The following is a 57185-nucleotide window of genomic DNA, read 5'->3' as shown; positions in this document are numbered from 1 at the left end:
ATCGCGACCGATCCGCGCCGTACGGCGGACGAATATGCGGTGTGGCTCAACCAGTTGCTGATGCTGGAAGGCTATAAGATCACGGACGTCCATGCCGTGATCATCGCGACGGTCGTGCCGCGTGCGCTGCATAATTTGCAGGTGCTGGCGGAAAAATATTTCAAGACGACTCCTCTGGTCGCGGGACAGCCGCCGGTTGATTGGGGCATCGAACTGGATGTGGCCGAACCGGGATCGGTGGGCGCTGACCGGGTTGTAAACGCCATCGCCGCGCACCATCTTTATGCAGGCGACCTGATCGTCATCGACTTTGGCACCGCGACGACATTCGACGTTGTCGATTATAGCGGCGCTTATAAAGGCGGGATCATTGCGCCGGGGATCAACCTGTCGCTCGATGCGTTGGTCGCAGCAGCGGCGAAGCTGCCGAAGATCGCGATCGCGCCACCGGAAAATCGATCGGTCATCGGTCGCACGACCGAAGCGCAGATGCATATTGGTGTATTTTGGGGCTATGTAGCCATGATGGAAGGGCTGGTCGCCCGGATGAGGGCCGAAATCGGCCGCCCGACCAGAGTGATTTCGACAGGGGGCCTGGCGGTCCTCTTCAATGACAATAGCGATATTTTCGATGCGATCGCGCCGGACCTGACGGTTCAGGGCCTCGCGCTGATGCACGAACGGAGTTTACAAGCGTAATGAAACCCAAAGATGAGCTGCTCTTCCTGGCCCTCGGCGGGTCGGGCGAGATTGGCATGAACGTCAATCTATATGGATGCCAGGGCAAATGGGTGATGGTCGATCTCGGCATGACCTTTGGCGATCCCAATTATCCGGGCATCGAACTGGTGCTGCCGGACCTCAGCTTTATCGAGGAACGGCGCAAGGATCTGCTCGGCATCGTGCTGACCCACGGGCATGAGGACCATATCGGCGCGATCCCCTATCTGGCGGCCGATCTGGGCGTGCCGCTCTATGCCACGCCGTTTACCGCTGGCCTTATCCGCCTGAAGCTGGAGGAAGAGGGGCTGACCAAGGAAGTCAAGCTTCACGTCATTCCCAATGAAGGCAGTTTCGAACTGGGTCCGTTCGGCTTCCGTTACATGCCGCTGGCGCATTCCATCCCGGAAGGCAATGCGCTGGTCATCGATACGCCCTATGGCCGCATATTCCATACCGGCGACTGGAAGCTGGACGATCAGCCGCTGCTCGGCGTCCCCTCGACCCCGGAGCAATTGACGGCGGTGGGCGATCAGGGGGTGCTGGCGCTGGTATGCGACAGCACCAATGTGTTCAACGACAAGGCCAGCGGTTCCGAAGGCGATGTCCGCGAAGGGCTGATGCAGGCGATAGAGGGAGCCAGGGGGCGGGTGCTCGTCACCACCTTTGCGTCCAATGCCGCGCGTGTTCAGACGCTGGGCGAAGTGGCGACGGCGATGGGACGCAAGGTGTGCGTCGCGGGCCGCTCGCTCGACAGGATCATCGGCATGGCCAAGGCCAGCGGCTATCTCAAGGATTTTCCGCCGACGGTCGATTGGGACGATGCGATGAAACTGCCGCGCGATGAGGTGATGATCATCGCCACCGGCGGTCAGGGGGAGGCGCGCGCCGCACTTGCGCGCATCGCGTTCGACAGCCATCCGATCAAGCTGACCGACGGTGACCTGGTCGTCTTTTCGTCCAAGCAGATCCCCGGCAATGAAATCGCGATCGGTCGCATCCAGAACGCGCTGGCGGCGAAAAATATCGTGATGGTCACGGACCGGCAGGCCGAAGTCCATGTGTCGGGCCATCCGGGGCGTCCTGAACTGGAAGCCATGTATCGCTGGATACGGCCCGAAATATTGCTGCCGGTCCATGGCGAACGACGGCATATGGCCGAACAGGCGCGGCTTGGCCTGGCGACGGGTATCCCCAATGCGGTGGTGCAGTCCAATGGCGATCTGCTGCGGCTGGCACCGGGCGCGCCGGCGATAATTGGGCGGGAAGAGGTTGGTCGACTGGTGCTGGATGGCGACGTAATCCTGCCGGCGGAAGGCGCGACCATGAACGAGCGGCGCAAGCTGGGTCTGCATGGCCAGATCAGTGTAGCCGTCGCGCTCGATGCCAAAGGAAGGCTGATTGGTCGACCGACGCTGCGGACGCAGGGCGTTCCGGTGGAAGAGGACAAGGCGGACTTCCTGGCCGAAGCGGCGGATGATGCCGCGGACGTGATTGCCAAGGGATCGCATGAGGAAGAGGCGGTACGTGAGCGTATCCGCCTGGCCGTACGCCGCGCGGCGACGCGCTGGACCGGCAAGAAACCGATTGTGGACGTGTTGCTCATTCGGGCCTAAATCGCCCGTATGAATCTTTACGCCATCTTCGCCATCTATGTGCTGTTCTGGGTGATCAGCGCGTTCATCATGCTGCCCTTTGGCATCCGCACGCCCGACGAGACGGGCGAGCAGTTGCTCAAGGGGCAGGCGGATAGCGCGCCCAGCAATTTCAGGCCCGGCGTGGTGGTGCTTCGCGCGACCATTCTGTCAGGACTGCTGTTCGGTCTCTATTACGCCAATTATGTGCAGGGCTGGATCACGCTGGACATGCTGCCAGGCTATACCCACCAGAATTGACTGTTTGGGGATTAAGCCCCGCTCCTGATGTCGAAGCGCGCGCCGGGATCCATCGGCGCGCGTCCGTTACTGGCGCAGCCGCTCGATCGCCTGCGCCAGCGCGACATAGAGTTTGCCCATGTCGGATGAAAGAATGGCGACGCCCAGCGCGTTGCCGTCACGCGCGGACAGGATGATCCGCAGCATGCCTTCGAAGTCATGGATGTAGCGGTTCACATGATCGCGGAATTCCGCGTCATTGTCATAATGGAGCGCAATCTCGCGCGATTCCCCGGCGTCCAGCAGCTTGACTGCGCGCCGGGTGAATACGCCGCGATCGCCCTTCAGATAGGCCGACCAGCTTGAATCGGTGACGTCGTTCGACAGGATCTTGGCGACGTCGATCGCGGTACTGTTGAGCGATTCGATCAGCAGCGCGGAGCGGCGGGCAAAATGGTCGCGGTCGCGATTTTCCGCCGCCCGTTCCGCTTCCTCGATACGCTGTTCGACATTGGCGCTGGTGTCGGCGATGGTCAGCAACTGGCGCGTCAGGCGCTCGGACGCGTGATGCGCGGCATTGACGGCTTCTTCGGCGACGCGCGCAACCTGTTCGATCTGCGCCGCGACCTTGTCTCCAATCGCGTTCTGCATCGCCTGTTCACTGGCGTCGGCCAGAGCCTGCGCGGCTTCGGGAATGGTCCGGCCCAGCGCCTGACGCGCACGCTCGGCGGCCTGATCGGCCGTATCCTTGACGCGCAGCAACGCGGTGACGAGCAAGGGGCCGGCGCCTTCGGTGATGCGGGTCGCATCCTGATGGGCGCCGTCCAGTGCGACGCGCAGCCGTTCGACCAGATTGCGATTGGCCTCCAGCCCGCCCTGCGTGCTTTCCAGCCATTCGGTCAGGCGACTGCCCTGGCCGCGCAGCATCGATTCGGCCTCTTCCGCCCGGCCAACCAATGCCTGCGATATGGCTTCCAGCCGCTCCATTTCGGGCGTCGTGTGGCCCAGCAGAGCGCGGCTCTGTTCCAAGCGGGCGTCGAACCGCTCCAGTGCCGCGGGATAAGTCTCGTCCAGTTCGCGCACGCTCGAATCGAGAGCGACGAGCAGGGTTTCGGCACAACCGATCAGCTTTTCGGCGGTCACGCCTCCGTTGGCCAATGCGCCGTCGATGCGCTGGGTTTCGGCGGTCAGGCGCGTAAGCGCTTCGGTCAGCCGCTCGCTTCGGGCAAGGGCGACTTCCTCCAGCGTCGCAAAGCGATTCTGGGTCGATGTGATCGTTTCGTCCAGCCCGGACTGGATGCCGGCCATCAGGCTATGTTGCCCGGCCATGACCTCGTTCATCTGGTGCAGGCGGTTTTCCACGTCACCGATCGTGTTGGCCAGACCCGTGACCGTCTCGCTGCCGATGGCGTCGAGGCTGTCGCGTGAGCGGGTGACCAGAGATTCCAGCGCGGCCGACTGGGTCGACAAATTGCCCTCGGTCAGCGCCAATGCTTCCTGCGCGCGGGCCAGCGCGGTGTCGAGCCGTTCGCGCAAATCCTTCTCGATCGCGTCCATGTCCCGCGTCAAGGTGGCCAGGGTCGTTTCGCTGACGTCACCGATGCCCGATTGTGCCGCCGCGACCAGCGCTTCGAGATGTTCGGCGCGGCGCGAAAGGCCTTCGTCGGTCGTTGCCATCGTCGCGCGCACGCTGCGCAAGGCAGCGTCGAGGCGTGCGGTCAGGTCGGCCTGCGCCCGGTCAAGATCCTCGATCAGGGCCGCGCGCACAGTGTCGCTGGTGCTGGCAATGCCGGTTTCGGCGGTTTCGATCAGCGTCGCGAGAGCGGCTGCCTGAATTTCCACATCCTGACGGGTCCGGTCCATCGCCTGCCGCGCGCTCTGGGCAGTCGCATCGATCCGTCCGGCGGCGATTTCCGCCATGCCCGTTACTTCTTCATTGGCGGCGCGGGTCGATTCCTGAAGCTGCGTCAGCTGGCTCGACAGGCTCTTGGTCGCGGACAGGGTGCGGGCACGGGCGTCGTCGGACAATTCGGCCAGCGCGTGAAGCCGCGCTTCCAATGTGTCGATTCGTTCTGCCAGCGCATGGCCGTTGTCCATGATCTGCGCCGCCATCCGGCCGGTGCGGTCCTCCAGTTCGGGGATCGTGGCGATCAACGAGTCCATCTTGGCGACCAGCGCAGCGCTTGCCCGCTCCGCCGATTCGGCGCGATCGACCGTTGCTTGGGACCGGCTGGCGATCAGTTCGGCGGACGCCTCCATATTGCTGCTGGCCGCAGCGCCATAGCTGTCGAGCAATTCGGCCTGTTGCTGCATCGACTGACGGGCGGTTTCCAGCTGGGTGGCGATCCGTCCCAGTCGCAGTTCCAGCAGATCGGCTTCCGTCCGCAGGGCGCGGGCAGTGTCGAGATAGCGGCGCGATTCGGCGCGGCTGTTACGCATCAACAGCAGATAGGCGAGGCCCAGCAGGATGAGCGGGACGACCAGCGTGGCGATGGCATTGGCCCAGAACAAGGGGCCGCCGGGCAGGTCGCCCGCCGCGAAAATCGCCCAGCCGGCAAAGCCGACCCAGCCGATCGCGAGCAGGCTCAAGCCCACGCGTATGCGTTTGACCCAGCCATCGCCCGCGCCATCATCCGAATCATCTTCGTCGATGTTGAGAGACGCCTGTTTCAAAAGCAAAATGTCATCCGCCTGCGACGCGTCGCTAGCTGCGCTTGATTCGTCGCGCCAGAACTCGACGATTGTGCTGCCCCCTGTCATGTCGTGCATCCTAGCAGCTTTTCCGTCCGCGCAAATGCCCTGTTACCAAAACTTAACGCAAGCCAGATAGCGTCTGTCTCTATGTCCTATGATCCCGGCGCCCTTCATGCAGCTTTATCCGCAGCCGTCGGCGATGACAGCGCCCTGATCGCAGACCTGCGCGTGGCCTTCATGGAAAGTGCCGAGCGGCAGATCGATCTGCTGGGGCGGGCGCGGTGCGACGCCAATTGGGAATTGGCGGCATGGCGGCTGAAAGGGCTGGCGGCCAGCTTCGGGCTTACAGCATTGATGGCGCTGGCTGATGAGGCAGCAGAGGCCGCGCCGGGTGATCCGCGCGTGCTGCGCCGGTTGCGCGCTGCGCTGGCGGGGCTGCAACAGACCTGAATTGAAGCATCGGTACGGCTGCGCTTGCGCGAAGCCGCGAGCCTTGCGACAAGGCCCGCTGCACAACAATCGGGTCGATACCATAACGATATGAGTTTCGCGGCTATTCTCAGCGCCAGCCGGGCTTCGGGCGATTCGTCTGGTGGCCAGACGACCGTTGGTCAGCGCGCGAGTCTGTATTTTGCCGGACAGACGCTGGTCGAATATCAGGCACGGCAAGCGGCGCAGGCCGGTGCGGATCGAATCATGATATTGGTGAGCGTGATCACCCCCGCCCTGTCGCAGGCGGTCGATCGGCTGAGCGCCGACGGGATCGCGGTCGCACTGGTGCGCGATATGGTGTCGATGGTGCGGGATGCGCCGCGCGATGCCGACGTCCTGCTCGTGGCCGACGGGGCGATCGTGTCGCAGACCCATTTCGAGGCGATGGCGAGCGCGGAGGGCAATGCTCTGCTGGTCACGGATGACAGCCGCGCCAGCACCCCGTTCGAACGGATCGACGCGGGGCAGCGCTGGGCCGGTCTGGCGCGAATCAGTCCGACCTTATTGTTCGGCACGCTCGACATGATCGGCGACTGGGATTTGTCGCTCACGCTGGTACGGGCAGCGGTGCAGAAGGGCGCGCGCCGCGTCACCGTGGCGCAGGATGATCTGCTCGAAGGGCGCGTCGCGCTGATCGAGACCCAGCAGCAGGCCGATCTGGTGGCGCAGGCGGTCACGGCGGCAGGCGCTTCGTCGGCACGGGCGCGGGGTGGCGTTGAACATTATCTGCTTTCGCCGCTGGCCCGGATGATCAGTCCGGCGCTGATGCGCATGCAGGTTCCTGCAATGCAGGTGCGGATCGCCGCCATCGCACTGGCCGCGATCGCGCTGGTGCCCGTCGAGCTGTTATGGACGCTGACCGGGTTCGCGCTGCTGCTGGGCGCGCTGTTACTGGCGGAAATTGCCGATCGTCTGGAGGAACTGGCGCTGCGACCGGCGCCGACGGGCTGGCTGGCATTTGTCACGCCATTACTGGCGCTGACCGGCATCGTGTTGGCGGGCAGCAGCACGATGGCCGCCGATCTGGCGCTGCTGCTCGCGATCATATTGGTGGCGGACCGCTGGCGGCGTACCGGCGGCGCCCGGCCATGGATGATCGTTACGCCCGGCACCGTGCTGCTCATGCTGATGCTCGCCGGATTGGTGGGCATGCTGGCGCAGGGTATCAGGGTGGCAATGCTGGCGCTGATCGCTTCGGCTGGCGCGATCATATTGCGCCCGCGCGACTGATATATTTCGATAGCAGGGTTTAGTGCATTTTAAGGACGTCGGGCTATGGTCCCGGTATGAACGCCTATTCGTCCCTTACCGGTGCGGTCATGGCGGACAGCTGGCCGATGGCGCAAGTCATGGCGGGCATGTCCGCCGTGCCGGTTGGCCATGCCATCGATCTGGCTTTCTTTTTCCCGGTCGAGGAACAGGCGCGCCACGATGCGTTGATCGCGGAAACGCGGCGGCATCTGGGCGGATGCCTGAACGCGATCGAGATGGCGCTGCGGCTCTCGCTCGACCACGCACCGGATGTCGCACACATATTATCACGCTCGTCAGAACCGATTTGCTGGCCAACCGTACGGGCGCAACCGACGCTGATCGGGCCGGCGCTGCTGGCGCATATGCAGATGCGCGCTGGCATCAGCCTGATGCTGCGGCAGTTTGGCCAGGCTGATGTTGATCGGCTGGACGATAGCGATGGGGGCGTGCTCACGCTGGGCGATGATCCGATGATCGGCGACGCCCTGTCTGCGCTGGCGCTGGCAGAGGGGCGCTGGATCGCGGCGGGCGGCGAGGATCGGCCGATGCGGCCGGACCTGCCCGCTGAATATTTTGCTGAACTGGTCTGGACGGCGGCTGCCTGTCTGGCCGCTGTGGTTCAGCGGAGCGCACCCGATCTGGGGGACGCGATACTGGTGGGATTCGAGCGGTCCGGCTGGGCCTTGCTTGCCGATCATGACGAAAGTGCTAGTCCCATTGCCGAGGCCGATCGGCTGGTGCGGCGGATCGGCGATCTTGCGGATTCGCCCGAACTGATGGGTGTCGCGCTGGGGCAGCGCCGCTTTCTGCTGTTTGCAGCGCTCGCGGCGCGGCGGCTGCGCATGACCACGGTGCAGGCGACCGAAATATTGGTGCTGGGGCCATTGGCGCAGGTAGCGATGCTGTGCCGTTCGCTCGGTGGATCGGATGCCGATTATCGCCATTTGCTGCTGGCGCTGCAGCCGGTGCGTCCTTCACTGTCCGACGCGGCTATCGTGGCGGAGGCCGAACGCTATCAGCAACTGACCGAGACGCAGGCTGATGCAGCAGTCAGCGCGTTGCGCACGCCGCCCGCTTTCCGTTCACGGCTGGACCATCTGCGCCGGGTTACAGGCGCGTGAATATGCCGTCCCATCCCGCGATCATCCGGGCATTCATCTCCGCCGACGGCCTTTTGCTCAGCGCTGACCTGCCTTTGCTGGCGCTTCAGCGCGAAGCCGGGGGCGATCTTGGCGCGCCGGTCGCGGTACCGCAACTGGCAGCGATCGCGCGGTTGTGCGTGCGATTGGGCATTACCGTCTCGCGGCCGATCATCGCGGCGACCCAGCATGGCGACATCGACATGTGGGTACGGGCACGGCCCGACAGCGATGGCGTCACTCTGTCGATCATTGACTGGCATGAGCGGCCAGTCGCTGCGTTGCCAGCGGACATAGCGCGGCGTGAAGCGGATATTGCGGCGCTGGCCGATGGCTGGAACTGGCAGATAGACGTGCAGTTGCGGTTCCAGATGGTGCTGGCCGGAAACGACGGCCATGGCGCGCTACCGCCCGATCCGCCCGTGCCCGGCAGCCGCTTTTCCAGCTATTTTCAGCTTCAGCCTGACGATGATGGCGACATGGCGATGCTGCGCGCCTTTGCCCAGCGGCGCGCCTTTCGGGACCAGACGGCAGCATTGGTCAGCGATCCGGCGCGGACGTTTCGCCTGTCGGGTTTCCCCATGTTCGATCTGGCCGGACAACTGACCGGCTATCGCGGCACGGCATTCGCTTTGGAGCAGATGGCGGCTGGTCCGATCGTGCAGGAGGCGGCAATTGCGCTGTATCCGGGCGAATTCGGCAAGCGGCTCGACCGGTCGCTGCGCCAGCCATTGGGGCGGATCATCGCCAACGCCGATACGATCAGTGCCCAGTTGGAGGGGCCGTTGCGCCCCGACTATGCCGATTATGCGACGGACATTGCAGCGGCCGGACGGCATCTGATGGCGCTGGTCGATGATCTGGCCGATTTGCAGGCAATCGACCGACCCGATTTCAGCGTGATCGCAGAAGAGATTGATCTTGCGGATCTGGGTCGCCGCGCTGCCGGGCTGCTGGCGGTCAAGGCGCTCGACCGGAATATCCGCATATCAGCGCCGGACCCGGACGCGACCATGCCCGCGATCGGGGAATTTCGCCGCGTGCTACAGATTTTGGTGAACCTTGTGGGCAATGCGGTGCGCTATTCGCCCGAAGGCAGCGAAGTGCGGATCGTCACCGAATGTGATCATGGCCAGGCGCGGATCATGGTGATCGACCAGGGGCAGGGGGTGGCCGTCGCGGATCGCGAACGGATATTCGAGAAGTTCGAGCGGCTGGGCCGCGACGATTCCGGGGGCAGCGGCCTGGGCCTCTATATCTCCCGCCGCCTTGCCCGCGCGATGGGCGGCGATATTCGCATTGGCGGCGCGCCCGGCGAAGGCGCGCGCTTCATCCTGACATTGCCAGCGGACGATTGATCCCCATGAAAAACGGCGCCCCTTTGACAGGGCGCCGTTCTGCATTTTGCATTGTGGTTGCGCAGGCTTAGCGCTTGTCGACCGGGATATAGTCGCGCTGCACCGGGCCGGTATAGAGCTGGCGCGGGCGACCGATCTTCTGCGCTGGGTCCGAAATCATTTCGTTCCACTGGGCGACCCAGCCGACGGTGCGGGCCAGGGCGAAGAGAACGGTGAACATCTCGGTCGGGAAGCCGATGGCCGACAGGATCACGCCGGAATAGAAGTCCACATTGGGGAAGAGCTTCTTTTCGATGAAATAGGGATCGCTGAGCGCAATCTTTTCCAGTTCGCGCGCGACGTCGAACACCGGGTCGGTGACGCCCATCGTGCGCAGCACGTCCTCGGCGGTCTTTTGCATGACGGTCGCGCGGGGATCGTAATTCTTATACACGCGATGGCCAAAGCCCATCAGGCGGAACGGATCATCCTTGTTCTTGGCGCGGGCGATATATTCGGGAATACGATCGACAGTGCCGATTTCGCGCAACATGTTGAGCGCGGCTTCGTTCGCGCCGCCATGCGCCGGACCCCACAGGCACGCAATGCCAGCCGCGATGCACGCGAAGGGATTGGCGCCCGACGATCCCGCCAGACGAACGGTCGATGTCGATGCATTCTGTTCGTGGTCGGCATGGAGGATGAAAATCTTGTCCATGGCGTCCACGATCACTGGATCGGGAACATATTCTTCCGCGGGCACGGAGAAGGTCATGCGCAGGAAGTTGGCCGTATAGGACAGGTCGTTGCGCGGATAGACGAAGGGCTGCCCTACCGAATATTTATACGCCATGGCCGCGATCGTGGGCATCTTGGCGATCAGGCGATGGCTGGCGATCCTTCGCTGCATCGGATCGTTGATGTCGGTCGAGTCATGATAAAAGGCCGACAGCGCGCCGACGACGCCGCACATGATCGCCATCGGATGCGCGTCACGACGGAAGCCGCGATAGAAGGTCGTGAGCTGTTCATTGACCATCGTGTGGCGCGTGATGGTACGGGTGAATTCGTCCAGTTCCTGGCTGGATGGCAGTTCGCCGTTCAGCAGCAGATAGCTGACTTCCATGAAGCTCGATGCTTCGGCCAGCTGGCCGATCGGATAGCCGCGGTGCAGCAGGACGCCTTCGTCACCGTCGATATAGGTCAGGCCGGATTCGCAGCTCGCGGTGGAGGTGAAACCGGGATCATAGGTAAACATGCCGGTGTTGGCGTAAAGCTTGCGCACATCGATGACCTGCGGACCGACCGAACCGTCCATGACGGCATAGTCCTTGGTCTCTCCTCCGACGGTCAAAGTGGCTTTGTTTTCCGACATATTGTTCTCCATTTATGCCATCAGCCAACCGATGCGTGCCCAACATCGGTCAGCCGTTCCAAGCTCCCCTCTTTCCCCAACAGGAAGAGGACATCAAAAATACCCGGCGAGACGGTGCGCCCGGTGAGTGCCGCCCGAAGCGGCTGCGCCACCTTGCCCAGCCCCAGGCCGGCATCCTCCGCCACGCGGCGAATTGCGTCCTCGATCGCTTCGACCGTCCATGTTTGAACTGGTCTCAAAGCGTCGGCTGTCTTGACCAGCAGCGCGCGCGCCGAGTCGTCTAGCAGAGCCAATGCCTTTTCGTCAAAATCCAGTGGGCAATTTTTGAACAGAAATTCGGCGCCCTCGGCAATTTCATTAAGCGTTTTGGCGCGCGGCTTGAGCGAGGGCATCGCGGCCGTCAATAGCGCCAGGCCGGTGTCCGGCAAGGCGCGATCCAGACGGGCGGCGACGCGCGGCGCGACCAGCGCGGCGAGGCGGGCGTCGTCGGCTTCGCGCAGATAATGGCCGTTCAGATTTTCCAGCTTCTTGATGTCGAAGCGCGCGGGCGATCGGCCGACGCCGCTGATGTCGAACAGCTCGATGGCGCGGTCGATCGGGATAATCTCCTCGTCGCCATGACCCCAGCCCAGCCGCAGCAGATAGTTGAGCACCGCTTCGGGGAGCATCCCCATATCGTCACGATAGGCATCCACGCCCAGCGCCCCGTGGCGCTTGGACAATTTCGCGCCGTCCGATCCGTGGATCAGCGGGATATGGGCATAGACCGGCTCGTCCCAACCCATGGCACGGATGATGCAAAGCTGGCGGAAGGCGTTGTTGAGATGATCGTCGCCGCGGATCACATGGGTGACGCCCATGTCATTATCGTCGACGACGACGGCCAGCATATAGGTGGGCGTGCCATCGGACCGTAGCAGGATCATATCGTCCAGCTCGGCATTCTGTACGACAACACGGCCCTGCACCGCGTCCTCGATCACCGTTTCGCCTTCGCGCGGGGCTTTCAGGCGGATGACGAAAGGCGCGCCTTCAGGCGCTTCTTCGGGCGAACGGTCGCGCCAGCGCCCGTCATAACGCATCGGCTGCTTGGCCGCGCGCTGCTGTTCGCGCAGTTCGGCCAGTTCTTCGGGCGTGGCATAGCATTTATAGGCATGGCCGTTCGCCAGCATCGCGTTGGCGACTTCGGCGTGGCGCGGCGTGCGGGCGAATTGAAACACGGCCGGTTCATCACCGCCCAGACCCAGCCAATCCAGCCCGTCGAAAATGGCCGCCACCGCTTCTTCGGTCGAGCGGGCGCGGTCGGTATCCTCGATCCGCAGCAGGAATTTGCCGCCATGGTGACGCGCGAACAGCCAGTTGAACAAAGCGGTGCGCGCGCCGCCAATATGCAGGAACCCGGTTGGCGATGGCGCGAAACGGGTCACTACCGGCTTGTTCATTCCCGTTGCACTTGCCGTCATATTCGCTGACATTCGTCCTGCCTGTTCCATGAATGCGTCGCCCCCTAGCATGGCTTTTGAGCCACGACAAACCTCCCTTTGGTGGGGGGCTGCGGCGTGGTTGCGCGGGGCGTTTTCGCGGGTGGAAAGCTGGCTGGAGACGGAGCGCGAGCAAATTCCCCTGTGGGTGCCAATCGCGCTGGGCGCGGGCATCGCTGCCTGGTTCCTGCTGCCCGACAGGGCCGGCTGGCTGGCCTTTTGCTGTGGTGCGCTGGCGCTCGCTTGCCTGGGGTCGCTGCTGCCCGATGGCGCGCGGCTGCGGCGCATGATCGTGGCGGGCGGGATGCTGGCCTGCATCGGATGCGCGCTGATCTGGGGGAAAGCGGTGCTGTTGGGGCAGCCGCCGTTGGCGCGGGCGGTCTTTACCGTGGTGACGGGTGAAGTGATGGCGGTTCGGGCGGTTCCCGCGCAACAGATGGTGCGCGCCATGCTGCATCCGGTCGACGCGTCAGGCCTGCCAGCCACGATCCGGGTCAACATAGCCGAGGCGGATGTTCCGGCCGGATTGGGCGAGGGGGCGGTGATCCGCTTTCGCGTCCGTTTAATGCCGCCAGCCCCGCCCAGCGTGCCGGGTGGCTATGATTTTGCCGCGCGTGCCTATTTTCAGGGGATTGGCGCTACTGACAAGGCGCTCAAACCGATTGACGTCCTACGCCCGTCAACCGCGCCGCCGCCGCTGCGGGCGCGCTTGTTCGCGCATATTCGGGAGCAGGTGGATGGGCCGGCGCAGGGCATTGCCGTGGCGCTGGCGACAGGGGACCAGGGCGCGATTGCGGAGGCCGATGCCGAAGCGATGCGCCGTAGTGGGCTTGCCCACCTGCTCTCGATCAGCGGGTTGCATGTGACGGCGCTGATCGGCGCGGTGATTTTCCTGTTGATGCGGGTGATGGCGTTGAGCCAGCGAGCAGCCCTCGACTGGCCGCTGATGCTGATCGCGGCGGCGGGCGGGGCGCTGGCGGGTATCGGTTATACGCTGCTGACCGGGGCGGAGGTGCCGACGCTGCGGTCCTGCATCGCCGCGCTGCTGGTGCTGGGCGGGCTGGCGCTGGGGCGCGACGCGATCACGTTGCGGCTGGTCGCGGTGGGCGCGCTCATCGTCCTGGCCTTCTGGCCCGAAGCGATGACGGGACCGAGTTTCCAGATGAGCTTTGCCGCCGTTACCGCGCTGGTTGCGCTGGCCGAGCATCCGCGGTTTCGCGCCTTGACCAGCGCGCGGGATGAGGGGTGGGCGCGCAGGGCGGGGCGGGTGCTGGCGGCAATGCTGATGACCGGCATTGTCGTCGAACTGGTGCTGATGCCGATCGCGCTGTTCCATTTTCACAAGGCCGGGATGCTGGGGGCGTTCGCCAATCTCGTCGCCATCCCGTTGACTACCTTTGTCGTGATGCCGCTGGAGGCGCTGGCGTTGCTGTTCGATCTTGTCGGACTGGGCGCCCCCTTTTGGTGGATGACCGCGCAGACGCTGAACCTGTTGCTGCTCATCGCCCATGGCGTCGCCGCCAGTCCAATGGCGACAATGCTGACGCCGGCGGTGCCGTCCTGGCTGTTCGCGCTGATGATCGGCGGGCTGCTCTGGTGTCTGTTGTGGCGCAGCGGGTGGCGCTGGCTGGGCCTTGGGCCCGTGGCGATCGGCGTGACCGGCGTGCTTTGGCTATCACCGCCCGATATTCTGGTGACGAGCGATGACCGCCACGTCGCGGTGCGGACATCGACGGGCGGCATGGCACTGCTGCGCGCGGGCGCAGGCGATTATGTGCGTGACACGCTGGCGGAGAGCGCAGGCTATGACGGGCCGATCGAAGCGATGGCGGACCTGCGGCAGGCGCGCTGCTCGACGGATCTGTGCGCAGTGGGGATGCAGGCGGGCGGGCGGCGCTGGCATGTGCTGGCCACCCGCAGCGACATGCTGGTCGAACGGGCCTTGTTCAGCCGGGAATGTGCCGCCGCCGACATCGTCATTGCCGATCGCGCGCTGCCACGTTGGTGCCGCCCGCGCTGGCTGAAGATCGACCGACGGATGCTGGCGCGAACCGGCGGCATTGCCATCGACCTGGACGATGCGCGGGTCAGTACGGTGAAGATGGCGGGCGACGCTCATCCCTGGATCGTCGCACCGCGCCCTCGCCGCAGCCCGTCATGGCGGCCTTAATTATAACGGCGCAGCAGTCCCGCCAGCTTGCCCTGAATTCGCACCTGTCGCGGATCATAGATTTGCGGTTCATAGGCGCTGTTGGCCGGATCGAGCCGGACGCGCTGTCCTTCGCGGCGGAAATATTTAAGCGTCGCTTCCGCATCGTCGATCAGGGCGACGACGATCTGGCCTTCGCGGGCGACATCAGTGCGCTGGATCAGTGCAAAATCGCCGTCGAGAATGCCCGCTTCCATCATCGAATCGCCCGACACTTCCAGCGCATAATGATCGCCAGCCCCCAGCAGCGCGGCGGGGACGGACAGCATATTCTGCCCCTCCATCGCCTCGATCGGGACGCCGGCGGCAATACGGCCATGCAGCGGGATTTCGATGACGTCATTGGCAGCGATCGGCAGGCTGGGCGCCAGTTGCGGCTTGGCCGGAGCAACCGGCGCAGGGACGCGGTGCATGGCGTCGGGGAGCTTCAACACCTCCAGCGCGCGGGCGCGATTGGGCAGGCGGCGGATGAAGCCGCGTTCCTCCAATGCATTGATCAGCCGGTGAATGCCGGACTTGGATCGCAGGTCGAGTGCATCCTTCATCTCCTCGAAAGAAGGGGATACGCCACCTTCCTCCAGCCGGGTCTGGATGAAACTCAGCAATTCCTGCTGCTTGAGGGTCAACATGCCTGCGGTCCTCCATGGAACGTATAAGGAACACATAGGAAACGGAAGGAGGCGAGTCAAGCGAGCAACAACGGACCGGAAGCGGCGCATCCGGCCATGGGGACCGGGTCCAATCGAACGGTCGATCAGTCCGTCAGGGGCAGGATGGTGACGATGTCGCCTGCGGCTGCGATCGATGAACCGGCAGGGCGAACAATCAGGCAGTCGGCCATAGCCATGGCGGCCGTGGCGGCGCTGTCCTGCGACGTGACGGAGACGATCCCGGCCTCCCCCCGATAGGCGCGCAGATAATCGTCGCGATCGCCGGTCGCGGGTAGCGGCGCGGCAAGGCGCGCCTCGCTCAGGCGCGGGAGCGGCGCGGTCGATCCGGCGCGATGGCGCACCAGCGGCAACAGGAACAGCGTCGCGGTGACAAAGGCCGAGACCGGATTGCCCGGCAGGCCCAAAAATACGGCATCGGCAATGGTACCGGCCATTAGCGGCTTGCCCGGCCGCATCCTGATCTTCCAGAAATCGAGCGTACCCCCCGCCTGCACAAAGGCAGGCCGGACCATGTCATGATCGCCGACGGATGCACCGCCGGTAGAGACGATGATGTCCGCCGACGCCGCGCGTTTCAGCGCAGCCGTCATGGCATCAAGATCATCGGGAACGATGCCCAGATCAACGACGTCGCACGGCAGGGTTGCCAGCATCGCCGCCAGCATGGCCGCATTGGAAGAGGGCAGACTGCCCGCCGGGGTCGGCGCGCCGGGGGGCACGAGTTCGTTGCCGGTCGAGATCAGCGCGACCGTGGGGCGGCGGCCGACGGGCAGCCTCCCATGGCCGCCCAGCACGGCGAGCGCGATGCGCGCGGGTGTAAGGGTAGTCCCGGTGGCGAGCAACAGGGCGTTCGTGGCAAAGTCCGACGCGGCCGGGCGTATGTTGCGCCCGACAGGCAGGGGATCGTCGCTGGCGGTCAGTCGGTCGCGCTCGCGGATGGCATTTTCCTGGATCAGGATCGTGTCTGCGCCAGCGGGCAGGGGCGCGCCGGTGAAGATGCGGCAGGCCTGTCCGGGCGCCAGCGGCGCAGGCACAGCGCCGCCAGCCGCGCTTTCGCCAGTGACTTGCCACGGCCCCGGCCATTCAGCGGCACGCACGGCATAGCCGTCCATCGCGGACAGATCGGCCCAGGGCTGGTCGCGAAGCGCCAGTAGGTCGCTGGCCAGCCAGCGTCCGGTGCAGGCGGCGACCGGCGCTGTTTCCGCTGGCAGCGGGCTCGCAAGGGCGAACAGGCGAACCTGCGCCTCGGCGACGGGCAGCAGGCTCATGCCGCGCGCCAGTCGCCCGACTTGCCACCGCTCTTGGCGATCAGGCGGACCTGGCCAATGACCATGCCCTTGTCGAGCGCCTTGGCCATGTCATAGATGGTGAGCAGCGCGACAGAGGCAGCGGTCAGCGCCTCCATTTCCACGCCCGTCTGGCCAGCGGTGCGCGCGGTGGCGGTGACGGTCACGCCGCTTTCGTCCAGATCGAAGTCGATATTCACGCTGCTCAGCGCGATCGGGTGACAAAGCGGGATGAGGTCGGCCGTGCGCTTGGCCGCCATGATCCCTGCGACCCGCGCGACCGCCAGCACGTCGCCCTTCTTGACCAGTCCCTGCGCAATCGCGGCAGCGGCATCGGCGATCATGTCGATCCGGCCGCTGGCGACCGCTTCCCGCGCGGTCACCGCCTTGGCCGACACATCGACCATGCGCGCCGCGCCGTCCGCGTCGAGATGGGTAAGGCCCGTCACGCGCCGGTCAGCAGGCTGCGCGTCGCCGCCTCGACATCGGCCTGCCGCATCAGCGTTTCGCCCACCAGGAAGCAGCGCACGCCATGATCGGCCATGGCGGTCAGGTCGGCATGGCTGCCAAGGCCGCTTTCGGCGACGAAGGTGTAACCGGCAGGCGCCTTGCCCACCAGTTCATAGGTGCGGGCGAAATCGACGCTGAAATCGCGAAGGTCGCGATTGTTGACGCCGATCAGGCGGGATCGCAGCTTGAGCGCGCGCTCCATTTCCGCCTCGTCATGCACTTCGATCAGCGCGTCCATGCCAAGCCCAAGCGCTGCATCCTCAATCTCCGCCATCTGCCCGTCATCAAGGGCGGCGACGATGATCAGGATCGCGTCGGCCCCCAGCGACCGGCTTTCCAAAATCTGCCAGGGATCGACGATGAAATCCTTGCGCAGTACGGGAAGCGCGCAGGCGGAGCGGGCCGCCATCAGATAATCGTCATGGCCCTGAAAATAGGGTTCGTCCGTCAGCACCGACAGGCAGGCCGCGCCGCCAGCGGCATAGGCCTGCGCATGGGCGGGGGGATCGAAATCTTCGCGGATCAGCCCCTTGGACGGGCTGGCTTTCTTGATCTCCGCGATCAAGCCGAAGCCGGAACGGGCTGCGTCGTCCAGCGCCTTGCGAAAGCCGCGTGGGGGCGTCTGTTCGCTGGCGCGGGCGTGGAGCGACGACAGCGATGTCGCGGCCTTGCGCCGGGCGACATCCTTGCGCTTGAAATCGCAAATCTCGATCAGCTTGTTGGTCATTGATAGGCTATCCAGCAATTGAGCAGGGCATTGGCAAGGCCACGGTCGATCGTCTCGGCCGCTTCCTCCACGCCCTCCTTAAGGTCCGCTACCGCGTCGGCCACGACAAGGGCGGCTGCGGCGTTGAGCAGCACGGCGTCACGATAGGCGCCCGGTTCGCCCAGCAGCAGCGCGCGCAGGGCGGCGGCGTTATGCGCTGCGTCGCCGCCCCGGATCGCATCGACCGGGGCAGTGGAGAGGCCCAGATCGGCAGCGGACAGGCGATGCATGGCAACCACGCCATGGCCCGCGACTTCGGCAATGTCGTTGCCGCCTGCCAGCGACAGTTCGTCCAGCCCTTCATCGCCCGACACGATCATGGCCCGGTCGACGCCCAGTTCGGCAAGCGCCTGCGCATAGATGGGAACATAGGCGGGGCGGGCGATGCCGACCAGTTGGCGGCGTACCCCGGCCGGGTTGGCGAGCGGTCCCATCAGGTTGAAGATGGTCCGTTCGCCGATCGCCTTGCGGATCGGGCCGAGCCGCTTGAGCGCGGGATGGTAATTTTGTGCGAAGAGGAAGCAGATGCCGATCTCCGCCAGTGTCTTTTCGGCGCTGGCCGCCGCCCGGTCCAGGTCGAGCCCAAGCGCTTCGAGCGTGTCGGCTGCACCCGCCTTGGAAGATGCCGCGCGGTTGCCATGCTTGGCGACGGGGACGCCAGCGGCCGCGACGACCAGCGACACGGCGGTCGAGACATTAAGGGTATGATGGCCATCGCCCCCGGTGCCGCACACGTCGATCGCGCCTGCCGGGGCGGTGACCGGGATCATCCGGGCGCGCATGGCCCGCGCGGCAGCCGCGATTTCGATCGCAGTTTCGCCGCGCCGGGCCATGGTGACGAGAAAGGCGGCGATGTCCGCTTCGGGAAGGTCGGCGTCGAACAGCTGGTCGAAGGCGCGGGCGGCGGCCTGCGCATCAAGCGGACTGGAAGGATCGGGCAGGCTGGTCATCGCGCTTGCCTTAATCATCAGCGGGGTAGTGAGTCGAGGGGGGAGCGACGGCAATTTTGCGTGTGGGGGCCAGTTGCTCGGCCAAAGCCCGACCTTGCAATCAGTCGTCGCCCCGCTATGAACCGCGACATTCGCAAGGACCCGGTGAAATTCCGGGTGGCTATTCCGGCCGCCGATCCGCCGGACAACATCACGCATGTTCATACGCCAGCGCCAGTAGTCCGGCGCGATATGCCCTGATGTGGAATTTTCAGATGACAGATTTTTTGACACGCTATCGCCAGCAATGGTTCAGTGACGGACAGGCTGCGCGTCGGGACGTCATGGCGGGTATCGTCGTTGCGCTCGCCCTCATTCCCGAAGCGATCGGATTTTCGATCATCGCTGGCGTCGATCCGCGCGTCGGCCTCTATGCCTCGGTCGTCATTGCGATGGTCGTGGCCTTTACCGGCGGTCGGCCAGGCATGATCTCAGCCGCCACGGCTGCGGTCGCCGTGCTGGTGATGCCGCTGGTTCGCGACCATGGGGTCGAATATCTGTTCGCCGCGACCATCGTGATGGGCATTGTCCAGATCATTGCGGGGCTGTTGCGGCTGGACCTGCTCATGCAGTTCGTATCCCGGTCGGTGATTACCGGGTTCGTCAATGCGCTGGCGATCCTGATCTTCCTGGCGCAATTGCCGCAATTGACCAATGTCGGCTGGGAAACCTACGTCATGATCGCGGGCGGCCTTGCGATCATCTATCTTTTGCCACGCCTGACCAAGGCTGTGCCGTCGCCGCTGGTCGCCATATTGGCGTTGAGCGCAATCAGCATCGGCATGGGCTTGTCCGTCAACACCGTCGGCGACATGGGCAAGTTGCCGGAGGGGTTGCCCAGCTTTGCCTTTCCCATGGTGCCATTCACGCTCGAAACCTTGCAGATCATCTTGCCATATGGGCTGACGATGGCGGCTGTCGGCCTGCTCGAATCGTTGCTGACGGCGCAGATCGTCGATGACATGACCGATACCGACAGTGACAAGCGGCGCGAATGTGCAGGGCAGGGGAGCGCCAACATCGTCGCGGCGCTGTTCGGCGGCATGGGCGGCTGCGCGATGATTGGCCAGTCGGTGATCAATGTGACATCGGGCGGACGCGGTCGTCTTTCCACCTTTGTATCGGGCGCATTCCTTCTCTTTTTGCTAGCGGTGCTGGGGCCATTTGTCGGGCAGATCCCCATGCCCGCGCTGGTGGCGGTCATGATCATGGTGTCGATCGGCACGTTCAGCTGGAATTCCGTCGCCAATTTGCGCCGCCATCCGCCCACATCGTCCGTGGTGATGGTGACGACGGTGGTTGTCGTGGTCGCGACACGCGACCTGTCGCTGGGCGTACTGGCGGGCGTCCTGCTGTCGGGCATTTTCTTTGCAGGCAAGGTTCGGCGGATGTTCGCGGTGGAACGCACAGTGTCGACGGACCATGTGACCTATAATGTCGTCGGCCAGATATTCTTCGCGTCGGTCGATCGCTTTACCAGCGCCTTCCAGGCCGAAGACGGATTGACGCCCGTATTGATCGACGTATCAGGCGCGCATTTCTGGGATATTTCGGGGGTTGGCGCGCTCGACAAGATCATCGCGCGTCTGCGCCGCGACGGCTGCACGGTCGATGTGATCGGCTATAATCGCGCCAGCGCGGACATTGTCGATCGCTTCGCGCTGCATGACAAGACCGGCGTGGAAAGCGGCCTAGCCCCGCATTGAAGATGGGGTGGGAGGCGGTCCCGTTCAGGCCGCTTCGCGCGCCTTCACCTTCATGCCCGCTATCTTCATGAAATTGGCCAGCATGTCATGGCCATATTCCGTGGCGATGCTTTCGGGATGGAACTGGACCGAATGGATCGGCAGCGTCGCGTGGCGAAAGCCCATGACCGAACCGTCCTGGCTGGTTGCGTTGACGACCAGGCTGCCCGGAATATCATCGACGATCAGCGAGTGGTAGCGGGTCGCGGTGAAGGGGGAGGGGATGCCGGCGAACAGGCCGGTGCCGTCATGGGTGACGGGCGATGTCTTGCCATGCATCAGGCCGCCGCGCACCACCTTGCCACCGAAATGCTGGCCGATCGCCTGATGACCCAGGCACACGCCCAGCAGCGGCGCGCCCGCGTCGGCGCAGGCCGCGACCAGATCAAGGCTGACGCCCGCTTCATTGGGGGTGCAGGGACCGGGCGAGAGCAAAAAGGCCTTTGCCCCGCTGGAAAGCGCCTGGCCCGCCGAAATGGCGTCGTTGCGGACGACCTCCACCCGCGCGCCCAGTTCCATCAGATAATGGACCAGGTTCCAGGTGAAGCTGTCATAATTGTCGATGACGAGGATCATGGGATCAGGGCTATAGAGAGGCAGCGCCGCAAGGGGAAGCGGGCTGCGCCATAAATGTCGCGACGGGAACACATGCCTCTGCTAAAGCCAGCCTATCGACGCGAACCCTGCCCGCAAGCATTCGCGTGACCGAGAGACACCAGCGCTCCCGCTTGCCAGCAAGGCGCTTTCTCTTGGACCAATATGTTCGTCTTTCCATCACCCCTGTCGTCGGCCGCGACGCATGAGCCGCGCGATCAACGTCGACGCGCCGCTGGCCGATGTGCAGGCGCTCTGCACCAAGCACGCGCTGGCTATATCCACCATCGAAGCGCTGACATCGGGCGGCGCCCGCGTGGTGATGCTGAACCCTGATGGGGCCGACCGGATGCGCGACCTCATGAAAACCAGGCTGATCGAGTCGCCGGTCGTACGCTCCTCGCTGCATCTCGCGCGCCAGCCTCGGTCGGTGCTGCGCTAAAGCGGCCAGGCGAACGCCATCATGGTCTCGGCAGTCGGCTGCTCTTGATGGGCCGCCCAGGCCATTGTCACGATGCACATCGGCCTTCCCTTATGCGGCGGCTTGAAAAGGCGCAACTTTACGCCCATATGGGTCGTGCCGGGTTCGCCCGGCTATGGTGATAAATTGTGTCGTGTAATAGACGCAGCGGACCCGGGGGCAGTACCCGGCGGTTCCACCACATATCCCGGTCGACCCATGGGCTGAACGGGATGTCTGACGGGGCCGAACTAGGATCGACGTGTGTTCAAAGACGATGTTTTTACCCGGCCCGTGTAAGCCGTTAAACTGTGCAAAACTCATAAGTGCCAACGATAACGAAGCACTCGCCATTGCAGCGTGAATGAGGGCCTAACGGCCTGACTTCATTCTAAAATAGCGCGGTTGAACCCACCGGGCAACAGAAGGGAATTCAGCGGCCTCCGGGAGCGCCGGGCAACAGAACCTCCCGGACCTTCATCCCCTTTGCTGTCATCGTTTGGCGGGCGTCGCTTGGTCGATTGCCTGACGCTGAACCTGTGCCCGTCGCCGCGCAGCGCGAAACCGGCCAGCACCGCGCGAATCGCTATCGACTCTGCGCATTCGTTCGATTACACTTTTATGACAGTATGAAGAAAAAATCATAAGTGTCTGTTTTTACAGAAAAGAAAATCCTTTTTCGACCATCGAACCGCTATTGCTCAAATGTCATCATAATGAAATAATCAGCGCTATAGTCAAAAGGTTTTGCTGGAGAAAATATGATGCTGAAGGTCGCCCTCATCGCCGGTTTTGCTCTCGCTTGCGTCTCGCCTGCCATGGCGCAGAGTGCGCCGGAGGATGTGATCGTGGTCGGCGTTCCCGACGGCGGCCTTGCCGCGCGCGACCTGACGGCTGGCGATTATGCAAAGGCGGCCAAGCGGCTGAAGGCCGTGTGGCCCGATAGCGCCAATGACCCCGCGCGCCTCATCAACCTGGGCAATGCCTATGCGGGCATGGGGCGCATGGTGGACGCCCGCTCCGCCTATAGGTCCGCGCGCTTCTCCCCGGAAATGACGCTGGTGATGGCCGACGGCAGCGAACAATCCTCGCGCGATGTAGCGCGGCGGGCGATGAGCCGCCTGACGCCGGTTTATGCGTCGCGCTGATCGAAGCTTTCTGTTTCAAGCAATTGCACGGGGCGCGGGGCTTAACCGCGCCCTTGTCATGAAAGCATAACGGAAGTCACTAAACTGTCATTTTAGTGACGCTGTTTCGTCACCAAATCAGAACAAGCCTGTCACCGGACGTCCCTAACTGCCCCTTCGGAGGGCGACAGGGGGCGTTGTCCGAATCATATCCCCTGCGCTCCGCACAGCAACAATCCCGGTATTTTACCGGAGCGGAGACGACATGGCCAAGATTAACCGTATCCACACGATCCTGATGGCGAGCTGCGCCTGCGTAGGCCTGAGCGCCTGCGGCGCTGACGACATCGCTTCGCCGGGCGAGGGCACCATTGTCATCCCCGCGCCGACCCCGGCCCCCACGCCTACGCCTACGCCGACCCCCACGCCGACCGGCGTGACCCCGGCTGCCAACTGCCCGACCATCGCCGGTTCCGCGCAGCTTGCAGACCTCGGCACCATTTCCGATGGTGGCAATACGTGGCGCAACTGCGGTTTCCCGACCCGCTTCACCAGCACGACCGCGATCGCCAAGGTTCCGGGCGTCATCTATTCGCTGCCCGGCCGCGTCGATGTCGGCACCGACCAGGGCGCTGCCAGCACCAACACCGACGTCACGCTGACGATCGATCCGGGCGTCACGGTATTCGCTGCCACCGGCAACGCCTATCTGGCGGTCAATCGTGGCAACAAGATCAACGCTGTCGGCACCGCGTCGCAGCCGATCGTTTTCACCAGCCGTGAAAACGTGCTGGGGACCACGACTGACCAGTCGTCTGGCCAGTGGGGTGGCATCGTGCTGCTGGGCCGCGCGAAGATCACCGACTGTCTGGCTCCGGCCGCAGCGGCAGGCACCACGGCGTGCGAGCGCGACACCGAAGGCAGCAGCAACGCGCTCTATGGCGGCGCTAATGACGCCGACAGTTCGGGTCGCATGTCCTATGTCCAGATCCGCTATTCGGGTTTCGTGCTGGCTGACGGCAAGGAACTGCAAGGCCTCACGCCTTCGGGCGTCGGCACTGGCACGGTTCTTGATCATATTCAGATCCACAACAGCTCCGACGACGGCATCGAAGCCTTTGGTGGCTCGGCCAACATGCGTTATCTGGTGCTGACCGGGAACGAAGACGACAATCTGGATACCGATGTCGGCTTCCGCGGCACGGCGCAGTTTGTCATCTCGGTTCAGCGGGAAGGCAATAATATCGGCGACACCTTCCTCGAAACCGACTCGAACGGTGGCTCGGCCTCCAACAACGGGGAAGATGTGCTGCCCCGCCAGTATCTGAAGGTCGCCAACTTCACGCATATCCAGCGTTCCAACACCGGCGACGACGGCGCTTCGATGCTGCTGCGCGGCGGCGCCGATCTGGCGCTGGTCAACGGCATCATCGTCAGCCCCAACCAGAGCTGCCTGCGCATCAACGGCGCCGCGGCTGTGCGTGATGCTGACACCGCGCTTCAGGATGCCGGCAAGCCGCGCTACATCTCGGTTGTGATGCAGTGCAACGGCACGCCCTTCAAGGGCACTGGCACGGGCGTCGATGCAGCGCTGGTCCAGTCGATCTTCACTGCCGGAGCGAACAGCAGCTTCACCTACACCCCGTCGCTGACCAGCCTGTTCATCAACGGGGCAACGGAAACTGCTGTAGTGGCGATCGACCCCAAGACGATCGACAGTGCCTTCACCACCACCAACTATATCGGTGCGGTGAAGGACAGCAGCGACACCTGGTATGCCGGCTGGACCTGCAACTCGGCAACTGCCAGCTTCGGCAGCACCAGCAAGAGCTGCACGGCGATCCCGACGACCTGATCGGACCCACGACCTCAACAGGGGCGGGGGAGCGTGCATCTGCGCTTCCCCGCCTTCTTTTGCACTGCAATTCCCAAAGGGGGACCCCTAGCATGTCGAAGCCGCTCAGCCTGGCGCGCCTGCTCCTGATTTCATCCGCCCTGGTCGCACCTGTGGCCCTGGCGCAAACCGACCCCGCTGGCACGACCGGCGCGGATGCTGGCGGTGCCGTTACATCCGGCACGCCGACCGCCGCCGAACAGGCCGATTCCGATGCAGGCAATGTCGACGTGTCGATCCCCGGCGCGGACATTGTCGTCACCGGCCGCCGCACGACCAACGTGTCGCAGGCCGCGCCGCAGGTGGTCAACGTGCTGTCGGCCGCCGACATCAAGCGGACGGGCGAAGGCGATATTGCCGGTTCGCTCCAGCGCGTCACCGGCCTGTCGGTCGTATCCGGCGGCTATGTCTATGTCCGCGGCCTGGGCGATCGCTATTCGCTCGCGCTGCTCAACGGTTCGCCGCTGCCAAGCCCGGAACCGCTGAAGCGCGTCGTGCCACTCGACATCTTCCCGACCAGCGTGATCGCATCGACGCTGGTGCAGAAAACCTATTCAGCCAATTTCCCCGGCGAATTTGGCGGCGGTGTCATCAATCTGACGACCAAGGCGATTCCAGCCGAAAGCTATCTGGAAATCGGCTTTGGCAGTTCGGCCAACACCGAAACGTCCGGCCAATTGGGCTATACCCATTATGGCTCCAAGTCCGACTGGACCGGCTTTGACGACAGTTCGCGCGATGTGCCGCCGCTGCTCAAGCAGGCGTTTGCCAGCGGAACCCCGTTCCCGAACATCAGCCGGACGGATCAGCAGGCAATTGCGATGCAGTTCCTGAATGCCGACACGTCTGTCGTGCAGCGGACCAACAGCCTGCCGTTCAACTTTTCCGCGTCGCTCAATGGCGGCACGGCGGTTGATGTCGGCAGCGACGGACGGCTGGGCGTGATCGCCACCGCATCCTACAGCAACAAGTGGCGCACCCGCGACAATCTCCAGCAATCCTCGCTGGACGTGTCGCAGGGGGCTGGCAAAAGCTATCAGCAGGTCGCGACCGATAATGAAATCACGGTCAACGGGCTTCTTGGCCTGGGCCTGGAACTGGGTGAGCAGAAGCTGCGCTGGACCAACCTCTATATTCGCGACACGTTGAAGCGCAGCGCTTTGACCATCGGTCAGAATGACGGTTTGATCCAGGGCGCTGACTATTTGACGCAAAGCACCGGCTGGTATGAGCGTCAGTTGATCGACACCCAGTTGGTCGGTGAATTCAAACTCTCCGATGCCCTCAGCCTCGACATGCGCGGTGGCTTCGCCAATTCGCAGCGTGAAGCGCCCTATGAGCGCGAATTCACTTACGTCCGCAGCAATCGCGACCTGGCGACCGATCCTGTTGGCGACCGTTTCGTCAATGCGCTCAATCGTCAGCGCGGCGATGCGTCGGTCACCTTCAGCGACCTCAACGAAGATCTGTGGTTCGCCGGCGTCGACTGGAGCTACAAGATCGCGCCGGGCTTCTCGCTGACGGCGGGTTATGCCTTCAACGACACAAAGCGTCGTTCGTCGCGCTATGAGCTGCATTTCGATGCCGTCAACCTGCCGGTGCCGGTGCAGCAGTTGCGCCCCGACTATCTGCTGTCGGATGCGACGATCCAGCTCTACGATCTCGGCCTGCTCGAATTTTCGGGTAACTATCCGGTCTATGACGCGGCGCTGCGCACCCATGCGGGCTATGCCCAGGTGCAGGCGGACCTGTTTGCCGGCCTGTCGGTCAACGCAGGCGTTCGCTACGAAAAGGGCGAAATGTCGGTGACGGGTGTTGACGTGTACAATACCGGGCTGACGCCGTTCAACGAAATCCGCAAGGATTACTGGCTGCCTGCCGTGACCTTCACGTTCGAAGCGGCCAAGGGTCTGCAACTGCGCGCCAGCGGGTCCAAGACCATCGCCCGCCCGCAATTCCGCGAACTGATCGCCCAGCCCTATCTCGACACCGAATCCAACCGTTTCTTCCGCGGCAACCCGTTCCTGCAGGACAGCCAGCTGTGGAATGCGGACATCCGGGCCGAATGGTATATGGGCAAGGATGAACGGATCACGGCGGCGGCCTTCTACAAGAAGATCGACAATCCGATCGAAACCTACACGACCATCACCGACACCTATAATGTCACGACCAGCTTCGCCAATGCGCCCGAAGCGACCCTGTATGGCGCGGAAGTGGAAGTGCAGAAATATGTGCCGCTGGATACCCTGTCGGATTCCAGCTTCTTCGTCAGCCGCCGCATCGCGCTGATCGGCAACTATACCTACACCCAGTCGAAGCTGAAGGTCGGCGCCGGGGACACGACCATTCCCTATACCTACACGACCGGGGAGCCGCCGGCGGCGTCCGACTTCTTCCTGAACGGCGTGCCGCTGACGGGCCAGTCGGACCATCTGGTCAACCTGCAACTGGGGCTGGAGGACACCGATACGCTGTCCCAGCAGACGTTCCTGCTGACCTATGCCAGCGATCGCGTGACCAGCCGTGGTCCCAACCTTCAGCCCGACATCAAGGAACGGCCGGGGATCCAGCTCGACTTCGTGGCGCGCCAGGGGGTCAAGCTGCCGGGAGGCATCAACAGCGAAGTGAAGTTCGAGGCGCGCAACATATTGGGCCGCAAGTTCCAGGAGTTCCAGGAACAGGACGGCAACCGCGTCTTTTATAACCGCTACAAGATCGGCACGACCATCGCTGCATCGATGACGGTGGCTTTCTGACATGAACGGGGCCGCGAAGGCGGTCCCGTCACCGACAAGACGACCGGTCCGCTTCTGGCGGGCCGGTCTTTTTGCGTCAGGCTATCCCCATGGCTTTTCGCGATACCATTTGGTGATGACATTCTTCACGCCCACGCGAACCTTCATGCCATGGTGGAGGCTCGCGGGATTGGGCTGGCCCGGCGCGATCCGGTTGTTCCACGCAAGCAACTTGCCGGTTTCCGGCTGGATGGTCTTGCCGATTTTGGGAAAGCGGGTCGCGCCGCCTGCCCTGGGTTCGTCCAGATAGACCATCAGGGTCCAGGTGCGGTTACCCGCGACCGAACAATATTTGGGATAGTCCGCACCCTTGGGATCGAAATAGTCGGTATGGGCCTTGAACTCCTGCCCCACATCATAGCGCTGACCCTGGATCGGTTCGCCATAGGCGGGGTCGATCCCGGCAAAGGCCGCCAGTTTCGCGTCGATCGTCGCCACGAACGGGTCGCCATGATCCAGGTCGCAGGTTTCGCTGGTGCGAAAATAGCCGTCGCCATTGGCATCCGCGATGGTGGACGGGCGGCGATTTGCTTCGATTCGCTCGATCAGCGCCGCGCATTCGGCGGCGGACAGAAAATCGCGCCGGATGAACAGCGTCAGATCCCGGCTGGGGACGCGCTGGACGCGGGCATGGCTGGCGATCCACGCAGGATCGGCATCGGGGGCGGCGGGATGATCGGACATAATACTCGCAAGCATGGCCTGAGAGGGCAATTTTGCTACTGGCCGGGACCGGAAATGCAAGCGTCATGACAGCGGAATTTCGCCTGTCACAAATAGGTCATATGACTGTCATCCATCCGTAAAACGAAGCGCCTAGCAGCGGTCCCATCATAAAGGGGCAAGCGGGCAGATGCGGGTGGCGATCGCCAACAGGTTGCGGGGCCGGTCGATTGACGGGCTGGCGTTGCTGGAAAAGGGGCTGATCGCCCTGCTGGCGCTGCAACTGGTGCGGCTGGCCTGGGTCGTCGTGACGCCGGTCGGCAGTTTTGGCCCATGGGAAGGGCGGCAGGCGCAACTGCTGCCTCCCGCCGCGCGACAGGCGCTGTTCGCCAGCTTCGATCCTTTCTTTCGCAGCGGCGCGCCGCAAACGGCAGGGAAGGGTGTCGTCACCTCGTTGGCGCTGACACTCTATGGCATCCGGTTGAATGAAGGATCGGGCCTGGGATCGGCGATCATCGCCGCGCCTGACGGGGTGCAGAACAGTTTTGCCGTTGGCGATGAAATCCTGCCGGGCGTGGTGCTGAAATCGGTATCGTTCGATCATGTGACGATCGACCGGGGCGGGGCGGAGGAGCAGATATTTCTCGACCAGTCGGCGCCGGTGCCTACGGCCGCCCCGGAAGGGGGTGAAGCACCGGGATCGCCGCCAGCGTCGCCGCCGCCATCTTCGCCCCCGGCAACGGCTGGCCCGACCGCCGACAGTCTGAAACGCGACATTGCCTTTGCGCCCCGGATGCAAAATGGCCGGGTCACGGGTCTGGTGGTCAGCGCGAAGGGGCCGGGCTTTGCCAGCGCCGGTTTCCGGCCCGGCGACATTATCAGCCAGATCAACGGCCAGCCGGTGGGTGACCTTCAGTCCGTGCAGAACCAGATCGCGCCCGGCGCGCGCCTGTCCCTGACCGTGGAGCGCGGTGCGACCGTCGCTTCGGTGAACCTCATAGTGCAAGGCCAATGACCAGATATTTCCTTCCCCTTTCCGCCGCGCTTGCGCTGGTTCTGGCCGCACCGGGCATGGCGCAGCAGACGCTGAACGTCCGCGATGCCGATATTCGCGCCTTCATTCAGGACGCTGCGCGCGTGACGGGCCGCACCTTCATCATCGACAATCGGGTGCAGGGGAAAGTGTCTGTCGTCACGGACCGGCCTTTGTCACGATCCGAATATTTCGAGATCGTGCTGTCCACGCTGCGCGCCAACGGTCTGGTCGCGGTGCCAGCCCCCGGCGGGGCATATCGCATCCAGCCCGCCGACGGCGCGGCGGGGCAGCCCAGCGGTGTTGGCCGTGCGGCCAATCGCAACAGTTTCGTGACGGAGGTGTTTCGCCTGCGTTCCATCGACGCGGCGAGCGCGCTGGAAACGCTGCGCCCGCTGGTCAGCAAGGACGGGTCGGTCACCGCCAATCGCGCTGGCAACAGCGTGGTGGTGGCGGACTATGCCGACAATATCGCCCGCATCCGGCAAGTCATCGCACGGGTCGATCGCGATATTTCATCGACGCAGATGGTGATGCTCAAAAATGCCGGTGCGCGGGAAATTGCGACATCGCTCCAGGCATTGGTGGAAAGCGGCGGCGGGGAAAATGCGCCCCCTTCGGCCGCGACCGTCGTGCCGATCGACAGCAGCAATGCCATCGCGATCCGCGGGGATGCCAACACGGTAGCACGCCTGGCCGCGATGGCCCGGCAACTCGATCAGCAGGCCGCGAGCGGCACCGAAATCCGGGTCTATTGGCTGGAACATGCGGATGCCGAAAAATTGCTGCCGGTGTTGCAGCAACTGGTCGGGCAATCGACCAGCCAGCCGGTAACCGCCTCCACCCCGGCGGCGGGCGGCGCTGCGCCGGCGAGCGCGGCGGCCGCGCCGGTTGCTGCGGCATCCTCTTCCTCCTCCAGCGGCAGCGGTATTTCCACGCGCGGCCCGGCGATCGTCACCCGCTATGAGGGCGCGAACGCTATCATCGTGGCGGCCAATAGCGACGTGCAGCGGATGCTGGGCGAAACCATCCGCCAGATCGACACGCGCCGCGAACAGGTGCTGGTCGAAGCGATCATCGTCGAAATCAGCGATGCAGCGGCCAAGAAGCTGGGCGTGCAATTCCTGATCGGCAGCACATCGACCGGCTTTGCCGCGACCAATTACAGCAATGCCTCGCCCAATCTGCTGACGCTGGCAGGCGCCTATGGCGCGACGCAACTGGGCACGACCAAAACGACGGTGGTGGCGCCCGATGGGACGCAAACCACGACCGAAGTGCAAAATAGCGGCGATCTGGCCAGCACGCTCCAGCAATCGGCGATCAACAGCCTGACCAGCGCAACCGGCGCGATTGCCGGGCTGGGCGGCAGCATCGGCAAGAACGGGATTTTCGGCGCGATCATCAACGCGGTCAAATCCGATACGGAAAGCAATCTTCTCTCCACCCCGTCGGTGATGACGCTGGACAATCAGAAGGCATCGATCCTGGTCGGCCAACAGGTGCCGGTGACGACCGGGGAAGCGCTGAGCCAGAATTTCGACAATCAGTTCCGCACCGTCCAGCGGCAGGATGTCGGCATCAAGCTGGAGGTGAAACCGCAGATCAATACCGGCGGCGCAATCAAATTGTTTCTGCGGCAGGAAGTATCGAGCGTGGCCGGGCCGGTCAGCAACTCCAGCAGCGACCTCATCATCAACAAGCGCGAGATCGAAACCACGGTCACGGTCGATGATGGCGAGATATTGGCGCTGGGCGGATTGCTGGACGATAATGAGCGCAAGACGATCGAGCGCATTCCCTTGCTCAGCGACATTCCGGGCCTTGGCGAACTGTTCAAATCGCGCAGCCGCAGCCGGACCAAGACCAATTTGATGGTGTTCATCCGCCCGACCATCCTGCGGTCGAAGGAAGATGCGCAGAAGCTGACCCAGCAGCGTTACGGCTATGTCCGCAACATGCAGTTACAGCGCAATCCCGACATGGAGCCGACGATCGACGAACTGGTCCGCGACTATATGGGCGCGACCCCGCCAGTCGCGCCGCAACCGGGCGATGCCATGGTGCAGCCGGATGCGCCGCAAATGATCGAACCGACCGTGCGCCAGTCAAGCGGCGTGGTGCGCCCGGTCGAGATACCGGCAAGCGGAGAACGCAAGTGAGCGAGAATGGGCAAGCTGCTCCTGCGCAGGCAGGAGCCCAGGGCGGAGAGGGCAGTGTCCAGAACCCTGGGCTCCTGCCTGCGCAGGAGTACGAGGCTTTTGCATCAGCCCATCCACGCGCCATCGACATTCCCTATGGCTTTGCGCGCAAGCATGGCGTGGTGCTGTTGCCGCAGGAGGGCGAGCGCCTGTCCATCGCAGTGCGCGAAGGCAGCGATCCGCGGGTCTTGCTGGAAGTCCGTCGTCATCTGGCGCGCAGTTTCGATGTCAGTTTCGTCGATCAGGCCGAATTCGACCGGCATCTGTCCAACCATTATGCGATGGACGGCAGCGCGGCGGCCATGGCCGGGTCGATCGAAATGGGCGCGGACGAACTGGACATGCTGGCCGCCGACATGCCGACCGCCGACGATTTGCTGGACAGCGCCGATGACGCGCCCGCAATCCGGCTGATCAACGGCATCATCGCCGAAGCCGCGCGGCAGGGCGTGTCGGACATTCATATCGAACCCTATGAAACCGGCCTGGTCGTGCGGATGCGGATCGACGGCGTATTGCGCGAAACGCTGCGGATGCCACCCCATGTCGCCCCGGTGGTCGTCAGCCGGGTCAAGGTGATGGCGCGGCTCGACATTGCCGAACGGCGTGTGCCGCAGGACGGGCGCATCGGCCTGACGCTGGGCGGCAAATTGCTCGACGTGCGCGTATCGACTTTGCCGAGCCGGGCGGGCGAGCGGGTGGTGCTGCGTATTCTGGACAAGGAAAATGCCGGGATCACGCTCGACCTGCTGGGCATGAACGGCGTGCCGGACCGGATTTTCCGCGAAGGCCTCAGCGAACCCAATGGCATCATCCTGGTCACCGGGCCGACCGGATCGGGCAAGACGACCACGCTCTATGCAGGCTTGCGCCAGCTCAACGACGGCAGCCGCAATATCCTGACGGTCGAAGATCCGGTCGAATATGCGATGGAGGGCGTGGGGCAGACGCAGGTGAATGCCAAGGTCGGGCTGACCTTCGCTGCCGGGTTGCGCGCAATCCTGCGGCAAGACCCGGACGTGGTGATGGTCGGCGAAATCCGCGATCGCGAGACGGCGGAAATTGCGGTGCAGGCGTCGCTGACCGGGCATCTGGTGCTGTCGACCGTTCACACCAACGATGCGGTCGGCGCGATCACGCGGATGCGCGACATGCGGGTCGAACCCTTCCTGCTGGCCTCCACGCTGCGCGCGGTCATCGCCCAGCGGCTGGTGCGGCGACTGTGCCAGCATTGCCGCGAACCGGTGCAGGCGGACAAGTCCGCCAGCGCCCTGCTGGGCTTCGATCCCGGCACGATCATCTATCGGGCCAGGGGTTGCAGCGAATGTGGCGGCACGGGGTATAAGGGCCGGATCGGCGTGTTCGAGGCGATCCGGGTGGACGATACGATCCGACGCCTGATCAATGACGGTGGCGATGAATCGCTGATCGCGCGCCATGCGTTCCTCAATGCCCCCAATCTGGGATCGGCGGCGCGGGCATTGGTGCGTGACGGGCAGACGACGGCCGAAGAGGCCATCCGCGTGTCGCGGCGCGACAGCGTGGACGCGGAAACCATCGCCGATGGCTGAATTTGACTATGTCGCGATCGACCCGGCTGGCAAGGAGCGCAAAGGCGCGCTGAAGGCGCAAACGCTGGAGGATGCACGGGCGAAGCTCGACGCGCGCAAGCTGTTCATTGTCGAACTCAGCGCCGGCGCGGTGGAGGTGGCCCGCAAACGCACCGGCCTGTCGCTGCGCACCCCGCGCCTCAGTCCCAAGGAACTGACGCTGTTCACCCGGCAACTGGCGACGCTGACCCAGGTCAGCCCGCTGGAGGAATCGCTGCGCACGATCGGGCGGCAGAGCGAGCAGGACCATGTTCGGCTTATTGTCGGCAAAGTGCATGGCGGCGTGATGGAAGGGCGGCGGCTGGCCGAAGCGCTGGGCGTCGAACCCAAAAGCTTTCCGCCCCTCTATCGTGCGATGATTTCCGCTGGCGAAAGTTCAGGCAGCCTGCCCGCGATCATGGAACGGCTGTCGGACCTGATGGAGCGGCAGGCGCAGATGCGCTCCAAGGTGCTGACCGCCATCGCCTATCCGTCGGTGCTGGCCAGCTTTGCCGTGCTGGTCGTCGCGGCGCTGATGATCTTCGTCGTGCCCAAGGTGGTTGAGCAGTTCGATACGGTGGGGCAGGAATTGCCGTTGCTGACCCGGATGGTGATGGGCCTGTCTGCCTTTCTGGCGGGCTGGTGGTGGCTGCTGCTGATCCTGGCGGGGCTGGCGGCTCTTGGCTTCTGGCGGGCGATGAGGAATGAGCGGTTCCATTATCGGTTCGATGCGATGCTGCTGGGGCTGCCGGTGATCGGCAAGCTGACCCGCGATCTGCACGCGGCGCGGATGGCGCGGACGCTGTCGACCATGGTGGCAAGCCGCCTGCCCCTGCTGGAGGGGCTGACACTGACAGCCAACACCGTCCACAACCGGGTATTGCGACACGCTTCGGACGATATTGTCGAAGCCATTCGTGGCGGCGGCAGCCTGTCGGCGGCGCTCAGGCGGGCCGGGGTGTTTCCGCCCTTGCTGGTCTATCTGGCCGCGAGCGGCGAAAGCGCCGGGCGGCTCGACACGATGCTGGAGCGGGCGGCGGATTATCTGGAACGCGAATTCGACGCCTTCACCTCGACCGCGCTCGCCATGCTGGAACCGATCATCATCATCATGATGGGCGCGATCGTCGCCGTCATCATCCTGTCCATCCTGCTGCCGATCTTGCAGCTGCAAAGCCTGACCGGGGCTTAGGAGTTGAATATGGTTACACTAGAATCCGTTCGGGCTGAGCGTGTCGAAGCCCTGCCCTTCTTCAGAAGGAAAGAGCAGTCCTTCGACAGGCTCAGGACGAACGGGGAAGAAGGATTCGGGTCCGCCCGGCGTTCCGCCGAACATGGCTTCACCCTTGTCGAACTGATGGTCGTCATCGTCATCATCGGCCTGCTGGCGACGATCGTGGCGATCAACGTCATCCCCGCGACGGACACGGCGCGGGTCGAAAAGGCGAAGGCGGACATCGCCACGATCGAACAGGCGCTGGAGCAATATCGGCTCGACAATCTGACCTATCCGGCGGGATCGGACGGGTTGCAGGCGCTGCTCAATCCGCCAGCATCGCTGGCGCAGCCGCAACGTTACCGGCGTGGCGGCTATATCAAGAAGCTGCCCGACGATCCGTGGGGTCGCGCCTATATCTACACCGTGCCGGGGCGCAAGGGCGCGTTCGACATCAGTTCGCTGGGGGCGGACGGCCAGCCGGGCGGCGAGAGCGAAAATGCGGATATTCATTCCAGCGAGCTATAAAACCACATCCGTTCGTTTCGAGCGAAGTCGAGAAACGGTTCTCGACATGCTCGAACCGAACGGAAATGGCTTCACCCTCCTCGAACTGATGGTCGTCCTGACGATCATCGGTTTCATTTCGGCGGCTGTCGTGCTGGCCATCCCCGATCCGCGCGGGCGGGTGATCGAGGATGCCGACCGCTTCGCCGCGCGCGTTGCCGCCGCGCGCGACGAAGCGGTCGTGACCGCCGCCCCCATGGGGCTGTGGGTCTCCGCATCCGGCTATGGCTTTCAGCGCCGCGATGGCGGGCAATGGGTGGCGCTGGAGGACAAGCCTTTCGTCACCGCCAACTGGAAAAGCGGCACCCGCGCTCTGGTCGGCAAGGACGGGCGGCAGCAGATCGCCTTCGACGGCACCGGCCTGCCGACCGATCCGCTGACCGTAACGCTGGCGCGCGAGGGCGAGCGGGTGTCGGTGACGGTCGACATGGCGGGAAAGGTCATGGTCGGTGGGTAGTCGGCCATCTCCTCCACCGTCATGCCGGGACGACCATTTCAAAGGCGAACGCGGCTTCACGTTGCTGGAAATGCTGGTTGCGCTGGCGGTGTTCAGCCTGGCGGCGCTGGCACTGGTGCGGTTGCAGGGGGTGACGCTGCGGACGGCGGCTGATCTCGATAGCAAGGCGCTGGGTCAGATCGTCGCGCGCAATCTGATGGTCGATGTGCAGAGCGACCCGGTGCCGCCATCCGTCGGCGACGAAGCGGGCGATGTCGAGAATGGCGGGCGACGCTGGCACTGGAGCCGGACTGTCAAGCCAACCGACGACCAGCGCCTGTTGCAGGTCGACCTGACCGTCGATGGCCAGCCGGGCGCGTCGCCCGTGGTGTTGAGCTTCATACGGGTGGTGGAGTGATGGCGGCGCGCCTCAACCAATGTGGATGTGACAGGATCAAGGGTGACGATGGCTTCACCCTGATCGAGTTGCTCGTCGCCCTCATGATCTTCGCGATGCTCGCCAGCGCCGGTGTCCTCCTGCTGGGCAACAGCGTGTCGGCACAGGCGCAGGTCAAGGCGCGGCTCGACGATATGGCCGCGGTGCAACGGGCTGGCGGGGCGCTGGCGGGCGATCTGGGGCAGGCTGTGCCACGCATTACCCGTACGGAGAGCGGCACGCTGGCGCCCGCCTTCTGGGCGCATCATGAAGGTGAGGATCAGCCGGTGATGCAGTTCGTGCGGGGCGGGTGGGACAATCTGGGCGATCTGCCCCGGCCCTCCTTGCAGAAGGTCGAATATTGGGTGCGGCAGGGGCGGCTGGAGCGGCGAACCTATGCGCAACTGGATGGCGCAGCGGGGGATCAGCCAGCCGCCTTGCTGGAGGATGTAGAGGCGGTCGCGCTGAAATTCCGCGATGCGCAGGGGAAATGGCGTGACGACTGGACGCCGACCCAGCCCGACCTGTTGCCGCGCGCGGTGGAAATGACGCTCACCCGCACGGGCGAGCCGCCGGTGACCTTGCGCTTTCTGGTCGCGCCCGGCCCGGTCGAAAAGCCGGTCATCGAAGGTTCGCCCGGTGCCTGATCCGCGCAAACCCGATGAACAGGGCGCAGCGCTGCTGACCGTGTTGCTGCTGGTGGTGGTGATGGCCGTCGTTGCCGCGACCGCGCTGGAGCGAGTGGCGCTGGCCACGCGAATGACCGGCAATGGCGGCGCGATCGATCAGGCGCGCGCCTATGCCGAGGCTGGCACGGCGGTTGCGCGCTTGCGGATCGGCGATCTGGTCGCGGCCAATCCGGCGAAGATGACGCTGGCGGGCGGCTGGCTGGGCGCGCCGCAAAGCATTCCGGTGCCCGGCGGCATCGCGACGGCGCGGGTGAATGACGGCGGCAATTGTTTCAACCTCAACAGCGTGGTCAGCGGCGAAAGCGAGGCCAGCCTGAAGGTGCGGCCCATCGGCGTGTCGCAATTTCAGGCGCTGCTGGTGGCGCTGGGCGTCGATGCGCGACAGGCGCAGGGCGCTGCGGCGAGCCTGGCCGATTGGATCGACAGCGATGGCGATCCGCAGCCGGGCGGGGCGGAGGATGCGGTCTATGGGCAAATGGCGCGGCCCTATCGCGCGGCCAACCGCCTGATGGTCGATGCCAGCGAGTTGCGCGCGGTCAATGGCATCACGCCTGCCATCTATGCGACGGTGCGGCCCTGGATCTGCGCATTGCCAGTCACGGATCTGTCGCCGATCAACATCAACACGCTGTTGCCGGAGCAGGCGCCGCTGTTCGCGATGCTGTTGCCGGGGCAATTGAGCGTCGGACAGGCGCGGCAATTGCTGGCGCAGCGGCCCGCGGACGGCTACGGCAGCACGAACCAGTTCTGGGCCTTGCCCTCGCTCGCCGGCCTGTCGCCGATGACCGAGGTGGCCGAGCAGGTCAAATTGACGACGGGATTTTTCGGAGTGGACGTGGCGGTGACTGTCGGGGGAACGCAACTGGTGGAGCGGTCGCTGATCGACGCGCGGGAAAGCCCCGCAATCGTGGTGCGACGCAGCTGGGGTGCGGGGGCATGAGCGCGCGCGACGCCCTGATCGTGTTTCTGCCCGAAGCGCAGGACGCGCCGCCATATTGGATGCGCGTGATCGATGGCGCGCTGGTGCAATCGGGCGAGGGCGCGAACTGGCTGGCAGCGTGCGGCATTGCCGCCTTGCCCGTTGAAGCGCGGGTGATGCTGGTGCCGCCTGCGGCTCTGGTGGCGCTCCATTGGGCGCTGCATCCCGACCTTCCGGTGCGGCAGGCGCGCGCGGCGGCACGGCTGGCGGTGCTGGCGGACGGGATATTGCCCGCCGATCAGCTGTTTGCGGTGACCGACGTGCAGGACGATCCTGCGCGGCCCCATATCGTGGCGTTGGCAGCGCGGGCAGACATGCAGCATTGGCTGCTCTGGGCGCAGCATCATGGGCTGGACCCCGAAATGATTGTGCCAGCGCCCCTGTTGCTGCCGGAGCCGGAGGCGGGTTTTTCGCGCGGGCTGATCGGCGATGTGACGGTGCTGCGCGGCACGGATATGGCGCTGACCGGCGACTTGGCCCTGCCCGCACTGATCGGCGATGCGCCGGTGGTGGATGTACCACGGGGCGTGATCGAGGGGCGCGCCATCGCGGCGCTTGACGCCCCGCCCATCGATCTGCGGCAGGGTGATTTCGCCAAGCGGGTGCGGCGGCAGCTCGACCAGCGCGTGCTGAAACGCGCGGCCGTGTGGAGCGGGCTGATCCTGCTTGCCGCGCTGCTGATCGCACTGGTCGGCATCGTCAAAAGCCATCGCGAGGCCAGTCGGCTGGACGCAGAAAGCCTGGCGCTGGCGCAGCAGGTCGTGCCCGGCGCGAGCGATGCGGCCCAGGCGCTTGGCGCGATGGAGCAGCAACTGGCTGCGCGGGGCGCTGGTGGACGGGCCTTTACCGCGCCGGTCGCGGCCCTGATGGCGGCGATGCAGGATGCGCCGGGCGTGGCGCTGACCAGCCTGTCGCGCGACCCGGACGGGATGCTGCGCGCCACGCTGGCGGCGGCGAAGGCGGATGACATCAACATAGTGCTGCTCGCGTTACAGGCGGCAGGCTTCACGATTACGGCGACACCCGCGCAGGAGCCGGGCGGGCGGACGCTGGCAGAGATTACGGTGCGGTCATGATGGAACGGATGCAGGCGCTTTGGGCGGAACGATCGTCGCGTGAGCAGGTGATGCTGGGCGTGATGTTCGCCTTGCTGGCAGGCGTGCTCCTCTGGTTCGGGGTAGCAGTGCCGCTCGATCGGGCGCAGCGGTCGGCGCGCGACAATTTGGTCGAGGCGACCGAGCGCAACGCCGCGGTGCGCACGGCTGTGCAGCAGCTGAAGGCGCTGCCCCGTGCGGCGGCTGGTGGCCCGGCCGCGCCGCTCGACCAGCTGGTCGGGCAGGGCGCGGGCGAAGCGGGCCTGACACTGGAACGTGCGCAGGCGCAGGGGCCGGACCGGATGGAGATTGCCATCGCCGCGATCCGGCCGGTCGCACTCTTTTCCTGGATCGCGGTGCTGGAGGCGCAGGGCGTGCGGGTCGAAACGATGAGCGCGCGGCCCGCGCCGACCGCTGGCAGCCTGTCGGTGCAGGCGGTGCTGGTGCGGGGAAGCGGGCAATGATGGGATTGGTCCTGTCCCGCCGGATGCGGATCATCCTGTTGCTGATCGTGCTGCTGGGGCTGTTGCTGTTCCTGCCGATGCGGGTCGCGCTGGGTCTGTCCGGGCTGGAGCGGCTGGGCGTGGCCGCGCGTGACGTGCGGGGCACGGTATGGAGCGGGCGGATCGACCAGTTGATGCTGGGCGACATGCCAATGGGCAGCGTGCGCGCGGGCCTTTCTCCATTGGCGTTGCTGACGGGTCGGGCGCGGTTCAACATTGCCCGGACCAAGGGATTGGCCGACGACATATCGGGCGCGCTGACGGTTGGGTTCGGGCGGATCGGAGTGGATGATGTGACCGGCGCGGTGCCGCTGGGCCGGACCTTCGCGCCGCTGCCGATCGCCGGGCTTCAGATGGAGGATGTGTCCGCCTATTTCATCGGCGATCGGTGCGGTCATGCGCAAGGACGGGTGCGGGCGCGGATGGCGGGGCAGTTTCCGGGGCTGAACCTGACACAGGGTTTTTCCGGGGCCCTTGCCTGCGATGGCGATGCGCTGTTGCTGCCGCTCGCCAGCCAGTCGGGCATGGAAACGATCGCGCTGCGCATCTGGCGGTCGGGCCGGTACAGCGCGACCATGCGGGTGGAAACCGCTGATCCGACGCTGGCGGCATCGTTGGGGCAGGCGGGCTTTGCGACCGTGGGCAATGCGCAATTGCTGAAGGTCGAAGGGACGTTGTGACGCCGATATTGGCGACGCTGCTCGGCGGGGTGGTCGGCGCGATTTTCGGCAGCTTCCTGGCCACCCTGATCCTGCGCTGGCCGCAGGGACGGGGCGTGACGCGGGGGCGATCGGCCTGCGATGGCTGTGGCCGCACGCTGACGCCGCGCGATCTGATCCCCTTGCTCAGCGCCCTGTTCCAGCATGGCCGGTGCCGGACGTGCGGCGCGCCGATCGATCCGCTGCATGGGCGGATCGAACTCAGTTGCGCAGTCATTGGCGCGCTGGCGATCGGCGCCATGCCGGATTTGGGCGGCCTTGGCTGGGCGTTGCTGGGCTGGATGTTGCTGACGCTGGCGGTGCTGGACTGGCGGCATTACTGGTTGCCCGATGCGCTGACCCTGCCGCTGGCTTTCCTGGGCCTGACGCTGGGACTTTGGGCGACCGATGTGGTGCTGGCCGACCGGATTATCGGCGCGGCGCTGGGCTATGGCAGCCTGCTGGCGATTGCGCTGACCTATCGCGCGCTGCGCGGGCGGGAGGGGTTAGGGCTGGGCGATGCCAAGTTGCTGGGCGCGCTGGGCGCATGGTTCGGCTGGCAGGCCTTGCCCTTCATCCTGCTGATCGCGGCGCTGGCCGGGCTGGGCGTCATGCTGGCGACGGGCCGGGCAATGGCAGCGACGGCGCGGGTGCCGCTCGGCACATTTCTGGCGCTGGCGGCGGTGCCGGGCTGGTATCTTGCCCACTCCCTGTTCTGACGACTGGCGCAAAGGAACAATAGAACATATAGTGAACATATGCGCGATTCGTCCCCTGTTCTTGCCCGGTTGAGGGAGAGCCTGCAACAGCTGGAGCCGCGCCGCGCGGCTACGCCAGCGGGGCTCTTTGCGCTGGGGCATGACGGGGTGGACGCGGCACTAGGCGGTGGACTGGCGCGTGGGCGCTTGCATGAAATCTTTGCCGATCAGGAAGATGCCAGCAGCGGGGCTGGGGTTGCCGCCCTGTTCAGCCTGCGCGCTGGGGAAGGGCGTCCCTTCCTGTGGCTGCGCACCGAAGCGATGCAGAAACGGGTTGGAGGGTTGCACGCCACCGGCCTTGTCGAACTGGGGATCGATCCCGCCAATATGCTGCTGGTGCTGGCCCCTGACGAAGGCGCTTTGCTCCATGCAGCGGCGGAGGCGGCGCGTTGCGCCGGGCTGGGCGCGGTGCTGGTCGAAGGATGGGGGGCGATGCGCGGGCTGGACCTGACCGCCACTCGCCGCCTGATGCTGGCCGCCGAAGCATCGGGCGTCACCCTGTTCCTGCTGCGCATCGCCGCCGATACTGCGCCCAGCGCCGCCGATACACGCTGGCGGGTGAGCGCGTCCCCCTCGATCGCGCTGGAAGCGGACGCGCCAGGGGCATCCCTGTTTCAAATCGAATTGCTGCGTCGGCGCGCCGGCCCCCCGGCCGGTCCCTGGCGCATGGAGTGGGACCGTGACCGACTTTGTTTCAGACGTCCTGCCAGTGATGGACGAACCATGGGAGGCGCAGAGCATGACGATCGCGACGCCAGCCCCCCGGCACCGCCGCTATCTCGCCCTGTTCTTCCCCTGGCTCCCGGCGGAGCGGTTGCGCCTGACCAGGCCCCATCTGTGCGCCGGGCAGGATGAACGGCCACGCGCCTTTGTCGAGAAAATACGCGGCGCGTTGCGGCTGGCGGCGGTGGATGAGGCGGCAGCGGCGATGGGCCTGTCGCCCGGCCTGTCGATGGCGGATGCCCGCGCCCGTGTGCCCGACCTCGACCTGTTCGACCATGTCCCGCATGAGGATCAGGACTGGCTGGAGCGGCTGGCCGATGGCTGCACCCGCTACACCCCGACCGTCGCGCTCGATCCGCCCGACGGGCTGATCCTCGATACCAGCGGGTGCGATCATCTCTTTGGTGGAGAGGCTGGGCTGGCGGCCGATCTGGAGCGGCGGCTGGCGCGGCTGGGCGTGGCGGTGCGGCTGGCCTTTGCCGGAACGCCGGAGGGCGCGCGGGCGCTGGCCCGCTATGTGGCCGGAGCTGCGTGCGACGAGGATAGCGCGATCCGCCGCCTGCCCGTCGCGGCGCTGGAACTGGAGGAGGAGGCGACGCTGGCGTTGCGCCGCGCGGGGCTGAAAACCATTGGCGATGTCGCGCGTCGGCCGATGTCCTCCATCGCCGCCCGTTTCGGCGCGGACGCGGTGATGGCGATCCGCCGGATCGTGGGGGAGGCGGACAGCGCGCTGACCCCGCGCCGGCTGGTCCCGCCGATGAGCGTGGAGCGGCGCTTTGCCGAACCGGTCGCGCGCACTGAAACCATGATGACGATCCTGGCTGAACTGGCAGGGGAGGCGGCAGGGATATTGGAGCAGAGGGGCCATGGCGGTCGCCGGTTCGAGGCGCTGTTTTTCCGCAGCGACGGGCTGGTGCGCCGCCTGACCGTGGAAACCGGCGCGCCGATGCGGGATGTGCCTGCGCTGATGCGGTTGATCCGCGAGCGGATCGACAGCCTGAACGATCCGATCGATCCTGGATTCGGCTTTGACCTGCTGCGGCTGAACGTCCCACTGACCGAACCGCTGGGTGCGTCGCAATTGCAGTTGGAGGGCGGCGCGACCGGCGAGGCGGCGGTGACCGCATTGGTCGAGCGTCTGAGCACCCGGCTGGGGCGCAACCGCGTCCGCCGCTTTGGCGCACGCGACAGCCATATGCCCGAACAGGCCGAATTTGCGCTGCCCGCGCTCGATACGTCGCCGTCCGGTCCTTGGACGACACCGGAACCGGGCGAGCCGCCGCTGCGTCCCATCCATCTGTTCGATCCGCCCCAGCCGATCGAGGTATTGGGCGCCGAAGTCCCCGACGGCCCGCCCCGCCGTTTCCGCTGGCGCCGGGCGTTGCACGAAGTCGCCCGGTTCGAGGGGCCGGAGCGGATCGCCGGGGAATGGTGGCGCAGGCGGCCCGTGTCGATCGAACTGCCCCGGCCCGGCAGCGATCCGGGCGAGGTCGATATTCGCTATCTGCTGGGCGACGCGCCCGATCATATTCGCGATTATTACCGGGTGGAGGACCGGCGCGGTCGCCGTTTCTGGATATTCCGCCTTGGTTTCTTCGAACCGGACAAGCCGATGCCGCGCTGGTATCTGCATGGCCTGTTCGCATGAGCCGGGGGCGTGATCCGGGGCCGGAGGGGGAGGGGCGTCAACCCATCCCTCTCGACACGGCGCTGCGGGCGCGGCGATCGGGACCGCCATCGCCTGCGCCGGATTTTGCCGAAATGGTCGCGGCAACCAATTATAGTTTCCTGCGCGGCGCGTCCCACCCGGCCGATATGGTCGGACAGGCGCTGGCGCTGGGCCATGCGGGCATCGGCATTGCCGATCGCAATACGGTGGCCGGGGTGGTGCGGGCGTGGAGCGCACTCAAATCGGTGCGCAGGATGCTGGCCGAGGATGCCGAGGATCAGGGAATCCGCACGGGCGAAACCCCACAGTCGGCTGCGGAGCGCCGTCATCTTGCGGCGCAGGCGCTGCCGCTGGCGCAGGCTTTCCGTCTCGTCACCGGCGCGCGGCTCTGCTTTGCCGACGGGACGCCGGACATTGTCGCCTACCCCATCAACCGCCATGGCTGGGGGCGGCTGACCCGGCTGCTGAGCGTCGGCAATCTGAAAGAGACGGTGCAAAAGGGCGATTGCGACCTGTGCCTGTCCGACCTGATCGACCATGCGCAGGACATGGTCCTGATTGCTATGGCAGGGGAAGCGGACGAGGCGCTGCTGGCAGGGCTGGCGCAACGGGTGCCAGGTGCGCTTTGGATCGGCGTCACCATGCCGCGCGCCGGGCCGGATCGTCGCCGCCTTGCCCGGCTGGCGGCGATGGCCGGGCGGCTGGGGCTGCCGCTGCTTGCAACCTGCGATGCGCTCTATGCCATGGCGCAGGACCGGCCGTTGCATGATGTCGTCACCTGTATCCGGCAGGGCGTGACCCTGCGGGAGGCCGGGCGGCGGCTGGAGGCGAATGCCGAACGGCACCTGAAACCCGCACGCGAAATGGCCCGGTTGTTCCGCGACTGGCCGCAGGCGGTGGGGGCATGGCGCGACGTACTGGACCGGATCGGGTTCGATCTGTCCCATCTGAAATATGAATATCCGCACGAGCCGGTGCCCGAAGGGTGGGCGGCGCAGGACTGGCTGGAACATGAAGTGCTGCGGCTGGCGGGAGAGGCCTTTCCCGATGGCGTGCCGGATAGGGTCCATGCGATGCTGGCGGAAGAGTTCGCGCTGATCCGCAGCCGCAATTACGCCTGCTATTTCCTGACAGTCTATGAAGCGGTGCAGTTTGCCCGTAGCCTCGATCCACCGATCCTGTGCCAGGGGCGCGGATCGGCGGCCAATTCGGCGGTCTGCTATTATCTGGGGATCACATCGGTCGATCCGACCAGGCATAACCTGCTCTTTTCCCGCTTCATTTCGGAGGATCGCGACGAACCACCCGATATCGACGTCGATTTCGAGCATGAACGGCGTGAGGAAGTGATCCAGCATATTTATGCCCGCTATGGTCGCGATCGCGCCGCCATAGCCGCGACCGTCATCCATTACCGCCCCCGCAGCACGGTGCGGGAAGTCGGCAAGGTGCTGGGCCTGTCGGAAGATGTCACCGCGCGGATCGGCAGCACCGTGTGGGGCAGCCATGCCAGCGGCATGGAGGAACGGCGCTTCCGCGATGCGGGGCTGGACGTGGGCAATCCGCTGGTCATGCAGTTGAAGGAACTGGTCGACCGGCTGCTGACCTTCCCGCGCCATTTGTCGCAGCATGTCGGCGGTTTCGTGCTGACGCAGGATCGGCTGGATGAGACGGTGCCGATCCACCATGCGGCAATGGCGGACCGCACATTTCTGGAGTGGGACAAGGATGATATCGACGCGCTGGGCCTGATGAAGGTCGACATACTGGCGCTGGGGATGCTCAGTTGCATTCGCAAGGGGTTTGCGCTGATGCGCGACCATGGCCTGGGCGACAAGACGCTGGCGTCGGTGCCAGGCGAAGCGGCGCCGGTTTACGACATGCTGTGCCGGGGGGACAGCGTCGGCGTGTTCCAGGTCGAAAGCCGCGCCCAGATCAACATGCTGCCCCGCCTGCGCCCGCGTACCTTCTATGATCTGGCGGTGCAGGTCGCGATAGTGCGGCCCGGCCCGATCGAGGGGGATATGGTCCACCCCTATCTCGCCCGCCGGGCCGAGGCGCGTGATGGCAAGCCGCCTTCCTGGCGCTTTCCTTCGCCAGCCCCGCCGCACCCCGCCGATGAACTGCATCATGTGCTGGGCCACACCTATGGCGTGCCGCTATTTCAGGAGCAGGCGATGAAGCTGGCGATCACCGCCGCCAATTTCACGTCGGGGGAGGCGAACAAGCTGCGCCGGGCGATGGCGACCTTCCGCAATGTCGGGACGATCGGCGAATTTGAGGAGAAGATGATCGGCGGCATGGTGGCGCGTGGTTATGAACGCGCCTTTGCCCAGCGCTGCTATGACCAGATCAAGGGGTTTGGGAGCTATGGTTTTCCCGAAAGCCACGCCATATCCTTTGCCCGGCTGGTCTATGTGTCGGCCTGGCTCAAATGCTATCAGCCTGCCGTGTTCGCCGCGGCCTTGCTCAATGCGCAGCCAATGGGCTTCTACGCCCCGGCGCAGATCGTGCGCGACGCGATCGAACATGGCGTTGTCGTGCGGGGCATCGACGTCAATGCCAGCGGCTGGGACAATGGGTTGGAGCCGATTGCGGTGGACGATCCCGATGCTGGGCAGCACTGGACCCCGGCCAATCGCCGCTGGGGCGACATCGTGCCGCGTCACCGGCAGGACGGGGCGTTCGCATTGCGGCTGGGCTTTCGCCAGATTGACGGTTTCCGGGAGGCTTGGGGGGAGGCGATTGCAGCGGATCGCGCGACATCCGGCCCCTTCGCCACGATCGAGGAACTGGGGCGGCGGGTACGCCTGCCTGTCCGTGCGCTGCATTTGCTGGCCGATGCCGATGCCTGCCGCTCGATCGGGCGTGAGCGGCGCGATGCGGCCTGGGATGTGCGAAGGATGCCAGCGGGCGAATTGCCGCTGTTCGCCGCTGCCCGCGCGCGCGAACTGGGGGAAGAAGCCGATGCCGCCCTGCCGCCCATGCCCCTGTCCGAAGCGGTGGCGGCGGATTATCAGCTGACCCGCCTGTCGCTCAAACAGCATCCCATGACCTTCCTGCGCTCGGTTTTCGCGGCCGAAGGCCTGTTGACCAGCGAGCAGGTCAGCAGCGTCAAGAATGGCGCACGGGCAAAGGTTGCAGGCGTGGTGCTGGTGCGGCAGCGGCCCGGTAAGGGCAATGCGATCTTCGCTACGCTGGAAGATGAGACGGGTATCGTCAACATCCTGCTCTGGGCCAGGATGCTGGACCGCTATCGCCTGCCGCTGATGGCCGCGCGGCTGATGGAGGCGCATGGGGTGGTGCAGCGGGTGCGGGAAGGGCCGGTCGATGTGTTACATCTGATGGCCGATCGCATTGTGGACCGTACCGCCGAACTCGATCGGCTGTCAGAGGATCATGCGACGCTTATCGAAGCGGGACCGGGCGACAAGGCTGTCCACCCGGTGATGTCGCGGATCCGCAGCCACGGCCATCCGCGCAACGTGCGGATATTGCCGGGATCGCGCGATTTTCATTAGCGATTTTGCGAGATGGTCGGGGAGACAGGATTCGAACCTGCGACATCCTGCTCCCAAAGCAGGCGCGCTACCAGACTGCGCTACTCCCCGACGCCTCGGCCCTTAGCGGTCTATCGCGCGTCCCGTCAATCGGCGATCAATGAAAGAAGAGCCAAAGTAGCAGAATGATGGGGATCGGCACCCCGATCAGCCATAATAACAGTCCCTTGCCCATGATATTCTCTCCTGTAACAGTTCAGAAACAACTGATGGAGCGGGGCGGATGTTCCGGGGCAGGGGCGCAATGTCTCTGGCACAACCAAAAAGGGCGGGCTGTAGAGACAGCCCGCCCTTCGGAAATCTCGCTAAGGCGAAGATTACATCGCGTTCGCAGCGTTGTTGGCAGCGTTCGCAGCGTTGTCAGCAGCATTCGTTGCATTTTCAGCAGCGTTCATGGCGTTGTCGACAACGTTTTCCACGACGGCGTTCGAAGCGTTCGCGGTTTCGTTGGCCGGCTTCTCACCGCAAGCGGCGAGGGCCATCAGGCTGGCCGAAGCGAAAACAGCAGCGATCTTCTTCATTGTGTACGGCTCCCATAGCATTATGCCGCGTCAGGCACGTTACAATGTGACCCTACGCGAGCGACCCGCATTAACGTGTGCGATGCACAAATCAATGCTTTTCTGCGCCGGTGAAACGATGGAATCACGCGACGGGGCGTTGTCTACTATAAAAGTTCACTTAATGCCCATGGATTCTTGCGCATTGGCAACAAGGTTTAGCGTTACGGCCCAGGCGGCGACATTCTGCCGCAATTGCGCCGGGTCCACCTTGTCCAGCGTATCGTCGGGCGTGTGATGCAGCTCAAAATACCGGGTGCCGTCCTGTTGCAGGTCGATCACCGGCACGCCTGCCTTCACCAGCGGCGCAATGTCGGCGCCGCCGCCCGCTTCCTGCTTGCTGGCGCCGATGCCCAGCGGCGCGAGGGCCGCAGAGATGCTGGTCGCGAGCGCATCATGCCCCTGCGGAAGTTTGAAATCCACGCGCCACACACGATCGGCGCCAAAATCCGATTCAATCGCGAGCGCGTGTCTCTCCGTGCCATGCGCCTTGAAATAGGCCCGCGCGCCGTCGCCGCCGACTTCCTCGGCCCCGGCCATCAGCACGCGGATGGTGCGGCGGGGCTGGCCAGCCTTCGCCACCTGCAATGCCGCGGCCGCCGCGATGCCGCAGCCGGTCGCATCGTCGATCGCGCCCGTGCCCTGATCCCAGCTGTCGAGATGGCAGGCCGCGACCACCACGCCGGCCGCCGGATCGCTGCCGGGAATTTCCGCGATGACATTGCCCGACGGCTGGTCCTTGAGCATTTTCGATGTCAGCGTCAGGTGGAGCTTGACCGGCTGTCCCCGCCCGATCACACGCGCCAGTTGCTCGGCATCCGGCACCGAAAGCGCGGCGGCGGGGATTGGCGTCACGCCATCGGCCCACATCTGAACACCGGTATGAGGCAGGCGATGATGGTCCGTCCCGATCGACCGGATCAATATGGCGATCGCACCCTTGCTGGACGCGATGCTGGGCCCCTGCCGCCGGGCGGCGCCGAAATAGCCATAGGAGGAACCGTCCTGCGTTGCCGTCATGTCATGGCTGACAAAGGCGATCTTGCCTTTGACGCTGGCGGCGGGTGCGGCTTCCAGATCGGCGAGAGTCGGGAAATAGACGACTTCGCCTTCTATCCCCTTGTCCGGGGTCGAACCGCTATTGCCCAGCGCCGAGAGCACCAGATTCTGCGGGAAGGGGGAGAGGATTTTCGCTTCGTCCCGGCCGCGCAGCCATACCGGCATCGTATAGGGTTCGGCGCGTACATTGCTGAACCCCAGCGCCTTGAGCTTCGCCACCGCCCATTCGCGCGCCCGCGCTTCCAGCGGCGTGCCGGCCGGACGCGGGCCGACTTCGGTGGTCAGGCCTTCGGTGAAATCCCATGCGACATCATCCTTGAGCGCGGCGTCGCGAATCGCGGCGCTGTCTGCCGGAGCGGCATGGGACAGGACGGGGGTGAAAAGGCTGCCTAGGAGGAGGGCGGCAAGCGTGCCCGATCGGATTTTCTGCATGGGTGGAAGCGTAGCGGGCCATCGCCCATTTGCCAATGCGTCCCGCCTCCGCTAACTCCGCGCCAAATCCTCTTTTCCTACCGTTGGAGCTGCCCAAACATGTCCGCCTCCTCGCAATATGCCTATGTCATGAAGAACATGACCAAGAGCTTCCCCGGCGCGGCCAAGCCGGTTCTGAGCAATATCAACCTGCAATTTTACCGTGGGTCCAAGATTGGCATCGTCGGCCCGAACGGCGCGGGTAAATCGACCCTGATCAAGATCATGGCCGGCATCGACACCGATTTTACCGGTGAAGCCTGGCCGGGCGAAAATATCAGCGTCGGCTATCTGCCGCAGGAGCCGCAGCTCGACCCGACCAAGACCGTACTGGAAAATGTGAAGGACGGCGCGCGCGAGACCGCGGACAAGATGGACCGTTTCAACGAGATCAGCATGATCATGGCCGATCCGCCGGAAGACGTCGATTTCGACGCGCTGATGGAGGAAATGGGCACGTTGCAGGAGCAGATCGACGCGGTCGATGGCTGGACGCTCGACAACCAGCTGGAAATCGCGATGGAGGCGCTGCGTTGCCCACCGTCCGACTGGTCCGTGGAAAATCTGTCAGGTGGTGAAAAGCGCCGCATCGCGCTGACCCGGCTGCTGATCCAGAAGCCCGACATCTTGCTGCTCGACGAACCGACCAACCATCTTGACGCGGAAAGCGTCACCTGGCTGGAAAATCATCTGAAGGAATATGCCGGGTCGGTCCTGATGATCACCCACGACCGCTACTTCCTCGACAACGTCGTCGGCTGGATTCTCGAACTCGATCGCGGAAAATATTTCCCGTACGAAGGCAATTACTCCACCTATCTGGAGAAGAAGGCCAAGCGTCTGGAGCAGGAGGATCGCGAAGCCTCCGGCCGTCAGAAGGCGATCAACGACGAACTGGAATGGATCCGGGCCGGTACCAAGGGCCGCCAGACCAAGTCCAAGGCGCGTATCAAGAAGTTCGAAGAGCTGGTCGCCGGGCAGAACAACCGCTCGCCGGGCAAGGCGCAGATCGTTATCCAGGTGCCCGAACGTCTGGGCGGCAAGGTGATCGAATTCAAGAACATCACCAAGTCATTCGGCGACAAGCTGTTGTTCGAAGATCTGTCCTTCCTGTTGCCGCCGGGCGGCATCGTTGGCGTCATCGGGCCGAACGGCGCGGGTAAATCGACCCTGTTCAAGCTGATCACCGGCCAGGAACAGCCCGATTCGGGTGAGATCGACATCGGCACGACCGTACGCCTTGGCTTTGTCGACCAGAGCCGCGATCATCTGGACGACAGCAAGAATGTCTGGGAAGAAGTGTCCGACGGCCTCGATTATGTGAAGGTCAACGGCCATGACATGTCGACGCGGGCCTATGTCGGCGCCTTCAACTTCAAGGGGCAGGACCAGCAGAAGAATGTCGGCAAGCTGTCGGGCGGTGAACGCAACCGCGTTCATATCGCCAAGATGCTGAAAAAGGGCGGCAACGTGCTGCTGCTCGACGAACCGACCAACGATCTGGACGTCGAAACGCTGGGCGCGCTGGAAGAAGCGATCGAAAATTTCGCGGGCTGCGCCGTGGTCATCAGCCATGACCGTTTCTTCCTCGACCGTCTCGCCACCCATATCCTTGCCTTTGAAGGCGACAGCCATGTCGAATGGTTCGAAGGGAATTTCGAGGCATATGAGGAAGATAAGCGCCGTCGCCTGGGCGATGCCGCCGATCGACCGACCCGGTTGGCCTACAAGAAGCTGACCCGCTGAAGCGCGATTAGGGAGGTGGGACGCAGTAAAGCTGCGTCCTACGTTCCCTCATTACCAAACGGGACTCTTCAGGCAGCGGGTCAAGCTGTACCTGGTCGTGCGTACGGTAGAGGCGCTCAGGGGCGAACCATAAGCGCAATTGCGATTGCATTGCCCGCAGAGCCAATTGCGCATTTTGCAATTGCAATGATAGCGCTATCAATACACAAGCAGCGGGCCTTCCAGGCATCCTCTCCTAAACTCTCAAGGGCCGCTCCTTCACAGGGGCGGCCCTTTTTTATTCCAATATGGGTATTGGGCGATGGGGCAGGGCGGTCTTCGATGGCCTGGGCACATGAGGACATTCAATTCACCCGTTTGATCCAGACCTGCCCGCCTTCGCGCGATTCGGTGATGAAATTGGGTATCGCCTGCACAAGGTCGGACAGGCGCTTATAGCCATAGTTGCGCACGTCGAAGCTGGAACGGTTGCCCGCAAGCTGGCCCACTGATCCCAGCCGTACAAAACCGCGCTCGTCGCGTTTGACCGAATCATAGGCGTCGATCAGCAACTTGATGACTTCCGCGTCGACAGCCTTCTTGATGCTGGGAGCGGAGGGTTGCGCCGGGACCGGCGTGGGCGCTGGCGGTGCGGCTTTTGCGGGCTGCGCTTTCTTTTCATCAGCCTTGCGCGCGCGCGCCGGGGACGTCGCCTTCTCTACCACCGGATCTTCCGCATCGACCTCCGCCAGCGCCATGACGTCGATGAAGCGGGTGCAGGCGCGGCGGAAACCCTCCGGCGAACTCATCCGGCCAAAGCCATAGACCGGAATGCCCTGCTGCCGGATACGGGTCACCAGGGGAGTGAAATCGCTGTCGCTCGACATCAGGCCAAAGCCGCTCACCCGGCCGCTTGCCATAAGGTCCATCGCGTCGATCGTCATTTTCATGTCGGTCGCGTTCTTGCCTTTGGTGAGGTCGAACTGTTGTTGCGGCTCGATGGCCTGCGCGATCGACAGCGCCGCCCAGCTTTTCAGCGTCGCCTTGCTCCAATTGCCATAAGCACGGCGGATATTGACCGTGCCCAGTTCCGCCAGCACCGTCATCACCGGATCGAAATGGGCCGCCGAGGCATTATCGGCATCGATCAGCAGGGCGATATTACCGCTCGGCCCGTCCAGTGATGTCATGACATGTCCTTTCAGGCAGGCGCGAAGATGCCGCTCTGCTCATCCATGACATGCAACTGCCCGTCGGAAATGGCAAAGAATGCGCCGATCAGTTTCAATTCGCCCTTGCGCTCCTTTGACCGGACGCAGGGGAAGGTGCGCAGATTGGCAAGGCTCACTTTGACGCCTTCCTGCTCCATCGCGCGTTCCACGTCCCGGCTGCGATCATCCCCATATTGGGCGATCACCTTCGCCCGCGCGGGGTCCAGCAGTTCGATCCAGCTATGGATGAAGCCGCCGTCACCCGGTTCGGCGTCCTTCAGATCCTGACTGAGCGCCGCCTTGCAACCCCCGCATTTGCCATGACCCATGACAATGATTTCGTCGACTTCCAGCACCTGCACGGCAAATTCCAGCGCCGCCGACACGCCGTGGCGACCGGGCGTCGTTTCAAATGGCGGCACCAGAGCGGCGACATTGCGCACGACGAAAATCTCGCCTGGATTGGTGTCGAAAATCTGGGCGGGATCGACGCGACTGTCGGAACAGGCGATGATCATCACCTTGGGGCTTTGCCCTTCGTTCAGTTCGTCCCACCGCTCGCGCTGCTGGGACCATCCGGTCTGGCGGAACCGGCGATAGCCTTCGATCATGTTTGAAAAATCGGTCATGGGCTGGTCTGTGCCGCACAATATCGGGGCTGGCAAGTGTGACCATGGATCGCTATCTGGGGCGCATGAACGATATCGCTCCTATCCCCATGCCCGGTGACCCTGCCAAGCCGGAGCGTCTGCGCAAGCCCGACTGGATTCGCGTGAAGGCGCCGACCAGTCCGGCCTATCATGAGACCCGCAAGCTGATGCGGACTAAGGGGTTGAATACGGTTTGCGAGGAAGCGGCCTGCCCGAACATCGGCGAATGCTGGACCAAGAAGCATGCGACGGTGATGATCTTGGGCGATGTGTGCACGCGGGCCTGCGCCTTTTGCAACGTCAAGACCGGGATGCCGCGCAAGGTTGACGTCAACGAGCCGCAGAATCTGGCCGATGCCGCCGCCGAAATGGGGTTGGAACATATCGTCATCACCTCTGTCGACCGCGACGATTTGCCCGATGGCGGCGCGTCGCAATTCGTGAAGGTGATCGAGGCGCTGCGCCGCACCACGCCCGGCACGACGATCGAAATCCTGACGCCGGACTTCCGCAACAAGCATGAGCGGGCGGTCGAGATGATCGTCGCGGCGCGGCCCGACGTCTATAATCACAATCTGGAGACCGTTCCGCGCCTTTACCCGACAATCCGTCCTGGCGCGCGCTACTATGCCTCGCTGCGGCTGCTGGAGTCGGTCAAGCGGCTTGATCCCTCCATCTTCACCAAGTCCGGCATCATGCTGGGTCTGGGCGAGGAGCGGCTGGAAGTGCATCAGGTGATGGACGACATGCGCTCCGCAGACATCGATTTCCTGACCATGGGCCAATATCTTCAGCCCACGCCCAAGCATGCCAAGGTGATCGAATTCGTTACCCCGGCGGCATTCAACGCCTATGCCGCAATCGCGCGGGCCAAGGGCTTCCTGCAAGTTGCATCCAGCCCGCTCACTCGGTCCAGCTATCATGCTGGCGCAGACTTCGCCGAAATGCGCGCCGCGCGGGAAGCCAAGCTGGCAAAGGTTGCCCGGTAAGCCCATGCACCGGCATAATGAGACCCGGCACCTGCCCTACAGCCCGACCCAGATGTTCGATCTGGTCGCCGATGTCGCGCGCTATCCCGAATTCCTGCCCTGGATCAGCGCGATCCGGGTCCGTTCCGATAGCGACACGGAAATGGTCGCCGACATGATCGTCGGGTTCAAGGGGATCAAGGAAAGCTTCACCTCGCGCGTTCATAAGCATCGGCCGGACCATGTCCGGGTCGATTATCTCGACGGTCCGCTAAAGCATCTGCACAATGAATGGGCTTTTCGCGACGACGGACAGGGCGGAGTCCTGGTCGATTTCGAGGTCGAGTTCGCCTTCAAGAACCGGCTGTTCGAAATGCTGGCGGGGCAGATGTTTGACAAGGCGCTGCGCAAGATGATCGGCGCGTTCGAGACTCGCGCCGCCCAGCTTTACGCGCCGGACGAATCGGGCAGCAGCAGTTCGAGCGCGCACAGCGCGGCCTGAAGCCGCACGCCCCCGCGGCCATCATTATCAAAATGCCGCATGTCCGCGACGATCTTGTCGGGGCTTGCCCCGCGTTCGGCGCGGGCGAACACCACGGTGCCAACCGGCTTTTGCTCCGTTCCCCCGCCCGGCCCGGCGATCCCGGTGATCGCGACGGCGACATGGGCATGGCTGTTGAGCAAGGCGCCCTGCGCCATGGCCCAGGCCGTAGCGATGGACACCGCGCCAAATGTTTCCAGCACATCATGCGAAACCTTTAGAAGTTCCGCCTTCATATCATTGGAATAAGTGACGAATCCTGCCTCGAACACGTCGGACGAGCCTGCGATTTCCGTGAGCGCGGCGGACACTAGGCCCCCGGTGCAGCTTTCGGCGACGGCGATGGTCCGCCCGGCACGACGGTTGGCGATGATGACCCGGTCGGCAAGTTCGACCAGGATGGGGGGAAGAATGCTGTCTGGCATGAGGTCAGGATAGCGCGGGAAGGGAGAGGGTGGCAACCGCTTGCGCCGCAATACCTTCGCGCCGCCCTGTAAAACCCAGCCGTTCGGTCGTGGTCGCCTTCACGCTGATCCGGTCTACCGGCAGGCCCAGTATCTGCCCGATCCGCGCCCGCATGGCGTCTCGATGAGGGCCGATCTTGGGCGCTTCGCAGATGATTGTCAGGTCGACATGATCGATCGTCCCGCCGCGCTCCGTGACCCGGTCGCCCGCATAGGCGAGGAAGCGGTCGGACGACGCCCCGCGCCATTGCGGGTCGGACGGAGGAAAGTGGCTGCCAATGTCGCCTTCCGCCAATGCGCCCAGCAGCGCATCGACGATCGCGTGCAGCGCCACGTCGGCGTCGCTATGCCCGGCCAGTCCGCGATCATGGGGTACGCGAATGCCGCCCAGCCATAATTCTTCATCCTCGGCGAGGCGATGGACGTCATAGCCCATGCCCACGCGCACCGTGCGGGTGCTCACCAACCGAGCCTCTGCGCGGGCGAAATCCTGTGGGTAGGTCAATTTTTCCAGCCCTTCATCGCCAGCGACCAATATGACATCATGGCCCTGCTCTTTCAAAATCTGCGCGTCGTCCGTGGCTTCGCGGCTTTCGTCCCAGCAGCGGTGCGCGGCCAATATCGTGTCGAACATGAAGGCTTGTGGCGTCTGGACCCGAAACAGGCCATCGCGCGCGACGCCATCGCCCATCGCGCCATCCGCACCCCGCACCAGCGTATCGGCGACCGGCAGCACCGGAATCGCCCCCTGCGCATCGTCGAGCGCGCCGAGCAGCCGGTCTATCACGGCAGTAGGCACGAAAGGCCGCGCGGCGTCGTGGATCAGCACCCGATCGGCCCCGCCCGTTGCCGCAATCGCTTCCAGCCCCGCGCGCACCGACCCGCGCCGACTGTCGGCGCCTTCGGTCAAGCCAGCAATGGCGCGATCCGCCAGCAGCGCGCGCACCTGCGCTTCCTGTCCGGCGCCGATGACCAGGTGGATCGCATCGATACCTCCATGCGCCATCATGGCGTCGACGGCATGGAGGATAACAGCCTTGCCACCGATGGTTCGGAATTGCTTGGGAATGTCGCCGCCCACGCGACTGCCGGTGCCAGCAGCTACCAGCAGGGCAACGGTCCTGTGCCTGTTGTCAGTCATGGCGCGGGGCATAGACGCTTGCACGCACCCCCGCCAGACCCCTTCGCTTGCTCCATCGGTCAATAACCGCTATGGGCTGCCTGTTTTTTAGGCACTATCCTTTGAGTATCATGCGCAGGCTTTCCCCCATATCCATCGGTCCGCTTACGATCGACATGCCCGTCGTGCTGGCGCCGATGACTGGCGTAACCGACATGCCGTTCCGCACATTGGTGCGCCGCTATGGCTGCGGCCTCAATGTGACGGAGATGATCGCGACTGCGGCGATGATCCGGGAAACCCGCCAGTCGTTGCAAAAGGCCGCATGGCATCCGCTGGAAGAACCGGTGTCAATGCAATTGGCTGGCTGCTCTCCCGCCGAAATGGCCGATGCCGCGAAGCTCAACGCGGATCGGGGAGCGGCGATCATCGACATCAATATGGGTTGCCCGGTCAAGAAGGTGGTCAATGGTGACGCGGGGAGCGCACTGATGCGCGACCTGCCGCTGGCCGCTGCGCTGATCAAGGCGACGGTCGAGGCGGTGGACGTGCCCGTGACGGTCAAGATGCGGATGGGCTGGGACCATAGCAGCCTCAACGCGCCTGAACTGGCGCATATTGCCGAGGATCTGGGTGCGAAGCTGATTACCGTTCACGGTCGGACCCGCTGCCAGATGTACAAGGGGTCGGCGGACTGGGGCTTCATCCGTTCCGTCAAGAACGCCGTCAAGCTGCCGGTCATCGCTAATGGCGACATTTGTTCGATCGAAGACGCGGATATGGCGCTGGAACAGAGCGGCGCGGACGGGGTGATGATCGGGCGGGGTGCCTATGGGCGACCCTGGCTCATCAGTCAGGTTATGGCTTGGCTCGACCGGGGCGAGCGCGTTCCCGACCCGACGCTGGAAGAACAATATCACGTTATCATAGGGCATTATAAGGCAATGCTCGAACATTATGATAATTATACCGGCGTCAATATGGCGCGTAAGCATATCGGCTGGTACACCAAGGGGCTGACCGGATCGGCCGAGTTCCGCCATGCGGTCAATCAGGAACCAAACGCGGACAAGGTGCTGGACATGCTCGCCCGCTTCTACGAACCGCTGATCGCCGGCGGTGCAGAGGCGGTGGACGCGCGTCAGGCGGCATGACCGGCGCGCAGCCGCTGGTGCCGCCGCTACGGATGCAGCAGGACGGGCCATCGCTGGCCGAACAGATGACGGCGCTGCCGGTGGCGACTTTGTTGGTCCGGCCCGACAACAGCATTGCCGAAGCCAATGTGCGGGCCGAAACCCTGCTCAACATGGCCCGTTCCGCCATCGTCGGCAGCGATGTCGCACGCACCATTCGTATCGCGGAGGCTGGCGCGCGCTTCGACATCTGGCACAGTCAGAAGCCGATCGCTGCCTATGATATAAAGGTCCATGCCGGGCGCACCGCCGAAATGGAGGTCGACCTGATGATCGCGCCGATCGTCGACCATGACGGCTGGCGTGTCGTGTCGCTCCACGCGCAAAGCCAGGCACGCAAGATCGGCCATCGCGGCACGTCGGGCGGCGCGCGATCCGCCATGGGCGCGGCGGCCATTCTGGCGCATGAGATCAAGAACCCGCTGTCGGGCATACGCGGCGCGGCACAATTGCTGGAAGGCGGGCAGGGCGGTCGCGATGCGGCGCTGACCCAACTGATCTGCAATGAAGTTGATCGGATCGCGGCGCTGATCGACCGGATGCAGGATTTTACCACCGATCGCACGCTGGAATGTCGTCCGGGCAACATCTATCCCCTGATCGACCGGGCGGCAGACATCGCCGCAGCAGGATTTGCAAGAAATATCCGTATTATAAAGCGTTATGACCCATCCCTGCCATTCGCCAATATCAATGACGATGCGCTGGTACAGGTCATGATCAACCTGCTCAAAAATGCTGCGGAGGCACTGGAGCATGTCGCCAAGCCCCGCATTCGGGTCGAAACAGCGTTCCGGCACGGTGTGTCGGTGATGGTTGGCGGAGGCAAGGGCAGTGCGGTGCTGCCCATCGAGATCGTGGTGGTCGACAATGGACCGGGGGTGCCGGAACATATTCTGGACCATCTCTTCAACCCCTTCATCACCGGCAAGCGCGATGGGCAGGGGTTGGGCCTGGCGCTGGTGGACAAGTTGGTGCGGGACATGAACGGATT

At 64.3% G+C, this 57185-nt stretch carries 50 protein-coding genes, 1 tRNA gene, 1 other RNA gene and 1 other annotated feature (2 of these 53 cut by a window edge); of the genes, 35 read left to right on the top strand and 17 right to left on the bottom strand.

Annotated features, from left to right (window positions below):
• The 3 genes in view from AC07X9_RS07130 to AC07X9_RS07120 are tightly spaced (at most 9 nt apart) and all read left to right on the top strand, a layout consistent with a single transcriptional unit that may run on beyond the window.
• Window positions 1-699, top strand: partial view of a type III pantothenate kinase gene (locus AC07X9_RS07130; RefSeq protein WP_017184591.1) — the 3' portion only. It extends 81 nt beyond the left edge of the window; only the last 699 of its 780 coding nucleotides appear in the window; its start codon lies beyond the left edge, outside the window; the stop codon is at window positions 697-699.
• Window positions 699-2336 (top strand): ribonuclease J, encoded by a 1638-nt coding sequence (locus tag AC07X9_RS07125; RefSeq protein ID WP_017184590.1) that lies wholly within the window; start codon window positions 699-701, stop codon window positions 2334-2336. Before AC07X9_RS07130 ends, AC07X9_RS07125 begins: the two co-directional genes overlap by 1 nt.
• Window positions 2337-2345: 9 nt before the next feature.
• Window positions 2346-2615 (top strand): DUF1467 family protein, encoded by a 270-nt coding sequence (locus AC07X9_RS07120; protein ID WP_017184589.1) that lies wholly within the window; start codon window positions 2346-2348, stop codon window positions 2613-2615.
• Window positions 2616-2681: 66 nt separating this feature from the next.
• Here AC07X9_RS07120 and AC07X9_RS07115 read toward each other — a convergent pair whose 3' ends face one another.
• A complete protein-coding gene (locus tag AC07X9_RS07115) occupies window positions 2682-5354 on the bottom strand; it encodes a coiled-coil domain-containing protein (protein ID WP_026002668.1) in 2673 nt (890 codons plus the stop codon).
• Between the two features lie 81 nt (window positions 5355-5435).
• Between AC07X9_RS07115 and AC07X9_RS07110 the strand changes: the two genes are divergently transcribed.
• From AC07X9_RS07110 to AC07X9_RS07095, 4 genes are all read left to right on the top strand, one after another.
• Window positions 5436-5738 (top strand): hypothetical protein, encoded by a 303-nt coding sequence (locus AC07X9_RS07110; RefSeq protein WP_017184587.1) that lies wholly within the window; start codon window positions 5436-5438, stop codon window positions 5736-5738.
• Between the two features lie 90 nt (window positions 5739-5828).
• Window positions 5829-7010, top strand: coding sequence for a hypothetical protein (locus tag AC07X9_RS07105; RefSeq protein WP_017184586.1), 1182 nt, complete (start codon window positions 5829-5831; stop codon window positions 7008-7010).
• Window positions 7011-7066: 56 nt separating this feature from the next.
• Window positions 7067-8155: a DUF2336 domain-containing protein gene (locus AC07X9_RS07100; protein WP_017184585.1), complete on the top strand. Its 1089-nt coding sequence runs from the start codon at window positions 7067-7069 to the stop codon at window positions 8153-8155.
• Window positions 8152-9531, top strand: a complete 1380-nt coding sequence (locus AC07X9_RS07095; protein ID WP_017184584.1) for a sensor histidine kinase — start codon at window positions 8152-8154, stop codon at window positions 9529-9531. The genes AC07X9_RS07100 and AC07X9_RS07095 overlap by 4 nt, the downstream gene beginning before the upstream one ends.
• A 67-nt stretch (window positions 9532-9598) precedes the next feature.
• Here AC07X9_RS07095 and AC07X9_RS07090 read toward each other — a convergent pair whose 3' ends face one another.
• On the bottom strand, window positions 9599-10885 hold the full coding sequence (locus tag AC07X9_RS07090) for a citrate synthase (RefSeq protein WP_026002667.1): 1287 nt from the start codon (window positions 10883-10885) through the stop codon (window positions 9599-9601).
• A 20-nt stretch (window positions 10886-10905) separates the two neighbouring features.
• The gene (gene gltX, locus AC07X9_RS07085) at window positions 10906-12378 is read right to left on the bottom strand and encodes a glutamate--tRNA ligase (RefSeq protein ID WP_380823364.1); all 1473 of its coding nucleotides are present in this window, start codon (window positions 12376-12378) and stop codon (window positions 10906-10908) included.
• A 19-nt stretch (window positions 12379-12397) separates the two neighbouring features.
• Between gltX and AC07X9_RS07080 the strand changes: the two genes are divergently transcribed.
• Window positions 12398-14536, top strand: a complete 2139-nt coding sequence (locus AC07X9_RS07080; RefSeq protein WP_100215248.1) for a ComEC/Rec2 family competence protein — start codon at window positions 12398-12400, stop codon at window positions 14534-14536.
• On the opposite strand, the gene lexA is transcribed toward AC07X9_RS07080, so the two are convergent.
• The 5 genes from lexA to trpD form a co-directional block, all read right to left on the bottom strand.
• Complete coding sequence (gene lexA / locus AC07X9_RS07075; protein ID WP_017184580.1) at window positions 14533-15204, bottom strand: transcriptional repressor LexA; 672 nt, start codon at window positions 15202-15204, stop codon at window positions 14533-14535. The genes AC07X9_RS07080 and lexA overlap by 4 nt on opposite strands.
• A 125-nt stretch (window positions 15205-15329) precedes the next feature.
• On the bottom strand, window positions 15330-16514 hold the full coding sequence (locus AC07X9_RS07070) for a molybdopterin molybdotransferase MoeA (protein WP_086485714.1): 1185 nt from the start codon (window positions 16512-16514) through the stop codon (window positions 15330-15332).
• Window positions 16511-16981, bottom strand: a complete 471-nt coding sequence (gene moaC, locus AC07X9_RS07065; RefSeq protein WP_017184578.1) for a cyclic pyranopterin monophosphate synthase MoaC — start codon at window positions 16979-16981, stop codon at window positions 16511-16513. The genes AC07X9_RS07070 and moaC overlap by 4 nt, the downstream gene beginning before the upstream one ends.
• Entirely contained in the window at window positions 16978-17769 is a 792-nt protein-coding gene (trpC, locus tag AC07X9_RS07060) for an indole-3-glycerol phosphate synthase TrpC (RefSeq protein WP_017184577.1), read from the bottom strand. The genes moaC and trpC overlap by 4 nt, the downstream gene beginning before the upstream one ends.
• On the bottom strand, window positions 17766-18758 hold the full coding sequence (trpD, locus tag AC07X9_RS07055; RefSeq protein ID WP_017184576.1) for an anthranilate phosphoribosyltransferase: 993 nt from the start codon (window positions 18756-18758) through the stop codon (window positions 17766-17768). Before trpD ends, trpC begins: the two co-directional genes overlap by 4 nt.
• A gap of 134 nt (window positions 18759-18892) precedes the next feature.
• Window positions 18893-18948: a sequence feature (sul1 is cis-regulatory element that is thought to sense ions involved in sulfur or methionine metabolism; They are found in Alphaproteobacteria), on the top strand.
• 64 nt (window positions 18949-19012) lie between these two features.
• Here trpD and AC07X9_RS07050 point away from each other — a divergent pair.
• On the top strand, window positions 19013-20503 hold the full coding sequence (locus tag AC07X9_RS07050; RefSeq protein ID WP_026002665.1) for a SulP family inorganic anion transporter: 1491 nt from the start codon (window positions 19013-19015) through the stop codon (window positions 20501-20503).
• Window positions 20504-20527: 24 nt separating this feature from the next.
• Here the strand turns inward: AC07X9_RS07050 and AC07X9_RS07045 are convergent, their stop codons facing one another.
• A complete protein-coding gene (locus tag AC07X9_RS07045; RefSeq protein WP_017184573.1) occupies window positions 20528-21118 on the bottom strand; it encodes an anthranilate synthase component II in 591 nt (196 codons plus the stop codon).
• Window positions 21119-21341: 223 nt separating this feature from the next.
• Between AC07X9_RS07045 and AC07X9_RS07040 the strand changes: the two genes are divergently transcribed.
• The 5 genes from AC07X9_RS07040 to AC07X9_RS07020 all read left to right on the top strand — a co-directional run bounded on the left by AC07X9_RS07040 (window position 21342) and on the right by AC07X9_RS07020 (window position 27376).
• The gene (locus tag AC07X9_RS07040; RefSeq protein WP_017184572.1) at window positions 21342-21578 is read left to right on the top strand and encodes a hypothetical protein; all 237 of its coding nucleotides are present in this window, start codon (window positions 21342-21344) and stop codon (window positions 21576-21578) included.
• A gap of 98 nt (window positions 21579-21676) precedes the next feature.
• Window positions 21677-22032, top strand: a transfer-messenger RNA (tmRNA) gene (gene ssrA, locus AC07X9_RS07035).
• A 328-nt stretch (window positions 22033-22360) separates the two neighbouring features.
• Complete coding sequence (locus AC07X9_RS07030; RefSeq protein WP_380789171.1) at window positions 22361-22744, top strand: tetratricopeptide repeat protein; 384 nt, start codon at window positions 22361-22363, stop codon at window positions 22742-22744.
• 244 nt (window positions 22745-22988) lie between these two features.
• Window positions 22989-24578: a beta-helix domain-containing protein gene (locus tag AC07X9_RS07025; RefSeq protein WP_086485712.1), complete on the top strand. Its 1590-nt coding sequence runs from the start codon at window positions 22989-22991 to the stop codon at window positions 24576-24578.
• A gap of 92 nt (window positions 24579-24670) precedes the next feature.
• On the top strand, window positions 24671-27376 hold the full coding sequence (locus tag AC07X9_RS07020; RefSeq protein ID WP_017184568.1) for a TonB-dependent receptor domain-containing protein: 2706 nt from the start codon (window positions 24671-24673) through the stop codon (window positions 27374-27376).
• Window positions 27377-27457: 81 nt separating this feature from the next.
• On the opposite strand, the gene AC07X9_RS07015 is transcribed toward AC07X9_RS07020, so the two are convergent.
• Window positions 27458-28099, bottom strand: a complete 642-nt coding sequence (locus tag AC07X9_RS07015; protein WP_017184567.1) for a prolyl hydroxylase family protein — start codon at window positions 28097-28099, stop codon at window positions 27458-27460.
• Between the two features lie 169 nt (window positions 28100-28268).
• Here AC07X9_RS07015 and AC07X9_RS07010 point away from each other — a divergent pair, with 169 nt between their 5' ends.
• The 16 genes from AC07X9_RS07010 (at window position 28269) to AC07X9_RS06935 (ending at window position 46190) form a co-directional block, all read left to right on the top strand.
• Window positions 28269-29093: a type II secretion system protein N gene (locus AC07X9_RS07010; protein WP_017184566.1), complete on the top strand. Its 825-nt coding sequence runs from the start codon at window positions 28269-28271 to the stop codon at window positions 29091-29093.
• On the top strand, window positions 29090-31273 hold the full coding sequence (gene gspD, locus AC07X9_RS07005; protein WP_017184565.1) for a type II secretion system secretin GspD: 2184 nt from the start codon (window positions 29090-29092) through the stop codon (window positions 31271-31273). Before AC07X9_RS07010 ends, gspD begins: the two co-directional genes overlap by 4 nt.
• Window positions 31274-31347: 74 nt before the next feature.
• Window positions 31348-32883, top strand: a complete 1536-nt coding sequence (gene gspE / locus AC07X9_RS07000; protein ID WP_174703660.1) for a type II secretion system ATPase GspE — start codon at window positions 31348-31350, stop codon at window positions 32881-32883.
• Window positions 32876-34093 carry a type II secretion system inner membrane protein GspF gene (gene gspF, locus AC07X9_RS06995; RefSeq protein ID WP_017184563.1) on the top strand — a complete coding sequence of 406 codons (1218 nt, stop codon included), beginning with the start codon at window positions 32876-32878 and terminating at the stop codon, window positions 34091-34093. Before gspE ends, gspF begins: the two co-directional genes overlap by 8 nt.
• Before the next feature lie 9 nt (window positions 34094-34102).
• Window positions 34103-34645: a type II secretion system major pseudopilin GspG gene (gspG, locus tag AC07X9_RS06990; RefSeq protein WP_026002663.1), complete on the top strand. Its 543-nt coding sequence runs from the start codon at window positions 34103-34105 to the stop codon at window positions 34643-34645.
• A gap of 46 nt (window positions 34646-34691) precedes the next feature.
• Entirely contained in the window at window positions 34692-35141 is a 450-nt protein-coding gene (locus AC07X9_RS06985) for a GspH/FimT family pseudopilin (RefSeq protein WP_017184561.1), read from the top strand.
• Window positions 35134-35538, top strand: a complete 405-nt coding sequence (gene gspI / locus AC07X9_RS06980; RefSeq protein WP_081490963.1) for a type II secretion system minor pseudopilin GspI — start codon at window positions 35134-35136, stop codon at window positions 35536-35538. Before AC07X9_RS06985 ends, gspI begins: the two co-directional genes overlap by 8 nt.
• Complete coding sequence (gspJ, locus tag AC07X9_RS06975; RefSeq protein ID WP_017184559.1) at window positions 35538-36203, top strand: type II secretion system minor pseudopilin GspJ; 666 nt, start codon at window positions 35538-35540, stop codon at window positions 36201-36203. Before gspI ends, gspJ begins: the two co-directional genes overlap by 1 nt.
• Window positions 36196-37185: a type II secretion system minor pseudopilin GspK gene (gspK, locus tag AC07X9_RS06970; protein ID WP_086485711.1), complete on the top strand. Its 990-nt coding sequence runs from the start codon at window positions 36196-36198 to the stop codon at window positions 37183-37185. The genes gspJ and gspK overlap by 8 nt, the downstream gene beginning before the upstream one ends.
• Window positions 37182-38300: a type II secretion system protein GspL gene (gspL, locus tag AC07X9_RS06965; RefSeq protein WP_017184557.1), complete on the top strand. Its 1119-nt coding sequence runs from the start codon at window positions 37182-37184 to the stop codon at window positions 38298-38300. The genes gspK and gspL overlap by 4 nt, the downstream gene beginning before the upstream one ends.
• The gene (locus tag AC07X9_RS06960) at window positions 38297-38782 is read left to right on the top strand and encodes a type II secretion system protein M (RefSeq protein WP_026002660.1); all 486 of its coding nucleotides are present in this window, start codon (window positions 38297-38299) and stop codon (window positions 38780-38782) included. The genes gspL and AC07X9_RS06960 overlap by 4 nt, the downstream gene beginning before the upstream one ends.
• A complete protein-coding gene (locus AC07X9_RS06955) occupies window positions 38779-39501 on the top strand; it encodes a type II secretion system protein N (protein ID WP_019054325.1) in 723 nt (240 codons plus the stop codon). Before AC07X9_RS06960 ends, AC07X9_RS06955 begins: the two co-directional genes overlap by 4 nt.
• Window positions 39498-40238, top strand: a complete 741-nt coding sequence (locus AC07X9_RS06950) for a prepilin peptidase (RefSeq protein ID WP_086485710.1) — start codon at window positions 39498-39500, stop codon at window positions 40236-40238. Before AC07X9_RS06955 ends, AC07X9_RS06950 begins: the two co-directional genes overlap by 4 nt.
• 39 nt (window positions 40239-40277) lie before the next feature.
• Window positions 40278-41132, top strand: coding sequence for an ImuA family protein (locus AC07X9_RS06945; RefSeq protein ID WP_017184553.1), 855 nt, complete (start codon window positions 40278-40280; stop codon window positions 41130-41132).
• Complete coding sequence (locus AC07X9_RS06940; RefSeq protein WP_017184552.1) at window positions 41017-42648, top strand: Y-family DNA polymerase; 1632 nt, start codon at window positions 41017-41019, stop codon at window positions 42646-42648. Before AC07X9_RS06945 ends, AC07X9_RS06940 begins: the two co-directional genes overlap by 116 nt.
• Window positions 42645-46190, top strand: coding sequence for an error-prone DNA polymerase (locus AC07X9_RS06935; RefSeq protein WP_017184551.1), 3546 nt, complete (start codon window positions 42645-42647; stop codon window positions 46188-46190). The genes AC07X9_RS06940 and AC07X9_RS06935 overlap by 4 nt, the downstream gene beginning before the upstream one ends.
• Window positions 46191-46203: 13 nt before the next feature.
• Here the strand turns inward: AC07X9_RS06935 and AC07X9_RS06930 are convergent.
• From AC07X9_RS06930 to AC07X9_RS06920, 3 genes are all read right to left on the bottom strand, one after another.
• A tRNA-Pro gene (locus tag AC07X9_RS06930) sits at window positions 46204-46280 on the bottom strand.
• 266 nt (window positions 46281-46546) lie between these two features.
• Window positions 46547-46750, bottom strand: a complete 204-nt coding sequence (locus tag AC07X9_RS06925; protein ID WP_017184550.1) for a hypothetical protein — start codon at window positions 46748-46750, stop codon at window positions 46547-46549.
• 156 nt (window positions 46751-46906) lie between these two features.
• Entirely contained in the window at window positions 46907-48280 is a 1374-nt protein-coding gene (locus AC07X9_RS06920; protein WP_017184549.1) for a M20/M25/M40 family metallo-hydrolase, read from the bottom strand.
• A gap of 99 nt (window positions 48281-48379) precedes the next feature.
• Here AC07X9_RS06920 and ettA point away from each other — a divergent pair, with 99 nt between their 5' ends.
• On the top strand, window positions 48380-50065 hold the full coding sequence (gene ettA, locus AC07X9_RS06915) for an energy-dependent translational throttle protein EttA (RefSeq protein ID WP_017184548.1): 1686 nt from the start codon (window positions 48380-48382) through the stop codon (window positions 50063-50065).
• A 344-nt stretch (window positions 50066-50409) separates the two neighbouring features.
• On the opposite strand, the gene AC07X9_RS06910 is transcribed toward ettA, so the two are convergent.
• Together AC07X9_RS06910 and AC07X9_RS06905 are read right to left on the bottom strand one after the other, a co-directional pair.
• The gene (locus AC07X9_RS06910; RefSeq protein WP_017184547.1) at window positions 50410-51234 is read right to left on the bottom strand and encodes an NYN domain-containing protein; all 825 of its coding nucleotides are present in this window, start codon (window positions 51232-51234) and stop codon (window positions 50410-50412) included.
• 11 nt (window positions 51235-51245) lie between these two features.
• Complete coding sequence (locus AC07X9_RS06905) at window positions 51246-51884, bottom strand: carbonic anhydrase (protein ID WP_017184546.1); 639 nt, start codon at window positions 51882-51884, stop codon at window positions 51246-51248.
• A 44-nt stretch (window positions 51885-51928) separates the two neighbouring features.
• On the opposite strand from AC07X9_RS06905, the gene lipA reads away from it, so the two are divergent.
• Window positions 51929-52894, top strand: a complete 966-nt coding sequence (gene lipA, locus AC07X9_RS06900) for a lipoyl synthase (protein ID WP_017184545.1) — start codon at window positions 51929-51931, stop codon at window positions 52892-52894.
• Between the two features lie 4 nt (window positions 52895-52898).
• Window positions 52899-53375, top strand: a complete 477-nt coding sequence (locus AC07X9_RS06895) for a type II toxin-antitoxin system RatA family toxin (protein ID WP_026002657.1) — start codon at window positions 52899-52901, stop codon at window positions 53373-53375.
• Here the strand turns inward: AC07X9_RS06895 and AC07X9_RS06890 are convergent.
• Entirely contained in the window at window positions 53321-53839 is a 519-nt protein-coding gene (locus AC07X9_RS06890; protein ID WP_017184543.1) for a CinA family protein, read from the bottom strand. The two genes, AC07X9_RS06895 and AC07X9_RS06890, sit on opposite strands and share 55 nt — an antisense overlap.
• A 4-nt stretch (window positions 53840-53843) precedes the next feature.
• Window positions 53844-55031, bottom strand: coding sequence for a bifunctional 2-C-methyl-D-erythritol 4-phosphate cytidylyltransferase/2-C-methyl-D-erythritol 2,4-cyclodiphosphate synthase (locus tag AC07X9_RS06885; RefSeq protein WP_017184542.1), 1188 nt, complete (start codon window positions 55029-55031; stop codon window positions 53844-53846).
• Window positions 55032-55129: 98 nt separating this feature from the next.
• On the opposite strand from AC07X9_RS06885, the gene dusB reads away from it, so the two are divergent.
• Together dusB and AC07X9_RS06875 are read left to right on the top strand one after the other, a co-directional pair.
• A complete protein-coding gene (dusB, locus tag AC07X9_RS06880) occupies window positions 55130-56152 on the top strand; it encodes a tRNA dihydrouridine synthase DusB (protein WP_086485709.1) in 1023 nt (340 codons plus the stop codon).
• Window positions 56149-57185 carry the 5' portion of a two-component system sensor histidine kinase NtrB gene (locus AC07X9_RS06875; protein ID WP_017184540.1) on the top strand. The gene runs 73 nt beyond the window's last position, so 1037 of the gene's 1110 nt are visible here — the first part of the coding sequence; the start codon lies at window positions 56149-56151; its stop codon lies beyond the right edge, outside the window. The genes dusB and AC07X9_RS06875 overlap by 4 nt, the downstream gene beginning before the upstream one ends.

Source organism: Sphingobium sp. GW456-12-10-14-TSB1 (assembly GCF_059424385.1).
Note: the sequence above shows the minus strand (reverse complement) of the source record. Positions and strands in the feature narration are given on the sequence as shown.

Coding starts and splice junctions, on each gene's coding strand:
- AC07X9_RS07125 (WP_017184590.1), top strand. CDS start 699: ATGAAACCCAAAGATGAGCTGCTCTTCCTGGCCCTCGGCGGGTCGGGC.
- AC07X9_RS07120 (WP_017184589.1), top strand. CDS start 2,346: ATGAATCTTTACGCCATCTTCGCCATCTATGTGCTGTTCTGGGTGATC.
- AC07X9_RS07115 (WP_026002668.1), bottom strand. CDS start 5,354: ATGACAGGGGGCAGCACAATCGTCGAGTTCTGGCGCGACGAATCAAGC.
- AC07X9_RS07110 (WP_017184587.1), top strand. CDS start 5,436: ATGTCCTATGATCCCGGCGCCCTTCATGCAGCTTTATCCGCAGCCGTC.
- AC07X9_RS07105 (WP_017184586.1), top strand. CDS start 5,829: ATGAGTTTCGCGGCTATTCTCAGCGCCAGCCGGGCTTCGGGCGATTCG.
- AC07X9_RS07100 (WP_017184585.1), top strand. CDS start 7,067: ATGAACGCCTATTCGTCCCTTACCGGTGCGGTCATGGCGGACAGCTGG.
- AC07X9_RS07090 (WP_026002667.1), bottom strand. CDS start 10,885: ATGTCGGAAAACAAAGCCACTTTGACCGTCGGAGGAGAGACCAAGGAC.
- gltX (WP_380823364.1), bottom strand. CDS start 12,378: ATGGAACAGGCAGGACGAATGTCAGCGAATATGACGGCAAGTGCAACG.
- AC07X9_RS07080 (WP_100215248.1), top strand. CDS start 12,398: ATGGCTTTTGAGCCACGACAAACCTCCCTTTGGTGGGGGGCTGCGGCG.
- lexA (WP_017184580.1), bottom strand. CDS start 15,204: ATGTTGACCCTCAAGCAGCAGGAATTGCTGAGTTTCATCCAGACCCGG.
- AC07X9_RS07070 (WP_086485714.1), bottom strand. CDS start 16,514: ATGAGCCTGCTGCCCGTCGCCGAGGCGCAGGTTCGCCTGTTCGCCCTT.
- trpC (WP_017184577.1), bottom strand. CDS start 17,769: ATGACCAACAAGCTGATCGAGATTTGCGATTTCAAGCGCAAGGATGTC.
- trpD (WP_017184576.1), bottom strand. CDS start 18,758: ATGACCAGCCTGCCCGATCCTTCCAGTCCGCTTGATGCGCAGGCCGCC.
- AC07X9_RS07050 (WP_026002665.1), top strand. CDS start 19,013: ATGACAGATTTTTTGACACGCTATCGCCAGCAATGGTTCAGTGACGGA.
- AC07X9_RS07045 (WP_017184573.1), bottom strand. CDS start 21,118: ATGATCCTCGTCATCGACAATTATGACAGCTTCACCTGGAACCTGGTC.
- AC07X9_RS07040 (WP_017184572.1), top strand. CDS start 21,342: ATGAGCCGCGCGATCAACGTCGACGCGCCGCTGGCCGATGTGCAGGCG.
- AC07X9_RS07030 (WP_380789171.1), top strand. CDS start 22,361: ATGCTGAAGGTCGCCCTCATCGCCGGTTTTGCTCTCGCTTGCGTCTCG.
- AC07X9_RS07025 (WP_086485712.1), top strand. CDS start 22,989: ATGGCCAAGATTAACCGTATCCACACGATCCTGATGGCGAGCTGCGCC.
- AC07X9_RS07020 (WP_017184568.1), top strand. CDS start 24,671: ATGTCGAAGCCGCTCAGCCTGGCGCGCCTGCTCCTGATTTCATCCGCC.
- AC07X9_RS07015 (WP_017184567.1), bottom strand. CDS start 28,099: ATGTCCGATCATCCCGCCGCCCCCGATGCCGATCCTGCGTGGATCGCC.
- AC07X9_RS07010 (WP_017184566.1), top strand. CDS start 28,269: ATGCGGGTGGCGATCGCCAACAGGTTGCGGGGCCGGTCGATTGACGGG.
- gspD (WP_017184565.1), top strand. CDS start 29,090: ATGACCAGATATTTCCTTCCCCTTTCCGCCGCGCTTGCGCTGGTTCTG.
- gspF (WP_017184563.1), top strand. CDS start 32,876: ATGGCTGAATTTGACTATGTCGCGATCGACCCGGCTGGCAAGGAGCGC.
- gspG (WP_026002663.1), top strand. CDS start 34,103: ATGGTTACACTAGAATCCGTTCGGGCTGAGCGTGTCGAAGCCCTGCCC.
- AC07X9_RS06985 (WP_017184561.1), top strand. CDS start 34,692: ATGCTCGAACCGAACGGAAATGGCTTCACCCTCCTCGAACTGATGGTC.
- gspJ (WP_017184559.1), top strand. CDS start 35,538: ATGGCGGCGCGCCTCAACCAATGTGGATGTGACAGGATCAAGGGTGAC.
- gspL (WP_017184557.1), top strand. CDS start 37,182: ATGAGCGCGCGCGACGCCCTGATCGTGTTTCTGCCCGAAGCGCAGGAC.
- AC07X9_RS06960 (WP_026002660.1), top strand. CDS start 38,297: ATGATGGAACGGATGCAGGCGCTTTGGGCGGAACGATCGTCGCGTGAG.
- AC07X9_RS06955 (WP_019054325.1), top strand. CDS start 38,779: ATGATGGGATTGGTCCTGTCCCGCCGGATGCGGATCATCCTGTTGCTG.
- AC07X9_RS06945 (WP_017184553.1), top strand. CDS start 40,278: ATGCGCGATTCGTCCCCTGTTCTTGCCCGGTTGAGGGAGAGCCTGCAA.
- AC07X9_RS06940 (WP_017184552.1), top strand. CDS start 41,017: ATGACGATCGCGACGCCAGCCCCCCGGCACCGCCGCTATCTCGCCCTG.
- AC07X9_RS06935 (WP_017184551.1), top strand. CDS start 42,645: ATGAGCCGGGGGCGTGATCCGGGGCCGGAGGGGGAGGGGCGTCAACCC.
- AC07X9_RS06925 (WP_017184550.1), bottom strand. CDS start 46,750: ATGAAGAAGATCGCTGCTGTTTTCGCTTCGGCCAGCCTGATGGCCCTC.
- AC07X9_RS06920 (WP_017184549.1), bottom strand. CDS start 48,280: ATGCAGAAAATCCGATCGGGCACGCTTGCCGCCCTCCTCCTAGGCAGC.
- ettA (WP_017184548.1), top strand. CDS start 48,380: ATGTCCGCCTCCTCGCAATATGCCTATGTCATGAAGAACATGACCAAG.
- AC07X9_RS06910 (WP_017184547.1), bottom strand. CDS start 51,234: ATGACATCACTGGACGGGCCGAGCGGTAATATCGCCCTGCTGATCGAT.
- AC07X9_RS06905 (WP_017184546.1), bottom strand. CDS start 51,884: ATGACCGATTTTTCAAACATGATCGAAGGCTATCGCCGGTTCCGCCAG.
- lipA (WP_017184545.1), top strand. CDS start 51,929: ATGGATCGCTATCTGGGGCGCATGAACGATATCGCTCCTATCCCCATG.
- AC07X9_RS06895 (WP_026002657.1), top strand. CDS start 52,899: ATGCACCGGCATAATGAGACCCGGCACCTGCCCTACAGCCCGACCCAG.
- AC07X9_RS06890 (WP_017184543.1), bottom strand. CDS start 53,839: ATGCCAGACAGCATTCTTCCCCCCATCCTGGTCGAACTTGCCGACCGG.
- AC07X9_RS06885 (WP_017184542.1), bottom strand. CDS start 55,031: ATGCCCCGCGCCATGACTGACAACAGGCACAGGACCGTTGCCCTGCTG.
- dusB (WP_086485709.1), top strand. CDS start 55,130: ATGCGCAGGCTTTCCCCCATATCCATCGGTCCGCTTACGATCGACATG.